The sequence below is a fragment of the Flagellimonas olearia genome, assembly GCF_004150225.1.
GTDB lineage: Bacteria > Bacteroidota > Bacteroidia > Flavobacteriales > Flavobacteriaceae > Flagellimonas > Flagellimonas olearia.
In genome coordinates this window covers 1-57,671 of the sequence record NZ_ML142915.1, presented here as the reverse complement: position 1 = coordinate 57,671, position 57,671 = coordinate 1, and the positions used below count along the sequence as shown (strand labels likewise).

Annotated in this window: 59 protein-coding genes and 1 pseudogene (1 of these 60 running past the window's edge); 34 read left to right on the top strand and 26 right to left on the bottom strand. The window is 43.5% G+C overall.

What is annotated here, in order from left to right; genetic code table 11:
- The 5 genes from trpC to DN53_RS16875 all read left to right on the top strand — a co-directional run.
- On the top strand, window positions 1–104 hold the 3' portion of the coding sequence (gene trpC / locus DN53_RS16895; RefSeq protein ID WP_129656134.1) for an indole-3-glycerol phosphate synthase TrpC. Its footprint begins 682 nt before the window's first position; only the last 104 of its 786 coding nucleotides appear in the window; its start codon lies beyond the left edge, outside the window; its stop codon occupies window positions 102–104.
- 108 nt (window positions 105–212) lie between these two features.
- Window positions 213–908 (top strand): phosphoribosylanthranilate isomerase, encoded by a 696-nt coding sequence (locus DN53_RS16890; RefSeq protein WP_129656107.1) that lies wholly within the window; start codon window positions 213–215, stop codon window positions 906–908.
- Complete coding sequence (gene trpB / locus DN53_RS16885; protein ID WP_129656106.1) at window positions 905–2,086, top strand: tryptophan synthase subunit beta; 1,182 nt, start codon at window positions 905–907, stop codon at window positions 2,084–2,086. Before DN53_RS16890 ends, trpB begins: the two co-directional genes overlap by 4 nt.
- 92 nt (window positions 2,087–2,178) lie before the next feature.
- A complete protein-coding gene (gene trpA, locus DN53_RS16880) occupies window positions 2,179–2,940 on the top strand; it encodes a tryptophan synthase subunit alpha (protein WP_129656105.1) in 762 nt (253 codons plus the stop codon).
- A 33-nt stretch (window positions 2,941–2,973) separates the two neighbouring features.
- Window positions 2,974–4,470 carry a M20/M25/M40 family metallo-hydrolase gene (locus DN53_RS16875; RefSeq protein WP_129656104.1) on the top strand — a complete coding sequence of 499 codons (1,497 nt, stop codon included), beginning with the start codon at window positions 2,974–2,976 and terminating at the stop codon, window positions 4,468–4,470.
- Between the two features lie 77 nt (window positions 4,471–4,547).
- Here the strand turns inward: DN53_RS16875 and DN53_RS16870 are convergent, their stop codons facing one another.
- From DN53_RS16870 to DN53_RS16845, 6 genes are all read right to left on the bottom strand, one after another.
- Complete coding sequence (locus DN53_RS16870) at window positions 4,548–4,736, bottom strand: hypothetical protein (RefSeq protein ID WP_129656103.1); 189 nt, start codon at window positions 4,734–4,736, stop codon at window positions 4,548–4,550.
- 139 nt (window positions 4,737–4,875) lie between these two features.
- Window positions 4,876–5,580 carry a uracil-DNA glycosylase family protein gene (locus DN53_RS16865; RefSeq protein WP_129656102.1) on the bottom strand — a complete coding sequence of 235 codons (705 nt, stop codon included), beginning with the start codon at window positions 5,578–5,580 and terminating at the stop codon, window positions 4,876–4,878.
- A 35-nt stretch (window positions 5,581–5,615) separates the two neighbouring features.
- Complete coding sequence (locus DN53_RS16860) at window positions 5,616–8,162, bottom strand: phosphoenolpyruvate carboxylase (protein WP_129656101.1); 2,547 nt, start codon at window positions 8,160–8,162, stop codon at window positions 5,616–5,618.
- Between the two features lie 173 nt (window positions 8,163–8,335).
- A complete protein-coding gene (gene yaaA / locus DN53_RS16855) occupies window positions 8,336–9,097 on the bottom strand; it encodes a peroxide stress protein YaaA (protein ID WP_129656100.1) in 762 nt (253 codons plus the stop codon).
- Between the two features lie 88 nt (window positions 9,098–9,185).
- The gene (locus tag DN53_RS16850) at window positions 9,186–10,214 is read right to left on the bottom strand and encodes an RluA family pseudouridine synthase (protein ID WP_129656099.1); all 1,029 of its coding nucleotides are present in this window, start codon (window positions 10,212–10,214) and stop codon (window positions 9,186–9,188) included.
- A 2-nt stretch (window positions 10,215–10,216) separates the two neighbouring features.
- On the bottom strand, window positions 10,217–10,804 hold the full coding sequence (locus DN53_RS16845) for a PASTA domain-containing protein (protein ID WP_129656098.1): 588 nt from the start codon (window positions 10,802–10,804) through the stop codon (window positions 10,217–10,219).
- 78 nt (window positions 10,805–10,882) lie between these two features.
- Between DN53_RS16845 and DN53_RS16840 the strand changes: the two genes are divergently transcribed.
- The 5 genes from DN53_RS16840 to DN53_RS16820 all read left to right on the top strand — a co-directional run bounded on the left by DN53_RS16840 (window position 10,883) and on the right by DN53_RS16820 (window position 16,634).
- On the top strand, window positions 10,883–11,857 hold the full coding sequence (locus tag DN53_RS16840) for a D-alanine--D-alanine ligase (RefSeq protein ID WP_129656097.1): 975 nt from the start codon (window positions 10,883–10,885) through the stop codon (window positions 11,855–11,857).
- 32 nt (window positions 11,858–11,889) lie between these two features.
- Window positions 11,890–12,345, top strand: a complete 456-nt coding sequence (coaD, locus tag DN53_RS16835; protein ID WP_129656096.1) for a pantetheine-phosphate adenylyltransferase — start codon at window positions 11,890–11,892, stop codon at window positions 12,343–12,345.
- 202 nt (window positions 12,346–12,547) lie between these two features.
- Complete coding sequence (locus DN53_RS16830; protein WP_242502218.1) at window positions 12,548–14,383, top strand: PAS domain-containing sensor histidine kinase; 1,836 nt, start codon at window positions 12,548–12,550, stop codon at window positions 14,381–14,383.
- Complete coding sequence (locus tag DN53_RS16825; RefSeq protein WP_242502217.1) at window positions 14,370–14,783, top strand: response regulator; 414 nt, start codon at window positions 14,370–14,372, stop codon at window positions 14,781–14,783. The genes DN53_RS16830 and DN53_RS16825 overlap by 14 nt, the downstream gene beginning before the upstream one ends.
- 42 nt (window positions 14,784–14,825) lie before the next feature.
- Window positions 14,826–16,634, top strand: a complete 1,809-nt coding sequence (locus tag DN53_RS16820; protein WP_242502214.1) for a M14 family metallopeptidase — start codon at window positions 14,826–14,828, stop codon at window positions 16,632–16,634.
- Here DN53_RS16820 and DN53_RS16815 read toward each other — a convergent pair.
- On the bottom strand, window positions 16,631–17,230 hold the full coding sequence (locus tag DN53_RS16815) for an NUDIX hydrolase (protein WP_129656094.1): 600 nt from the start codon (window positions 17,228–17,230) through the stop codon (window positions 16,631–16,633). The two genes, DN53_RS16820 and DN53_RS16815, sit on opposite strands and share 4 nt — an antisense overlap.
- A gap of 7 nt (window positions 17,231–17,237) precedes the next feature.
- Between DN53_RS16815 and pyrE the strand changes: the two genes are divergently transcribed.
- The gene (gene pyrE, locus DN53_RS16810; RefSeq protein ID WP_129656093.1) at window positions 17,238–17,876 is read left to right on the top strand and encodes an orotate phosphoribosyltransferase; all 639 of its coding nucleotides are present in this window, start codon (window positions 17,238–17,240) and stop codon (window positions 17,874–17,876) included.
- 8 nt (window positions 17,877–17,884) lie between these two features.
- Window positions 17,885–18,283: an SRPBCC family protein gene (locus tag DN53_RS16805; protein WP_129656131.1), complete on the top strand. Its 399-nt coding sequence runs from the start codon at window positions 17,885–17,887 to the stop codon at window positions 18,281–18,283.
- Here DN53_RS16805 and DN53_RS16800 read toward each other — a convergent pair.
- The gene (locus tag DN53_RS16800) at window positions 18,277–19,020 is read right to left on the bottom strand and encodes a biotin--[acetyl-CoA-carboxylase] ligase (RefSeq protein ID WP_129656092.1); all 744 of its coding nucleotides are present in this window, start codon (window positions 19,018–19,020) and stop codon (window positions 18,277–18,279) included. The two genes, DN53_RS16805 and DN53_RS16800, sit on opposite strands and share 7 nt — an antisense overlap.
- Window positions 19,021–19,102: 82 nt before the next feature.
- Between DN53_RS16800 and rsfS the strand changes: the two genes are divergently transcribed.
- Genes rsfS through DN53_RS16770 form a run of 6 tightly spaced genes read left to right on the top strand, consistent with a single transcriptional unit; the run spans window position 19,103 to window position 23,812 of the window.
- The gene (gene rsfS / locus DN53_RS16795) at window positions 19,103–19,480 is read left to right on the top strand and encodes a ribosome silencing factor (RefSeq protein ID WP_116217494.1); all 378 of its coding nucleotides are present in this window, start codon (window positions 19,103–19,105) and stop codon (window positions 19,478–19,480) included.
- A 6-nt stretch (window positions 19,481–19,486) separates the two neighbouring features.
- Window positions 19,487–21,439, top strand: coding sequence for an ATP-dependent zinc metalloprotease FtsH (ftsH, locus tag DN53_RS16790; RefSeq protein ID WP_129656091.1), 1,953 nt, complete (start codon window positions 19,487–19,489; stop codon window positions 21,437–21,439).
- Between the two features lie 45 nt (window positions 21,440–21,484).
- Window positions 21,485–22,093 (top strand): LUD domain-containing protein, encoded by a 609-nt coding sequence (locus tag DN53_RS16785; protein WP_129656090.1) that lies wholly within the window; start codon window positions 21,485–21,487, stop codon window positions 22,091–22,093.
- Window positions 22,094–22,097: 4 nt separating this feature from the next.
- Window positions 22,098–22,901 carry a phosphatidate cytidylyltransferase gene (locus tag DN53_RS16780; protein ID WP_129656089.1) on the top strand — a complete coding sequence of 268 codons (804 nt, stop codon included), beginning with the start codon at window positions 22,098–22,100 and terminating at the stop codon, window positions 22,899–22,901.
- Window positions 22,891–23,556, top strand: a complete 666-nt coding sequence (locus DN53_RS16775) for a phosphatidylserine decarboxylase family protein (protein ID WP_129656088.1) — start codon at window positions 22,891–22,893, stop codon at window positions 23,554–23,556. The genes DN53_RS16780 and DN53_RS16775 overlap by 11 nt, the downstream gene beginning before the upstream one ends.
- Window positions 23,549–23,812 (top strand): acyl-CoA-binding protein, encoded by a 264-nt coding sequence (locus DN53_RS16770; RefSeq protein WP_129656087.1) that lies wholly within the window; start codon window positions 23,549–23,551, stop codon window positions 23,810–23,812. Before DN53_RS16775 ends, DN53_RS16770 begins: the two co-directional genes overlap by 8 nt.
- On the opposite strand, the gene DN53_RS16765 is transcribed toward DN53_RS16770, so the two are convergent.
- Window positions 23,809–25,074: a sterol desaturase family protein gene (locus DN53_RS16765; protein WP_129656086.1), complete on the bottom strand. Its 1,266-nt coding sequence runs from the start codon at window positions 25,072–25,074 to the stop codon at window positions 23,809–23,811. The two genes, DN53_RS16770 and DN53_RS16765, sit on opposite strands and share 4 nt — an antisense overlap.
- An 85-nt stretch (window positions 25,075–25,159) precedes the next feature.
- Window positions 25,160–27,790, bottom strand: coding sequence for a valine--tRNA ligase (locus DN53_RS16760; protein ID WP_129656085.1), 2,631 nt, complete (start codon window positions 27,788–27,790; stop codon window positions 25,160–25,162).
- Between the two features lie 200 nt (window positions 27,791–27,990).
- Between DN53_RS16760 and DN53_RS16755 the strand changes: the two genes are divergently transcribed.
- Window positions 27,991–28,377, top strand: a complete 387-nt coding sequence (locus DN53_RS16755; RefSeq protein WP_129656084.1) for a DUF1573 domain-containing protein — start codon at window positions 27,991–27,993, stop codon at window positions 28,375–28,377.
- Window positions 28,378–28,438: 61 nt separating this feature from the next.
- Here the strand turns inward: DN53_RS16755 and DN53_RS16750 are convergent, their stop codons facing one another.
- Window positions 28,439–29,704: a PDZ domain-containing protein gene (locus tag DN53_RS16750; RefSeq protein WP_129656083.1), complete on the bottom strand. Its 1,266-nt coding sequence runs from the start codon at window positions 29,702–29,704 to the stop codon at window positions 28,439–28,441.
- A 226-nt stretch (window positions 29,705–29,930) separates the two neighbouring features.
- On the opposite strand from DN53_RS16750, the gene DN53_RS16745 reads away from it, so the two are divergent.
- The 9 genes from DN53_RS16745 to DN53_RS16705 all read left to right on the top strand — a co-directional run bounded on the left by DN53_RS16745 (window position 29,931) and on the right by DN53_RS16705 (window position 38,733).
- The gene (locus DN53_RS16745; protein ID WP_129656082.1) at window positions 29,931–31,121 is read left to right on the top strand and encodes a pyridoxal phosphate-dependent aminotransferase; all 1,191 of its coding nucleotides are present in this window, start codon (window positions 29,931–29,933) and stop codon (window positions 31,119–31,121) included.
- Window positions 31,122–32,138 (top strand): UDP-N-acetylmuramate dehydrogenase, encoded by a 1,017-nt coding sequence (gene murB, locus DN53_RS16740; RefSeq protein WP_129656081.1) that lies wholly within the window; start codon window positions 31,122–31,124, stop codon window positions 32,136–32,138.
- A gap of 202 nt (window positions 32,139–32,340) precedes the next feature.
- Window positions 32,341–32,907, top strand: a complete 567-nt coding sequence (locus DN53_RS16735) for an RNA polymerase sigma factor (protein ID WP_129656080.1) — start codon at window positions 32,341–32,343, stop codon at window positions 32,905–32,907.
- Window positions 32,904–33,662 carry an anti-sigma factor gene (locus DN53_RS16730; protein WP_129656079.1) on the top strand — a complete coding sequence of 253 codons (759 nt, stop codon included), beginning with the start codon at window positions 32,904–32,906 and terminating at the stop codon, window positions 33,660–33,662. Before DN53_RS16735 ends, DN53_RS16730 begins: the two co-directional genes overlap by 4 nt.
- 74 nt (window positions 33,663–33,736) lie before the next feature.
- Window positions 33,737–33,943, top strand: coding sequence for a membrane or secreted protein (locus tag DN53_RS16725; protein ID WP_116217481.1), 207 nt, complete (start codon window positions 33,737–33,739; stop codon window positions 33,941–33,943).
- Window positions 33,944–33,978: 35 nt separating this feature from the next.
- A complete protein-coding gene (locus DN53_RS16720; protein ID WP_129656078.1) occupies window positions 33,979–34,539 on the top strand; it encodes an RNA polymerase sigma factor in 561 nt (186 codons plus the stop codon).
- 61 nt (window positions 34,540–34,600) lie between these two features.
- Window positions 34,601–35,476: a lipoyl synthase gene (gene lipA / locus DN53_RS16715; RefSeq protein WP_129656077.1), complete on the top strand. Its 876-nt coding sequence runs from the start codon at window positions 34,601–34,603 to the stop codon at window positions 35,474–35,476.
- A gap of 27 nt (window positions 35,477–35,503) precedes the next feature.
- A complete protein-coding gene (gap, locus tag DN53_RS16710) occupies window positions 35,504–36,514 on the top strand; it encodes a type I glyceraldehyde-3-phosphate dehydrogenase (RefSeq protein ID WP_129656076.1) in 1,011 nt (336 codons plus the stop codon).
- A gap of 56 nt (window positions 36,515–36,570) precedes the next feature.
- The gene (locus DN53_RS16705) at window positions 36,571–38,733 is read left to right on the top strand and encodes a hybrid sensor histidine kinase/response regulator (protein WP_242502212.1); all 2,163 of its coding nucleotides are present in this window, start codon (window positions 36,571–36,573) and stop codon (window positions 38,731–38,733) included.
- Here DN53_RS16705 and lpxK read toward each other — a convergent pair.
- Window positions 38,730–39,728 (bottom strand): tetraacyldisaccharide 4'-kinase, encoded by a 999-nt coding sequence (gene lpxK / locus DN53_RS16700; protein ID WP_129656074.1) that lies wholly within the window; start codon window positions 39,726–39,728, stop codon window positions 38,730–38,732. The two genes, DN53_RS16705 and lpxK, sit on opposite strands and share 4 nt — an antisense overlap.
- Before the next feature lie 48 nt (window positions 39,729–39,776).
- On the opposite strand from lpxK, the gene DN53_RS16695 reads away from it, so the two are divergent.
- Window positions 39,777–40,871: a Nif3-like dinuclear metal center hexameric protein gene (locus tag DN53_RS16695; RefSeq protein WP_129656073.1), complete on the top strand. Its 1,095-nt coding sequence runs from the start codon at window positions 39,777–39,779 to the stop codon at window positions 40,869–40,871.
- Window positions 40,872–40,874: 3 nt separating this feature from the next.
- Window positions 40,875–41,654, top strand: coding sequence for a zinc ribbon domain-containing protein (locus tag DN53_RS16690; RefSeq protein WP_129656072.1), 780 nt, complete (start codon window positions 40,875–40,877; stop codon window positions 41,652–41,654).
- Between the two features lie 124 nt (window positions 41,655–41,778).
- Here DN53_RS16690 and DN53_RS16685 read toward each other — a convergent pair whose 3' ends face one another.
- The 5 genes from DN53_RS16685 to DN53_RS16665 all read right to left on the bottom strand — a co-directional run bounded on the left by DN53_RS16685 (window position 41,779) and on the right by DN53_RS16665 (window position 45,704).
- The gene (locus tag DN53_RS16685) at window positions 41,779–43,131 is read right to left on the bottom strand and encodes an FAD-dependent oxidoreductase (RefSeq protein ID WP_129656071.1); all 1,353 of its coding nucleotides are present in this window, start codon (window positions 43,129–43,131) and stop codon (window positions 41,779–41,781) included.
- Between the two features lie 258 nt (window positions 43,132–43,389).
- On the bottom strand, window positions 43,390–43,938 hold the full coding sequence (locus DN53_RS16680; protein WP_129656070.1) for a ClpP family protease: 549 nt from the start codon (window positions 43,936–43,938) through the stop codon (window positions 43,390–43,392).
- A gap of 83 nt (window positions 43,939–44,021) precedes the next feature.
- Entirely contained in the window at window positions 44,022–44,849 is an 828-nt protein-coding gene (locus DN53_RS16675) for a mechanosensitive ion channel family protein (protein WP_129656069.1), read from the bottom strand.
- 36 nt (window positions 44,850–44,885) lie between these two features.
- Complete coding sequence (locus DN53_RS16670) at window positions 44,886–45,074, bottom strand: hypothetical protein (protein ID WP_129656068.1); 189 nt, start codon at window positions 45,072–45,074, stop codon at window positions 44,886–44,888.
- Window positions 45,075–45,704 (bottom strand): RNA polymerase sigma factor, encoded by a 630-nt coding sequence (locus DN53_RS16665; RefSeq protein WP_129656067.1) that lies wholly within the window; start codon window positions 45,702–45,704, stop codon window positions 45,075–45,077.
- Between the two features lie 103 nt (window positions 45,705–45,807).
- Here DN53_RS16665 and DN53_RS16660 point away from each other — a divergent pair, with 103 nt between their 5' ends.
- A complete protein-coding gene (locus DN53_RS16660) occupies window positions 45,808–46,485 on the top strand; it encodes a hypothetical protein (RefSeq protein ID WP_129656066.1) in 678 nt (225 codons plus the stop codon).
- Between the two features lie 9 nt (window positions 46,486–46,494).
- On the opposite strand, the gene DN53_RS16655 is transcribed toward DN53_RS16660, so the two are convergent.
- Window positions 46,495–47,643 carry an MFS transporter gene (locus DN53_RS16655; RefSeq protein ID WP_129656065.1) on the bottom strand — a complete coding sequence of 383 codons (1,149 nt, stop codon included), beginning with the start codon at window positions 47,641–47,643 and terminating at the stop codon, window positions 46,495–46,497.
- A 122-nt stretch (window positions 47,644–47,765) separates the two neighbouring features.
- On the opposite strand from DN53_RS16655, the gene DN53_RS16650 reads away from it, so the two are divergent.
- Window positions 47,766–48,647 (top strand): AraC family transcriptional regulator, encoded by an 882-nt coding sequence (locus DN53_RS16650; protein WP_129656064.1) that lies wholly within the window; start codon window positions 47,766–47,768, stop codon window positions 48,645–48,647.
- On the opposite strand, the gene kynU is transcribed toward DN53_RS16650, so the two are convergent.
- Window positions 48,621–49,889, bottom strand: a complete 1,269-nt coding sequence (gene kynU, locus DN53_RS16645) for a kynureninase (protein ID WP_129656063.1) — start codon at window positions 49,887–49,889, stop codon at window positions 48,621–48,623. The genes DN53_RS16650 and kynU overlap by 27 nt on opposite strands.
- 57 nt (window positions 49,890–49,946) lie before the next feature.
- Window positions 49,947–50,405: a GNAT family N-acetyltransferase gene (locus DN53_RS16640; RefSeq protein ID WP_129656062.1), complete on the bottom strand. Its 459-nt coding sequence runs from the start codon at window positions 50,403–50,405 to the stop codon at window positions 49,947–49,949.
- A 70-nt stretch (window positions 50,406–50,475) separates the two neighbouring features.
- Here DN53_RS16640 and DN53_RS16635 point away from each other — a divergent pair, with 70 nt between their 5' ends.
- Window positions 50,476–51,117 (top strand): O-methyltransferase, encoded by a 642-nt coding sequence (locus DN53_RS16635; protein WP_129656061.1) that lies wholly within the window; start codon window positions 50,476–50,478, stop codon window positions 51,115–51,117.
- Here DN53_RS16635 and DN53_RS16630 read toward each other — a convergent pair.
- From DN53_RS16630 to DN53_RS16605, 6 genes are all read right to left on the bottom strand, one after another.
- The gene (locus tag DN53_RS16630) at window positions 51,095–51,655 is read right to left on the bottom strand and encodes a phosphatase PAP2 family protein (protein WP_129656060.1); all 561 of its coding nucleotides are present in this window, start codon (window positions 51,653–51,655) and stop codon (window positions 51,095–51,097) included. The two genes, DN53_RS16635 and DN53_RS16630, sit on opposite strands and share 23 nt — an antisense overlap.
- A 3-nt stretch (window positions 51,656–51,658) precedes the next feature.
- Window positions 51,659–51,937, bottom strand: coding sequence for a Sec-independent protein translocase subunit TatA/TatB (locus DN53_RS16625; RefSeq protein WP_116217461.1), 279 nt, complete (start codon window positions 51,935–51,937; stop codon window positions 51,659–51,661).
- A gap of 78 nt (window positions 51,938–52,015) precedes the next feature.
- Complete coding sequence (locus DN53_RS16620; RefSeq protein ID WP_129656059.1) at window positions 52,016–54,334, bottom strand: M1 family metallopeptidase; 2,319 nt, start codon at window positions 54,332–54,334, stop codon at window positions 52,016–52,018.
- 60 nt (window positions 54,335–54,394) lie between these two features.
- Window positions 54,395–54,904: a DUF6702 family protein gene (locus DN53_RS16615; protein WP_242502210.1), complete on the bottom strand. Its 510-nt coding sequence runs from the start codon at window positions 54,902–54,904 to the stop codon at window positions 54,395–54,397.
- Between the two features lie 85 nt (window positions 54,905–54,989).
- A complete protein-coding gene (locus tag DN53_RS16610; RefSeq protein WP_129656057.1) occupies window positions 54,990–55,784 on the bottom strand; it encodes a carboxypeptidase-like regulatory domain-containing protein in 795 nt (264 codons plus the stop codon).
- Window positions 55,781–56,521, bottom strand: coding sequence for a carboxypeptidase-like regulatory domain-containing protein (locus tag DN53_RS16605; RefSeq protein ID WP_129656056.1), 741 nt, complete (start codon window positions 56,519–56,521; stop codon window positions 55,781–55,783). The genes DN53_RS16610 and DN53_RS16605 overlap by 4 nt, the downstream gene beginning before the upstream one ends.
- A gap of 211 nt (window positions 56,522–56,732) precedes the next feature.
- Between DN53_RS16605 and DN53_RS16600 the strand changes: the two are divergent.
- A pseudogene (locus DN53_RS16600) lies at window positions 56,733–57,671 on the top strand (hypothetical protein); the annotation flags it as partial.

Sequence of the window (57,671 nt, the reverse complement as noted above, 5' to 3'; positions counted from 1 at the left end):
TTCAAACCTATGGTTACCAAGGTTTTTTGATCGGGGAGAATTTCATGAAAACGGATGATCCTGGGGAGAGTGCAAAGGAATTTATAAATGAATTAAATAGATAAGGTTATTTCGAACTGTCAGATTGAGCGCAGTCGCAATCAAAGTGAGAAATCTGAGTTGAGATTCCTCAATCACTTTGCTCATATCGGAATGACAAAAAAAAACGAACTATGAAACTAAAGGTCTGCGGCATGAACCAAAACCCCCTGGAGGTGGCCCAATTGCAACCCGACTATCTGGGTTTTATTTTTTGGGAACCTTCCTCGCGCGCCTTTGAAGGTGAAATGCCAAACCTGTCTAAGTCCATCAAAAAAGTAGGTGTTTTTGTGGATGCCCCTTTGGAGGAAGTTTTGGAAAAAGTTGCACTATACTCATTAGATGCCGTACAACTTCATGGCAAGGAGGGTGTTGCTTATTGTGATGCTTTACGTCATGCTGAACTGGTTTCAGCATCACATAAGGATGAGACCCCGAAACAAGTTCGGGGTGACGGGATAGAAATCATCAAGGTTTTTTCCATCAAGGACAATTTTGATTTCTCCATTTTGAAAGATTACGAAGGGGTATGCGATTATTTCCTGTTCGACACCAAGGGCAAACTGCCCGGTGGGAACGGTTACACCTTTGACTGGTCCATCTTGGAAAACTATCCATCTACCCAACCCTTCTTTTTAAGTGGGGGCATTGGTTTGGAATCCGTTGAAAAATTGAAAGAATTCATGAACAGTCCGGCCTCAACATACTGTTACGCCATAGATGTCAACAGTAGATTTGAGACACAACCTGGACTAAAAAACATAGCGTCATTGAAAGCGTTCCAAGAAGCGCTCAACGACCATTTACAACTTAAAACCAATAACGAATGACGTATCACGCTGATGAAAGGGGTTATTACGGTGAGTTTGGGGGTGCCTACATCCCGGAAATGCTCTACCCCAATTGCGAGGAACTCCGGCAAAACTATCTCCGAATCATGGCGGAGCCTTCCTTTCAGGAAGAATTCCATCAATTGTTGAAGGATTATGTGGGCCGGCCCACCCCACTCTATTTTGCCAAACGCCTTTCCGAAAAATACAACACCAAGATCTACCTGAAACGGGAAGACCTTTGCCATACAGGGGCGCACAAGGTAAACAATACCATTGGTCAGATTTTGATGGCCAAAAAATTGGGCAAAAACCGAATCATTGCCGAGACCGGTGCAGGTCAGCATGGAGTGGCAACGGCCACCGTTTGTGCCCTTATGGGCATCAAGTGTGTGGTGTATATGGGTGAAATCGATATTGCCAGACAAGCACCCAATGTGGCCCGTATGAAAATGTTGGGGGCCGAGGTACGTCCAGCGCTATCGGGCAGTAGGACCCTTAAGGATGCTACCAACGAGGCCATCCGGGATTGGATCAACAATCCGGTTGACACCCATTACATCATCGGTTCGGTGGTGGGACCCCACCCCTACCCAGACATGGTGGCCCGGTTTCAATCGGTAATTTCCGAAGAGATCAAATCCCAGCTTTTGGAAAAGGAAGGCCGTAAAAATCCCGATTATGTAGTGGCCTGTGTGGGCGGTGGAAGCAATGCCGCGGGAGCCTTCTATCATTACTTGGATGAACCCGAGGTAGGCATCATTGCGGTTGAGGCCGCCGGTAAAGGCATACATTCCGGGGAAAGTGCCGCTACCTCAGCACTTGGAAAAGTGGGCATCATCCATGGCAGTAAGACCTTGCTGATGCAAACACCGGATGGACAGATCACGGAACCGTATTCCATTTCCGCTGGACTGGACTATCCGGGTGTTGGACCTCTTCATGCCCATTTATATGTTTCGGGAAGGGGTGAGTTTATTTCCATTACCGATGATGAGGCCATGAAGGCAGGATTGGGACTTTGTGAATTGGAAGGCATCATTCCCGCAATTGAATCGTCCCACGCACTCGCCATTTTTGAGGATAGGAAGTTCAAAGCGGATGACGTTGTGGTGGTAAACCTATCTGGACGAGGCGATAAGGACCTCCAGAATTACATTGATTATTTCAACCTATAAGGATAGATATCATTCCTGCGAAAGCAGGAATCCAAAGCTAGATTGAAAATGGATTCCGCATCAAGTGCGGAATGACAAAAACAAAGTTTAACATGAACAGAATCAAACAAAAACTGCAAGAGGACAAAAAAATCCTTTCCATCTATTTTACTTCGGGATATCCCCAGTTGAACGATACCATAAAAATCATCCAAGATCTGGAAAAAAACGGGGTGGACCTTATTGAAATTGGATTGCCCTTTAGCGATCCCTTGGCGGATGGACCTACCATTCAGGAAAGTTCCACCATTGCCCTTAAAAATGGCATGCATACCGAATTGCTCTTTGAGCAACTCAAGGATATCAGGGAAACCGTTTCCATCCCCTTGATCATCATGGGCTATTTCAATCCAGTTTTTCAATACGGCGTGGAGGCCTTTTGCCAAAAATGTCACGAAATAGGCATTGATGGGCTTATTTTACCCGACCTACCGTTGGATGTGTACCAAGAGGAATACGAACCTATCTTTAAAGAATATGGACTGATCAATGTGTTTTTGATCACCCCACAGACCAGTGAAAAAAGGATCAGGGCCATTGACAAGGCTTCGGACGGATTTATTTATATGGTCAGTTCTGCCAGTACCACTGGGGCCAAATCGGGTTTTGGAACCGAACAGACCCAATATTTTGACCGTATTGCCGCCATGGAACTGAGCAATCCCCAAATTGTGGGCTTTGGCATCAGCAATGCGGAAACCTTTGATCAAGCCACCAAAAACACCAAAGGAGCGATCATTGGTTCGGCCTTCATCAAACATTTGACCCAAAATGGAGTGGATCATATAAGTGATTTTGTGAATCAAATTCGTTAATTTTCGAGTTCAAAAAACAACCCGAGAATTCCTATGAAAAAAGCTGTTTTTTTCCTTTTCACCATATGTACCCTTTCTGCCTTTGGTCAAGATGAAGTGGCCATAAAGAGTCAAGTGGCCCAAGCCATTACGGAACTAAGGGACTTTATTTCCATTCCCAATGATGCCCTCAATGCCGATGATATTGAGGATAATGTCCTTTGGCTCAAACGAAAATTCAGTGAGCGTGGCTTCAACACCGCCGTACTGGAAACGGAAAATATGCCCTTGTTCTTTGCGGCTTTGCCTGTTGAGGACAACAAACCCACCATGCTCATCTATATGCATTTTGATGGGCAGTCCGTGGACCCTTCCAAATGGAACCAACCCAATCCGTACGAAGTCGTGCTGAAGGCACCCGACGGGGATGGGTTCAAAACGGTTTCTTTTGATGAATTGGATGATGACATCAACTATGATTGGCGACTTTTTGGGCGTTCCACATCGGATGACAAATCGCCGATTGTGATGTTGTTGAACACTATCGACCTGATTAAAAAACAAGGAGCTGAAATTCCTTTTAACGTTAAGGTCATTTTGGACGGTGAGGAAGAAAAAAGCAGTCAACCCCTACCCAAGGCGGTAAAGCAATACCGTGAACTGTTGCAGGCCGATTTTTTGGTCATTGCCGATGGTCCTGTACACCCATCGGGAGACCCTACGGTGGTCTACGGGTGTCGTGGCATAACCACCCTAACCGTAACTACCTATGGTCCAATAAAACCACAACATAGTGGTCATTATGGAAATTATGCACCAAATCCCGGGTTTCAATTGGCCCAGTTGTTAGCCAGCATGAAAGATGCCCATGGCAAAGTGACCATTCCCGGATATTATGATGGTATCTCCATAGATGAGCCCACCATGGCCATATTAAAGAGTGTACCGGATAGCGATGCGGAGATTTCGGATAAGCTACAGTTTAAATCTGCCGAACAAGTAGGCAACTTTTACCAAGAAGCCCTACAATATCCTTCTTTGAACATCCGCGGGATGGGGTCGGGTTGGATCGGGGAAAAGGCCCGTACCATTGTACCGGAAAGTGCCACAGCGGAGCTTGACCTTCGATTGGTGGTGGAAAGTGACGGCAACCGTCTTAAAAAATTGGTGAAGGACCATATTGCCCAACAAGGTTATCAGGTTTTGGACCATGTACCGACCAAGGCAGAGCGAATGGCCCATGAAAAAGTGGTCACGGTAACCGAAGAAAGTGTCACAGACGCCTTCCGAACGGATTTGGACAACGCCTATGGCCAGTTTTTAGTAAATACATTGAAGGACACTTTTGGAAAGGATGTCATTCAAATCCGTACCACGGGAGGAACCGTACCCATTGCCCCGTTCATCAACGAATTGAAGATTCCTGCATTCATTGTTCCCATGGTAAACCCGGACAACAACCAGCATAGTCCCAATGAAAACTTAAAAATTGGGCAACTAGCCTACGGCATTAAGACATTTTATGGGATACTTACCACTACAATGCACTAAGGTAAGCTCCAATAAAAAAGCCCCGAATTCCTGAAAAATAGGTTTTCGGGGTTTTTATTTTAATGACTACACGTTCTCTAAAAATGGTCCTTCTTGTTCTTTTTCTTTTGTTGACCCGGGGCGTATGCCTTGGCACTTTTGGCACCTGTATATTTTTTAACTTGACCCGGTGCGGTACTGCTCTTGGTATACGATTTATGGGTAGAACAAGACATGAATAAGGCCATCAGAAAAACAAGTCCGAAAATCTTTGTAGGTAATTTCATGGTTTTATATATTTTGATTCATATCAAATTAGGCAAACACACTCATTAAATGCTTCCCAAATTGACCAATGGCCCTTTTCAATTGACCTGTAAGGAATAACCGATATTTTTCCTCTTTATTTTAAGCTCAAAAGAGAATTTACCGCTCAAAAAAACTTCTGTACTGTATTACCCTGAAATCAACGGTATTGAATTCAGGGTTTTTGCTTTTGAGTTGTTTGTACAGAGATAAGCTACCCACAGCTCGGTTAGCCGCCCCGGAAGGTGCGGTGAGGGAAACCGTCTTAATAGTTCTCGACGGCGCTCGAACTGACAATGAACTTGGAGTGAGAGGCAATTCCAATTCATGGATTCTTGGCACCTCATTGGATATTACTTTCAATTTCAAATTGTGTTCTTTCAATAGCCTCCTGAAAAAGTATTCGGGGCCATTTTTGCTATTTCCTCCTGTAAACAAAAGGGTTTCAATATTAGGATATTCCTTCAAGTACCCTAATAAATCGCGAAGTACCACATTCTGCATCCCCAAATCCGAGGCATCTATTTTTTCCCGTTCCGCACTATGGACAATATCACAGACCCCTATTCTCTGTTCCAACAAAAAGGTTTTACGCTGTTCAACAGCCTCTGCGGTGGTTTCATACTTGAGTCCCAAATTGAAAATACGGTCCAAAATGGGCCATAACATTCCATTGCAGCTACCGTAGCAGAAATCCACATCCTCTGGTTTGAACTCACCCGTGGTGAACCGAGGCGGTGGTAAGGTACCCACAATCAATTTGGTGGCCTCCGGAAATAGGAAAGGCTCATATGGGTGTGTATGCAGAAATGGCTTTGAACTCAATATTCCATATTTTGAACTCAAAAAAGGGCTAACCCTTAGGCCGAGTTCCTACTGGCATTAATGTTACCGTATAGTGATCGCGTCACTATTTTTTCATACAACTCCTTGAATTCCGAGTTTTGGGTGATATGGTACAAGGCATTTTGTTGGATGACCAATAATGGCAACACAATCTTTTCCCTGATCTTTACGGATTCCCTCGAAACTTCCTCGTCCTCCATCAAAATCTTTTGTCCTGAAATCTGAAGCAGCATTTTTTGCGACAACTGGAACTCGCTGTGCAGAATGTCCCAAAATGTACCAAACTCAGGATCTTCTTTCATGTAGCTGGTCAAATCAAAATTGGTTTTGGCCAAGGACATCATACTGTTGTGCATCAACGCCCTAAAAAATGGCACTTCCTTGTACAATTTCTTGATTTCGTTAAGTTTTCCCTCCTGTTTTAATTGTTGGATTGCTGTTCCCAATCCAAAATACCCGGGGACATTTTGTTTCAACTGGCTCCATGACCCCACAAAAGAGATGGCACGCAAATCGGATAAAGTGAGCTGTTTCTTATTGCCCCGCTTACCCGGTCTACTACCGATATTGGCCTTGGTATAATATTTTAAAGTACTACGATGCTCCAAATACGGAATGAACTTTTCATGCTGCTTCAATGCATCGTATTTGCTGAAACTCAATTCTGAAAGTTCCTCTATCAATTTACGCTGCGCCGCCGTAATGGTATGTTCTTTTCCAAAAAGGTTGTTACGGAGACCGGCCGTGAGCAACTGTTCTGAATTGTGCTTGAACTGCTCTTTGGTACCATAGGTACTGGTTATGGTCTGCCCTTGAATGGTAAGTTGAATCTCATGGTTGGCCACATCCTTGGTCTGGGCAGCATAGAACCTATGGGTCTTTCCTCCTCCACGCGCTGGTGGTCCTCCCCTACCATCAAAGAAAATGGCTTTAATCCCATTCTTCTTACAAACCTTGCTCAAGGTTTCCTTGGTCTTGAGTATGGACCAGTTGGCCTTAAGGTAACCTCCATCCTTGGTACCGTCCGAAAAGCCCAACATAATGGTATGGGTCTCATTTCTTCGCTCCAAATGCTCCCTATATTTTGGGATATGGAACAAGGTCTGCATTACCTCTTCTGAAGCTTCCATCCCTTTCATGGTCTCGAATAGGGGGATGATATCAAAAGTGATGTCCTTTTCATCCCAACCGCTCCATCGGAACAGGCCAAACACGAACAAGACGGCAAAAATATCCTCCGAGTTACTGATGATATAACGATTGCAACCTTCTTCACCATTTTTCTTCTGAATATCCTTTAACTGTTGGATATTTAGAATGGTATCTTTTACAATCTCCTCGTCGTAGTCGTTGGGGTTAAGCTGCAAGTCTTTGTGAAGCAACCACTGTACCAATTCCTCTTCCCTGAGCTCTTCAAGATTATCCTTGATAGCGCCCTGCTGTTTCAAGATCGTTTCTATGACCAATTTGTGTTTGCTGTGATCCTGACGGATGTCCAAAGTGGCAAAATGCGTCTTGAAGATGTGTACCTTATCTATCAAATGGTCCAAACGATCTAAATACAGTTCGTGGTAGTCTGCCACCAACTTTTCCCTGATATTGTAAAGACTTTGGATGATCTCTTCATAGCCAATGTGTACATCGGCATTGAACATGGCATTGTACAGCTTTTCACTAAGCTGGTTGATGTCCTCTTGAAGTCCTTTGAATGTCAGCTTTTTTCTTAGATCCTTTAGTTCATTGTAATAACACTTCATTAGGGTGAGCCTTAACTCATCAGCAACCTTGCGGGTAATGTCCGCGGTCACGTAAGGGTTTCCATCACGGTCACCACCGGGCCAAAAGCCCAGTTTAATAATATTGTAATTCTCAAATTCGGCGTCCCTAATATTACGCTTCACATATTGGTATAGCTCTCCAACCGCATCGTAATAGGTATTTCGTAAAATGTATATGATGTTTTTGGCCTCATCCAAAGGAGTGGGTTTCTTGGCATTCACCAAAGAGGTAAGACCCAATTGCTGCAAGGTCACATCAATATCGTAAATCCGGTCATTGTCTATGAGCGACCGCAATTCCGCAATGATATCCAAAACGGCTGGGGTATAAAACTGCGTTGGGTGGGCCGTAAGTACGATCCTTGCACTGAAGGTGGATAGTTTTTTGGAAGCCTTGTCCCAATTCTTTGTCCGATTGACCAACTCAAAATAATCCTTAATGGTCAACGAATTGCTGTATTTCTGAAGCTCAGGAAAAGCAGAATCCTCAACACTATCGTACAACACCACCTGACGTTCCACGTATTGGATGATACGGAACATCAAATCCAATCGCTCCTGCTCATCCTTGATTCCAGCGAAATTGGTAAAAAAGACCTCCAAGATTTCTTGGGGATCTTTTCCAGCCTTCAATCCTTTTTCGCATTGATCCAACAGGAGCGGAATAAGCATCCCCACATTTTCCACATCCTTGTAGGGTAGGCTCAGAAAGAGGCTGTTGTAGATGTTGAACTTATTGGTAACCGATTTTTTAAATTCTTCTAACCGTTTGGACTGCTGCATGTAGTTTCGGTGTTTTTCTATTTAATTTGATTGAATTCCCAAAGGTCGTGATAAATGCCAAACCTTGGGATTAAATTTAGGTGTATCACAATTTAGGAGATGTGCTCCATAAACTTAACACATGGAGATTGACCATCCAAAAAAAAAAGGAATTTTTCAAGGCCTCACAAACCTTATCTCACAAATACGGGCTCGTTTTCCTTTAGGGTGTGCTCCGCACTGAACGTATAGCCATCATAATCAAAACCTTTGAGGTCTTCCAAGGTTTTGGCATCGCTGTCGATAATATACCACACCATGGAGCCCCGAGCTCTTTTTGCGAAAAAGCTAATGACTTTTAGCTTATCGTTTTTCCAATCTTTAAAGATTGGGGTAATGACCGGTACTTTGAGTTTCTTTTCATCCACCGCGCCAAAATACTCGTTACTGGCCAGGTTGATGAACAGCTCATTATCTTCCAATTCACCGTTCAGATGATCGGTAAGTTCCTTTTTCCAGAACTCATAAAGGTTCTTTTTACGAGCTACTTTCAATTGGGTACCCATCTCCAACCGGTAGGGTTGGATCAAATCCAATGGCCTTAAAACCCCATAGAGTCCCGATAGTATCCGCAAGGTATCCTGTAGTGTATCCAGCTTGTCCTCAGAAAGGGTATAAACATCCAGTCCTTGGTAAACATCGCCATTGAAGGCATATACGGCAGGTCTGGCATTCTCCGGGGTGAACGGAGGAGAAAATTGCTGATTGCGTTCCCAGTTCAACTCGGCCAGCTTATCTGAAATGGACATTAATTGGGATAACGCCTTGGGTTTTTTCTTTTTCAAAATAGCGTTCAGCTTTTCGGATTGTTCCAAAAACTGGGGCTGGGTATATTCTGAAGTAGGCAAAGTGGTTTCAAAATCAAGCGACTTGGCCGGTGAAATAACAATTTTCATGGAAATTAATTTTCCGTAAAAATAACGAGGATTTTCCTTTTTTTCGCCTTGCGGCCATGGGGTTTATCAATCTTAAGATTGATGCAACCTATGATTCATGGTGCTTGGCATATCCGCGCCATTTCTCTATACAATTGACCATGTCTTGGGGCAATTCGGATTCAAAACGCATAAACTCCCCGGTCTTTGGATGCTCAAAACCCAAGGTCTTGGCATGAAGGGCCTGCCTGGGAAGGGTCTTGAAGGCGTTTTCCACAAACTGTTTGTACTTGGTAAAAGTGGTTCCTTTCAAAATCTTATCGCCCCCATACCGCTCATCATTGAAAAGTGTATGGCCAATGTATTTCATATGGACCCGTATCTGGTGGGTACGACCTGTTTCCAATTTACAGGAAATCAAGGTAACATAGCCCAAACGTTCCAGTACCTTGTAATGGGTCACGGCCTCCTTACCTTCATCCCCTTCCGGAAAAACAACCATCTGTAATCGGTTTTTGGGGTTGCGGCCAATGTGCCCCTCCACAGTGCCTTCATCCTCTTCCACATTGCCCCATACCAAAGCCACATACTCCCGTTCACTGGACTTTTCAAAAAACTGTTGGGCCAAATGGGTCATAGCCGATTCCGTCTTGGCAATGACCAATAAACCAGAAGTGTCCTTGTCAATACGATGCACCAGTCCGGGACGTTCCGAACTATTATTGGGCAAATTATCAAAGTGATGGACCAAGGCATTGATCAAGGTACCGGAATAGTTGCCATGCCCGGGATGTACCACCATGCCGGCCGGTTTGTTCACCACCAACAGAGAGTCGTCTTCATAGACAATATCCAAGGGAATATCTTCTGGGGTCAATAGGAATTCATACGGGGGGTGCTCAAACATCACCTTGACCTCATCCCCTGCCTTCACCTTATAATTTTGCTTTACAATGGTGCCATTTACCCAAATATGGCCTTGTTTGGCGGCTTGTTGGATTTTGTTTCGGGTGGCATTTTCAATGAAATTCATTAAAAATTTGTCCACACGAAGAGGTTCCTGCCCCTTCGATGCCACAAACCTGTGATGCTCAAAAAGATCTTCCTGTGAAAGTTCTTGGTTGTCCAAATCGTCCATGACTACTGCGAATCTGCTTGTACACGCGCACTACCGGGAATGGTTCCATTGCCACAGATGAGCTCAACCTTGGAAGTCTTGGGCAACTTGTCCCCGGGTTTCACGTATTTCCCCTTGAACTTCATATTGTAGACCATGTCCTTGCCCAATTCGTCAATATAGGTAACACGTTCCACATCCAATCCCACAGCCCTCAACATGGACGCGGCGTTACGTTGGGTGACTTGGATGATATCCGGCACACTCACCTTTTTGTATCCTGATGGATTCACGGTGAAGTATATTTTCCGGTTGGATTTGACCTTGTTTCCCGCGGGAGGGTCTTGATCCAGAATGGAAAACCTTGGGTAATCCGGATTGTAGTTGGAGGAGTCCAACACTTGATATCGCAATCCGGCCTCTTCCACCGTTTTTCGCATATCCATGACCGACATTTTGGAAAAATCGGGTACCTCCACAAACTCGCCATGGTTGGTAGTACTTTTAAGCCATTGCAACGCCAAAAAAACCAAAAGCACTGTGGCCACGACCGCTAGGCCCAATTGTATGAGAAAGGTCTTGCTTTTTAAAAATCCAAAAAAATGTTTCATGCGATATGCTTATGTGGACAAATATAGGAAAGCCAGTGCTTTTTTCTTTACTTTGGCATCGCGATATTCGACAAGCTGATGAAAAAAAACATTGCCATTATCATGGGCGGTTACTCCAGTGAACACGCCATTTCCATTAAGAGCGGTAACGTGGTCCACAAGTATTTGGATACAGAGCGATATAATTCCTATCGGATTGTGATTACCAAGGAAAAGTGGGTATATCTGGATGATTCCAACAAGGAATTTGCTGTAGACAAAGCTGATTTCAGCATTCAACCTGAAGGGAAGAAAATCGTATTCGACTGTGTTTTCAACGCGATTCATGGCACCCCTGGTGAGGATGGACTGCTCCAAGCCTATTTTGAGCTGCTAGGAATTCCACAGACTTCGTGCAACCACTATCAGTCTGCTTTGACCTTTAACAAACGGGACCTATTGAGTACCTTAAAACCCTATGGCGTGCATTGCGCTACTTCTTATTATGTAAACCACGGACAGGAAATCGATGAAGATGCCATAGTGGAAAAAGTAGGACTTCCCTGTTTTGTAAAGGCCAATAGGGCCGGAAGCAGTTATGGAGTCTCCAAAGTGTACCAAAAGGAAGAGCTTACCAAAGCTTTATCCGCAGCTTTTAAGGAAGATGATGAGGTGATCATTGAATCCTTTTTGGACGGCACCGAAGTTTCCGTGGGAGTGATCACCTATAACAATACGGTTACCGTGCTCCCCATTACGGAAATCATTTCAGAAAATGATTTTTTTGATTATGAGGCCAAATACCAAGGAAAATCACAAGAGATCACCCCGGCCCGAATATCCGAAACCCAGGAAGCCAATGTCAGGGCCTTGGCCGAATTCATCTATAAAACTTTGGGAATGAAGGGCTATACCCGGAGCGAGTTTATCTTTATCGGGGATGTGCCCCACCTTTTGGAGGTAAACACCACTCCCGGACTCACGGAAGAAAGTCTCTTGCCCCAACAGGCCAAGACGGCCGGTATTTCATTGGATCAATTATTTGACAGTGCCATTGTAGAGGCATTGCGATAGAAAATCTGTATTTTTAAGCAAACTTTCCCATCATGAGGCGCGCTATTTTTCCAGGATCTTTTGACCCACTTACCCTTGGACATTACGATATCATCAAGCGGGGTATCACTCTATTCGATGAGTTGATCATTGCCATAGGGATCAATGCGGAAAAAAAGTACATGTTCTCATTGGAGGAACGCACCCAATTCATCAAAGAGGCCTTTAAGGACGAGCCCAAGATCAAGGTACTCACATACGAGGGCCTTACTGTGGACTTCTGCAAAAAAATTGGAGCGGACTTTATATTGAGGGGACTCCGCAATCCTGCAGATTTTGAATTTGAAAAGGCCATTGCCCATACCAATAGAAAGCTTTCTGAGATAGAAACGGTCTTTTTATTGACTTCTTCAGGAAAATCCTACATAAGCTCATCCATTGTGCGGGATGTTATTAGAAACGGTGGTGACTACACCGGATTGGTTCCCGAAACCGTGGTGGTAAAATAGCAATACTTTATTACTAAATCTTACAGTTTTAGGAGGATTTTCCTAATCTAACTCCCACAAAAAAACTTTCAAACCCTATTTTTTTTCCCGAAAACAACAGTTTCGGAAGTTTTCACAACAAATAATTATTGATAAATGTCAATACTTTTAAATTGGTCAGAAATTTCTTAATTACGAGAAGTTCCCCTAACGACCCCGTACTTTGAAAGCAGTTGAACGAATTGCCCAACATTATTTGCTAAAGCAGTTGCCCAAGGCAACCGCCTTTGCGGACACCAAAGGTATTTTGATGGATGCCTCGGATTCATGGCTCGATATTTTTGATATCCAAGCCAAGGCCAGCATGGACATCAACATCTTTGAATTGTTTTCGGGCATGGTCGAAAACATGGACCTACAAGCATCTTTAAAGGACAGTACATCACATACCATAAGACACCACAAAACCACAGATCAATCCGAGCAATGGTTCGAGAGCACCTTTTGCACATGGTTTGATGAAACGGAAAACTTAATGGGCACCATAGTCCAGACCGATGACATCACACGATTGGTGGAAAAGGAACTGGAACTGGAACGGGTGAATTACCTGTTACAGGCTCAATCAGAGGTCTTAAATGTGGGGAATTGGGAATACAATGTGGAAACCGAACAGTTGTACTGGAGTGAAGAAACCAAAAGAATACATCAAGTACCTTCAACCTACCAACCCGATGTAAGTGAAGCCATAGCCTTTTACAAGCAGGGTTACTCCCGAAATAAAATTTCGATGTTGTTCCATCAGATAATGACCCAAGGAACCCCTTTTAACCAAAAATTGGCCATTATCACAGCCAAAGGAGAAGAACGATGGGTCAAGGCTGCTGGTAAACCCATTAAAAAGGATGGCGAGATCATTAAGGTGTTTGGAACCTTCCAAGACATCCACGATAAGGTAATGGCCGAAACAAAGACCAGGGAAAATGAGCAATTGCTCCACACCTTGATCGACAATATTCCTTTGAACATTTTTGTAAAGGACTTGGATTCCAAGAAAATTTTGGTCAACAAGGCAGAATGCGAATATTTGGGCAAAAAGCCCGAAGAAATGATCGGTAAGTCGGATTTTGACCTCTATGACCCTGAAGTCGCAAAGACATCACGGGATGAAGACCTTCAGGTTATACGCACCCTAAAACCTATTTTGGGAAAAGAAACCATCAGTATTAAAAAAGATGGGGAGTACACCAACTTCTTAACTTCCAAAATCCCACTTTTTGATGGTGAAGGCAAAATCAACGGGCTTATTGGCATCAGTATGGACATTACGGCCCTCAAGAAAAAAGAGGACCAACTGAGGAACCTTATCAACATTACCTCGGTACAGAACAAAAAACTGATCAATTTTGCGCACATCGTCTCTCATAATCTAAGGTCCCATTCCGCCAACTTCTCCATGTTGTTGGAGTTCCTCATCAATGAGGATGATGAAAGGGAAAAGGAGCATATCCTGAAAATGCTTTCGCAAGCTTCGAATCGCCTTTTGGAAACCTTGGACAACCTGAACGAGGTCATCGACATCAATACCAATGTAAATCTTGAAAAGAGTCCGCTTAACCTACATGACAACGTTGTTAAGGTACAGCAGAGTTTGTCGGCCCTTTTGGAAAAAAATCAGGTAGAAATCATCAACAAAGTTGACAAAGACCTTTGTGTTTCTGCTTGTTGCTCCTATTTAGACAGTATTATCATCAACTTACTGACCAACGCAGTCAAGTACAGGAGCCCTGAAAGAAATCCAGTGATCACCATCAACGCCAAGAAGCACGACAAGCATGTGGTGTTCAGCGTTTCAGACAATGGTCTTGGAATTGATCTGGAACGGTACGGTGGCAAAATATTTGGACTATATAAAACGTTTCATAATAACAAGGATGCCCGTGGGCTTGGATTATACATCATCAAAAACCAAATTGAGGCCATGGGTGGTAGCATTACCGCAAAAAGTGAAGTAGATAAGGGTACAACATTCAATGTGTATTTTAATGAAGAAAGTTAACAGTATGTTTATTGTGGACGATGATCCCATAACTGTTTTTGGCATCAAAAAGATGCTAAAACCCGTCTGTATCTGTGACGATATCCAAATATTTGAAAATGGAAAGGAAGCGGTGGATGCCCTTAAAAACCGGCTGGAAAACGGAGAGGATATTCCAGAAGTGATTTTTTTGGACATCAACATGCCCATAATGGATGGATGGGATTTTTTGGAAGAGCTCATTTCAATGGATATCAAGGAGCACATTACCATTAACATGATCACCTCATCCATAGACCCCTTGGATTACCAAAAGTGGAGCGAATTCAAAAATAGATGCCCACATGGCCTCAACTACAAGAACAAGCCTATTTTTAAAATAGAGATTTCGGACCTGGAAAGTATAGATTTGGCTTCGTGACCATAATATTCTGTATTTTTAGGTTTACTAACAGTGTTTTTAGTGGTGTTGATCAATAAGGAATTTAGCATAGCACAAAAGTATATTGTCTTTTTTGCCCTACTTGTCACCTGTCTGTCCTGTGAAAACCAAAAACAGGATGAGGCCACTTCATACCAAACCTTTTTTGAAGCTTCAAAAGGCAAGGAAACTGCCACCTACGAAGAAACCATTGCGTTTTATATGCGATTGGCCCGGGATTTTCCCCAAATCAACATACACACCATAGGCAGTACCGATAGTGGTTATCCGCTGCACATGGTCACCTTTAACCCCGATGGGGATTTTAACTTGGAGAATGTTCGGAAGGAAAAAGCCATTATCCTCATCAATAATGGTATTCATCCCGGAGAAAGCGATGGAATTGACGCCACCATGTTACTGTACAGGGACTTGGCCACCAAAGTATTGCCCAGTCCAAAGAACACCGTGTTGGTCACCATACCTGTTTACAATATTGGGGGTGCCCTCAACCGAAATTCAACCTCAAGGGCCAACCAAAACGGCCCCAAGGAATACGGGTTTCGGGGGAATGCCCGCAACTACGACCTGAACCGGGACTTCATTAAAATGGACACCAAAAATGCACAAAGTTTTGCCAGTATCTTTCATAGGGTAAAACCTGATGTCTTTGTGGACAATCACGTAAGCAATGGGGCCGATTATCAATACACCTTGACCCATTTGTTCACACAGCATAATAAATTGGGTGGTCATTTAGGGCAGTACCTCCATAAAGAATTTATGCCTGGACTTGAAAAATCCTTGGCGGACAAGGAATGGGAAATTACCCCTTATGTAAACGTTTTCAACGTACCGCCGGAAATGGGTTTTAGTCAGTTTATGGACCACCCCAGATACTCCACAGGCTACACCACCCTTTGGAACACCCTTGGGCTTATGGTAGAGACCCATATGCTAAAACCCTACGACCAACGTGTGGAAGGCACCTATCAACTTATGGAAAGTCTGGTACAGCTGGTGGAAAAACAATACGACACCATCAAGGAACTGCGAAAACAGACCCAAGAGGAAAACCTTGGACTTTCCCAATATCATTTCTCTTGGCAGGTAGATACCACGCAAACCTCAACACTGCAATTCAAAGGGTATGAAGCAGAGCGTCTCTTGAGCGAGGTAACCGGACTTCCCCGTTTAAAATACGATCGGACCAAACCCTTTACCAAAGAAACCGTATATCAGAATTACTACTACCCAAAAGATACCATTGCCGTACCGGATGCCTACGTAGTCAAAAAAAGCTGGCAAAAGGTCATGGACCGATTGCAAGCCAATAACATCCGTTATTTTAGACTGGACAAAGATACCTCCCTTACCGTAAACGGGTATAAAATCCTGGAGTATGAAACTCGCAAAAATCCTTACGAAGGACATTACCCGCATTTTAATACCCAAGTGGCCAGTTGTGCCAAAATAGTCCATTTTAATGCGGGTGACGTGGTCATTCCCACCCATCAACCAGGAATCAGGTACATTTTGGAAACCCTGGAACCCCAAGGCGTGGATTCTTTTTTCAATTGGAACTTTTTTGATACGGTTCTCCAGCAAAAAGAGGGTTTTTCCCCTTATGTCTTTGAAGATGTTGCCAAGGATATGTTGGAGAGGGACTCCGTATTGCGACAGAATTTTATGGCCAAAAAGGCTTTGGATGCGGAATTTTCAGAAAATTGGTATGCACAATTGGATTGGTTGTTCCAACAGTCCAAATATTTGGAAGATGCCTATCTGAACTACCCGGTATATCGTATTGAGAAAAACAGCGAAGCCTCAAAAATATTGGACCGGGACTAATCCCATTCCCAATCCTCAAACAAGATTTCAATGTTGGCGTAGGAGTTTTTCAAGGCCTTTTTGGTCTTTCTTCGGCCTTTCCATTTTACTTTGGATATTCCCTCCGATTTTTCAGCGACCAACTTGCCCGTAAATGAAGTGGACATTACAAACCAATGGGTTTCCTTCAAGCGATATTCCCCATTTCTCTTAAAAATATGGTAGGTGGTTCGCAAAAACCGCTCAATGGCCAATCCCGAAACACCTGTTTCCTCCTCAACCTCCCTAATGGCGGCATTTTCAATAGATTCTCCTTTATCCACTTTGCCTTTGGGCAAATCCCATTTTCCATTTCTGTAGATAAAGAGCACCTTGCCTTTTGGGTTAACTACAAATCCCCCACCAGCCACCACCACAGGGATTTTATGGCGAAACATTTTTAAGATCTTGTCCCCATCAGGATGATAGAGATACGCTTTGTCCAGCTTCCCTTTGGCCAGTTTCTCTATAGCCTTTAAAATAGAATCGCCATCCATGGAAAAAAGGCTTCCATTGGATTTATCCGGACGCTTGTTTGTTAAAATCAGTGGAGATTCATTTACAAAAACTTCATACATTTGCGCAATGGTTTTAGATAAGGGAATCGCAAAAAAAACAGCTGAGCTGCTGTTACAAATTAATGCAATTAAGTTGGAACCCGAAAATCCGTTCACATGGGCTTCTGGGTGGAAATCCCCAATTTATTGCGACAATAGGGTCATGCTCTCCTACCCTGAAATACGGAATTTTGTACGGGAAGAGATGGCCAAACAAGTTGAAAACCTCTATGGCAAGCCCGATGTGATTGCCGGTGTGGCCACAGGTGCCATTGGAATTGGCATTTTGGTGGCCGAAGCCTTGGGCCTTCCTTTCATCTATGTAAGACCAGAACCCAAATCCCACGGAAGGCAAAACCAAATCGAGGGATATCTGGAACACGGTCAGAATGTAGTGGTCATTGAAGACTTGATCAGTACAGGTAAGAGTAGCCTCAATGCAGTAAAGGCCCTCAAGGAGCAAGGTGCCCATGTAAAAGGCATGGTAGCCATTTTCACCTATGGTTTTCCCGTGGCCACGGACAACTTTGAAAAGGAAAATGTGGAACTGCACACCCTGTCCGACTATGATCACCTCATAGAACAAGCCTCCGAAACACACTACATCAAAGAATCACAATTAAAAACCTTATTGCAGTGGAGGATAGATCCACAGCAATGGAAATAAGCCAGAAAATGCACATTGAAGTCCCTAAAAAGAAAGTGGCCAAAAGCGGCAAGGAAGTTTTTGATTTTCTTTCCGACATCAAAAATTTTGAGACCTTGATGCCCAGTAATATTGACAAATTTGAGGTATTGGATGAGAAAACCTTCAAGTTTGCCCTTAAGGGCATGCCTGAAATCACACTAAGGTTGAAGGAGCAAATCCCTCATGAAAAAGTGGTTTTGGGAGCTGCCAGCGACAAATTACCGTTCACCTTGACTGGTGATATTACCGCATTGGGTGACCAAGAAAGTGAAGTAGCCCTCAATTTTGAAGGCGAGTTCAATGCCATGATGGCCATGATGATCAAATCACCCATCACCAACTTCATGCAGACCCTATCTTCCAACTTGGACAAAATAGGTCAATAAAGCAGGGTTACTTCTTTTAGATCGTACTCTTTAAAAATATGATCCTCCAACTCTAGGACAAGTTTTCCTGTTTCCGAAACACCCCGGATAAAGCCCATAAACCTCTCCCCTTGGCCATTGCTAAACGTGGAGGGTTTGTCTTTTCGGAATAAATGCTGTTCGTACTCAGGAAGGAGTTCGGCAATGGTTTTGTTTTCAATATCTGATAAACGACCTTGCATGCTTTCCAAAATCAGATGCAACAGCTCATCCAAGTCAAAAAAACGTCCACTAATGGTATGCATGGATGCCACTTTCCCCAAATTATCAAAAGAAGTTTGATTTACATTGAGACCAATCCCGATAATGGATTGTTGGATACCTTGCCCTTTAAGAATATTTTCAATTAAAATGCCACATATTTTTGATGAACCTGACAGAATGTCGTTGGGCCATTTCACCCTGACATTGGGAAGATCCATGACGTTCAGAACATCACAAACGGCCAAGGACACTGCTATGTTCAAATTAAACTGGCGTTCTGATGAAAAAGAATCAAAACCCTTCAAAACGCTGAATGTTAGGTTTTTACCTCCTTCAGATTGCCAAGTTGCTCCCATTTGCCCTCTCCCTTTGAGCTGTTTTTTGGCAACGACCACGGTAAAATCCGTAGCATTTTTGGTCTGCAACAAATCCTTTAAATACTGATTTGTGGAGTCCGTGGCATCAAGTTTGATTATCCGTGATTGTTCTCCCAATGTGGTACGCCTTTATGATATGTTAAAATCTAAGGCTAAGAAAACAAAAAAAATATAACTTTGTAAAAACTAAAATTTTTGAATGCAGAAAACGAAAACCAGCGCAGATGAACTGATTGCCTTGATTTTACATGGGATTGAAGAAGTTAAAGGTGTTGACATAAATCTACTTGATCTTAGGGAAATCGAAAATACGGTCTGCGACTACTTCATCATCTGCAATGGTACTTCCAACACGCATGTAAACGCAATTGTTTCCTCTATCCAAAAAACCGTTAGCAAAGCCATCCATGACAAACCATGGCATGTTGAAGGTTCTGAAAACGCAGAATGGGTACTGATGGACTATGTGAATGTTGTGGTGCATGTATTTCAAAAACACATCAGGGAATTCTATGACATTGAAGGACTTTGGGGAGATGCCAAAGTCACCATGGTGGAGAGCAGCTACAATTCTTAAAAAAAAATGGCAAACGAAAACAATTCAAATACCCCTAAAAAACCTCGTTTTAGTTCGTGGTGGATCTATGGTGTGGTCATTGCACTGATCATAGGCTTTCAATTTTTTGGCGGAAGCAGTTTCTCCAATACCGAAAAAACCACTACGTCCGAATTACAGGAATATTTGCGAAACGGTGATATCTCCAAGATCATCATCATTACCAATACACGTCAGGCAAAAGTTTTCCTCACGGAGGAAGCCCTTAAAAAAGACGTCCATAAAGGAGTAGCGGAAAAACCGTTGTTCCCATCGGCCGGCTTGGTGCCCCAATATGTATTGGACTATGGTGACCTGCAAATTTTCCAGAACGAGATTACCGAAATCAAGAAAGAAAACAATCTCGATACCATTGTTGAGTTCGACACGGAATCCAACGTATTGGGCGAGCTATTGCTATCCCTACTCCCCTTTGCATTGATCATAGGAATATGGATTTACCTGATGCGTAGGATGTCAGGTGGTGCAAGCGGCGGTGCTGGCGGACAGATTTTCAACATTGGGAAATCCAAAGCAAAGCTTTTCGACGAAAAAACAGATACCCGAACTTCCTTTAAGGATGTGGCCGGACTGGAAGGTGCCAAGGAAGAAGTACAGGAAATTGTGGAATTCCTCAAGAACCCTGACAAGTACACCTCATTGGGGGGTAAAATTCCTAAAGGTGCCCTTTTGGTAGGACCTCCGGGGACTGGTAAGACCCTATTGGCCAAGGCGGTTGCAGGAGAGGCCAAAGTGCCCTTCTTCTCCCTATCTGGTTCCGACTTTGTGGAAATGTTCGTGGGTGTTGGGGCGTCGCGTGTCCGTGACCTCTTTAAACAGGCCAAAGACAAATCCCCAGCCATCATTTTTATTGATGAAATCGATGCCATTGGTAGAGCGCGTGGAAAGAACAATTTCACCGGCTCCAATGACGAACGTGAAAATACACTGAACCAGCTGTTGACCGAAATGGATGGTTTTGGCACCAATACCAACGTGATTGTACTGGCTGCCACCAACCGTGCCGATGTACTGGACAAAGCTTTGATGCGTGCCGGACGTTTTGACCGTCAGATCTATGTTGACCTGCCGGACCTTAATGAGCGTAAAGAAATCTTCGAGGTACACCTTAGACCCATTAAAACGGCAGAGACCTTGGACTTGGACTTCTTGGCAAAACAAACCCCTGGTTTCTCAGGGGCCGATATTGCCAACGTCTGCAACGAAGCTGCCCTAATCGCTGCCCGAAAAGAGAAAAAAGCGGTTACCAAACAAGATTTCTTGGATGCCGTAGACCGAATTGTGGGTGGATTGGAAAAGAAAAACAAGATCATTACCCCAGAGGAGAAAAAGACCATTGCCTTCCACGAAGCTGGCCACGCAACGGTAAGCTGGATGTTGGAACACGCAGCGCCTTTGGTGAAAGTAACCATTGTTCCAAGGGGACAATCCTTGGGGGCCGCATGGTATTTGCCAGAAGAGCGACTTATTGTACGTCCCGAGCAGATGTTGGATGAAATGTGCGCCACCATGGGTGGTAGGGCCGCTGAAAAGGTTATCTTCAACAAAATATCCACTGGAGCTTTGAGCGATTTGGAAAAAGTGACCAAACAAGCTAGGGCCATGGTTACTATTTACGGTCTTAATGATGAGTTGGGAAATATCACCTATTACGACTCCTCTGGCCAGAATGAATATGGGTTCACCAAGCCGTACAGTGAGGAAACTGCCCAAAAAATTGACTTGGAAATATCCAAAATGATTGAAGAGCAGTACCAAAGAGCCATCAAATTGTTGCAAGACAATAAGGACAAGCTTACCGAACTGGCAGAAAGACTTTTGGATAAAGAGGTTATCTTTAAGGACGATTTGGAAAAGATTTTTGGAAGACGCCCTTTTGAAAAAGAAGAAGAGGAGTTGGAACCAGAACCCGTTAAGTAACACCAATTGACAACTATTGAAGTAGAATATATTCGAACTAAATAAATGGGAGTTTTTAGCAAACTTTTTGGAGGAGGCAAAAAGGTTTCAAAGGAAACTGTGGAAACCCGTGGGGACCATATGCCCGATCTAAAAATTCCCGTGGATGAAAAGTTCACCATCTACTTCAAGAAAAATGGGGGCAAGTTTATTTACTGTGAAGATTTTTCAGAAATATCCGAAGCCCTGAAGAGCATCATCTCCGAAAACGATTGGCAAAACCATCTTTTTTACAGCCTTGACCCTCGTCTGGAAACCCGCTTTTCTTCGGAAAAGATAGCCTTTACCGAAAACAGACAGGAAAGTGATATTTTCTTCACTACCTGCGAACATTTGGTGGCCCACAACGGATCTATCTTGGTATGTTCCAACCAAATCAAGGAAAAGAAGTTGGACGAACTCCCTTCCAATCTAATCGTCTTCGGCACTACGAGTCAATTGGTGGATTCCATTAGCGAGGCACTGAAGATTATTAAGGAAAAATACGGCAAAAATATCCCGAACAATATTACCACACTCAAGCACTTCCAACCCACCCCGGAAAACAAAGATGATTTTCTTTCCTATGGAAGTGCCTCAAAAAATGTCTATCTTTTGCTTTTAGAAGACTACTGATTACATGAAAGAAATCCTCAAGCGTTCCATAACGGGAATCATCTACGTGGTGTTTCTATTGGGGGCGGTTTTTTTAAGTTCTGATGCTTTTGATTTTCTCTTTATGGCTTTTGGTCTGGCCTGCTTGGCCGAGTTCAAGAGAATTGTCCGCTTAAAGGGATATTACATTTTCGTGGCCTATTTGGCATTATGGTGGGCATTTATCTATTTGGTCCAGGACAGTACCTTGATCACTATTTTAATGCTACTGACGATCACGGTGGACATGGCCCTGCTCATGTTCCTCTTTTCCAAAAAAGACAGGAGATTCACAGAACTACAAAAGTTTATCATTGCGGTGTTCTACATTGGTGGAGGGTGCATTTTTCTCACCATGATACCCTACAAGGAAGATGATTTTGCCCAATTTCTCATTACCGGGATCTTTATTTTGATTTGGGTCAATGACACATTTGCCTATTTAACAGGGCGCACTTTGGGCCGTACCAAACTATTTCCTTCAGTTTCTCCAAAAAAAACCATTGAAGGTTCTATTGGAGGTCTTATTTTTGCACTGGCGGCAGCTTACATTTTGTCGTTCTACGAAACTAAACTAACTGTTGTGCAGTGGATGGTCCTGGCCACGGTAATTGTGGTCGCAGGAAGTCTGGGAGACCTTTTGGAGTCCAAGTTCAAGCGTGTGGCAGGCGTAAAGGACAGCGGGGCCATTCTACCGGGCCACGGAGGTATTTGGGATCGTTTGGACAGTCTTGTATTTGCAGCCCCTTTTGCATATTTGGTACTTAATATCTTTTCCTATGTTTCATAAAGAGGGACAAAAAATTATCATCATCACTTTTTTTATCGTGGTCGCTGCAATTCTTGCCGCCCAGTTTTATATTGAAGTGGAATGGCTTCGGTTAACCATACAGATAATAGCACTTGTCTTACTCATTGCCATATTACAGTTTTTTAGAAACCCTAAACGTTTGGTCACCCCAAATTTTGATGACATTTTAGCCCCAGTGGATGGCAAAGTGGTAGTTATTGAGGAAGTGGATGAACCCGAATATTTTAAGGAAAAACGGAGGCAGGTCTCTATCTTCATGTCACCAGTAAATGTGCATGTGACCCGTTACCCTGCCAGTGGTACCATCACCTACTCCAAGTATCACCCAGGCAAGTATTTGGTAGCTTGGCACCCAAAATCCAGCACCGAGAATGAACGCACCACTGTGGTGCTCCATACCCCAAAATTCGGGGAAATAGGGTACCGACAGATTGCAGGGGCCATGGCCAGACGTATCGTAAACTATGCTGAGGAAGGTGAACAGGTAACCCAAGGACAGGATGCCGGGTTCATTAAGTTTGGCTCCCGCGTAGACTTGCTACTACCTTTGGACTGCAACATTACAGTTAAACTAGGACAGAAAGTGGTCGGGGCCAAAACGTGTATCGCCTCAATACGCAAGCAAGATGATTGATGAGGAACTACATACCCGTTTTGATGAGGCAGTGGCCTATGTAAATGGGTACACAGAACCTATACCTGCCGACTTATTATTGAAATTGTACGCTTACTTTAAGGTAGCCAACAAAAATTTTGACAACCCTGGGAGTAGAACCCCTTTGATCAATGCCTTTAAGGCCAATGCCCTTTTTCAGGCACAAAACATTACTGTAAAAGAGGCTATGGAAAAATATATCGCCCTAGTGGAATCTGAAGTAAAAAAGCTTTAGGACACCAAAGGAGTAGAGTAGCTTTTTTCAAAATAGGTGAAGTATACCGCCCCACAAACGGTAACGATAAAGTACAGCGCTACCGTAAGACTCCCTAAGGACGCGTAGGCATTTATTCCAAACCAATCCTGCGTACCATAAATAAGAGCCAACCCCAGTACGCTTCGAATCACCTCAATCCAAATGGCGTAGTGTTTACGATCCATCAATGTCGTGTAGCCATAGACCCCCACAAAGACAAAAGCTCCGAATAGCAATAGTCCGTCAAAGCCTATTGCGGAATAGTTGTAGAACATAAAAAGCATCAAGGCAGTGGTTGCCACCATTTGGAAAATGGCATACCCCTTTAAGGCCTTGGAAGCTTCTGGTCTGTATTTTTCAAAATTATACACATCCTCAATAATCTCCACAGGATACCTTTCCTTAACATCTGAAGGACGCCACCCCGTGGGCATAAACCAAATCCTAAGCTTGTCCCAATAGCTCTTGGTCCGCCATGCATCCTTTATCAATCGCCATAAATGCTGAAAATTGATGATGACCGGATTCCAGGTATGGGCAGGTTTCAATACCCCGTATTGTGGCGGCACATCATCCATTTCTTCCTGAAAAGTCCCGAACATCCGATCCCAGACACAAAAAATCTGACCAAGGTTTTTGTCTATATATTCCTTATTGATCGCATGGTGTACCCTATGCTGCGATGGGGTCACAATAATATACTCCAACCAACCCATCTTACCCACATGCTGGGTGTGGTACCAAAATTGGGCAAACAGATGAATAGGGGCCAAGATGGCGATAACCTCGTTGGGAACACCCAAAAGGGCTGCAGGAATCAATAAAAGGGCGTAATACCCCAATAGATTGGAAATGGGTTGCCGCAAGGCGCAAGCGAGATTGAACTCCTCACTGCTATGATGGATGACATGCTGATTCCAAAAAAAGTTGATATGATGGCTCAGCCTATGGTTCCAATACCCTGCAAAATCCAGTACAACAAAAGCCACTACCCAAACCAGCCAAGTAGTCTTGATCTCGGTAAGGGCCAAATGTTCCAATAAAAACGGGTAACTGATGATAATGACTCCCAACCCCAGGGAATCTTTTACCACATTGGTAAGTCCGGAGCTAAGACTGCTCACAGTATCCATGACATTGTGCATCTGCTTTTTGGCGAAATATCCATAAAGGACCTCAAAAAGTACCAACCCCACAAAAAAAGGTATGGCATACAACAAGGCAGTGGCATACGATTCCATAGTACTAAATATATGAAAAAGTAAAACACTCATCCCCAACCGATTGACAAATTGGGGATGGAAACCGTAAAAGTCCCTACTAAACCTAGGAATTTCCTAAACTCGCCAAGCTTTTCTCCAAAGTCTCGATCTTGGCCTCGGCATCGGCGGCTTTTTTACGTTCAATGGCCACCACCTGTTCAGGGGCATTGTTCACAAAACGTTCGTTCCCCAATTTCTTTTGTACCGATTGTAGAAATCCTCGGGTATATTTCAACTCCTCATTGATCTTCTCAATTTCGGCCTCTACGTCAATTGCACCACTCATAGGGATAAAGTATTCGTTACTTTTCACCCTAAAGGTCAAGGCACCTTCCAAGCTGGAGTCCACAGTTTCCAATCTTGAAAGATTCGCTAATTTCATGATGATGGCATCCATCTGATCACTTATTTTTTCAGCATTGAGCATAAACAACTCCAAGGCATCTTTCTGGGGGATGTTCTTTTCCTTTCGGATGGTTCGCACCCCTGAAATCACTTCCGTGGCAAGCTCAAAATCCGCAATCAATTCCGTATCGGTACTACCCACCTCAGGCCAATTGGACACCATCAATGCATTCTCTGGGGTTCGCTCTGCAATGTGCTGCCATACCTCCTCGGTCAAGAACGGCATAAAAGGGTGCAGTAGTTTCAGGTTCTCCTCAAACAGATGGATAACCGCATCAAACGTGGTTTGATCAATGGGTTGTTGGTAGGCCGGCTTAACGATTTCGAGCAACCAAGAACAGAAATCGTCCCAAACCAATTTGTAAATGGCCATCAAGGCATCTGAAATTCGATATTTGGAAAAATGATCCTCAATTTCCGCTAACGTCTGGTTCAATTTGGACGTATACCATGCTATTCCAATTTTTGAAGCTTCGGGTTGTTCTATATCGGCAACCTCCCACCCTTTTATCAAACGAAATGCATTCCAGATTTTATTGGCAAAGTTGGCACCCTGTTGGCAAAGGGCTTCATCAAACATAATATCGTTCCCGGCAGATGAGCTCAACAACAGTCCCACACGGACACCATCGGCCCCAAAATCCTCAATAAGCTTCAAGGCATCTGGAGAATTCCCCAATTGCTTGGACATTTTTCTTCGTTGCTTGTCCCGGACAAGTCCGGTGAAATAAACATTCTCAAAAGGTCTTTTGCCCTTGTAATGGTATCCGGACATGATCATCCTGGCCACCCAAAAGAATATAATATCAGGTGCGGTCACCAAATCATTGGTGGGGTAATAGTAGTTGATCTCCTCATTGTCAGGTTCCAAAATACCCCCAAAAACACTCATGGGCCATAACCACGAAGAAAACCAAGTATCCAGAACATCTGGGTCTTGGCGTAAATCGGATTCCTGGATTTTTGGATTTTTTGATTTGGCCATTTTCAAGGCTTCTTCCCTGCTTTCAGCCACTACAAAATCATCCTGACCATCCCCATAATAATAGGCTGGTATCTGTTGGCCCCACCACAATTGACGGGAAATGTTCCAATCGCGGATACCTTCCATCCAATGGCGATAGGTATTTTCAAATTTTTTGGGATAAAACTTGATATCATTGGTTTTCAAAACGCCATCTAGGGCTGGTTTTGCCAATTCCTCCATTTTCAGGAACCACTGATCGGACAATCTGGGCTCAATTATCGCTTTGGTACGTTCCGAAGTCCCTACTTTGTTCAAGTGCTGTTCGGTCTTGACCAAAAAGCCCTTTTCTTCCAGTTCTTTGGAAATTTCTTTCCGCACCACAAAACGGTCTTTCCCCTCGTAATGCATTCCAAAGGAATTCAAGGTAGCGTCTTCGTTGAAGATGTCAACAACATCCAAGTTATGTTTATCTCCCAGGTTTTTATCGTTCTCATCGTGGGCCGGGGTCACTTTTAAGCACCCGGTACCGAACTCAATATCTACATATTCATCCTCAATAATGGGAATGACCCTGTTACAGATGGGCACAATGGCCTTTTTACCTTTCAAATGGCGGTATCTTTCATCATTGGGGTTGATACAGATAGCGGTATCCCCTAAAATGGTCTCCGGCCGGGTAGTTGCAATGGTCACTTTTTCATCGGAACCTTCAATGGCATAAGCCAAATAGTATAGATTTCCCTGTCGCTCTTCATAAATCACCTCTTCATCGGATAAAGTGGTCTTGGCTTCCGGGTCCCAATTCACCATACGATACCCTCTGTAAATGAGACCTTTATTGTACAGGTCCACAAAAACTTTGATCACGGAGGCTGACATATCGTCATCCATGGTGAACTTGGTGCGGTCCCAATCACAGGAACAGCCCAATTTCTTCAATTGTTGAAGAATGACCCCTCCATACTCATTGGTCCAATCCCAGGCGTGCTTCAGGAATTCCTCCCTGGAAAGGTTGGCCTTGTTGATTCCTTCTTCTTTCAATTTTGCCACAACTTTAGCTTCCGTGGCAATGGAAGCATGGTCCATACCGGGCACCCAGCAGGCATTTTTCCCCAAAAGCCTTGCCCTTCGTATAAGAACATCCTGAAGGGTATTGTTCAGCATATGCCCCATATGCAACACCCCGGTTACATTGGGTGGGGGAATAACTATGGTGTAGGGCTCTCTTTCATCTGGTTTTGAACTGAAGAAATCGTGTTTCATCCAGTAGTCATACCAGTTCGCTTCAACCCTATTGGGCTCATATTTTGATGGAATCTCCATTTTTCGGTACAGTTTTTGTAATTAAGGCTAAGGATTGGTTCAAATATACGGTAAGCACCATGTTAATTTTATGCTATTCCTTGAATGATGACCAATCTTGAAATACGAAACAAAAATAAGTAACGTTATTACATAACAAAAGAATTTTGGATGCAGCTGACGAATCAGTTACATTTGAAATCCACCCAAAACCAAAAAAAATGAAAAAAACTGTACTTCTGTTGTTTGTTGGTCTTCTTTCACTAGGAATTTATGCCCAAGAAGGAACAGCAAAAATCGAGTTTAAGAGCGAGACCATTGATTATGGTGAAATTGCCAAAGGAAGTGATGGGGTTCGTGTGTTTGAGTTTACCAACACTGGTTCTGTTCCATTGGTAATCAGCAATGTACGATCTAGCTGTGGATGTACCATCCCCAAAAAACCTGAAGATCCCATTTTGCCCGGTAAAACCGGTCAAATCCAAGTAAAATATGATACTAATAGGGTTGGCCCCATTAGAAAAGCAATTACGGTAACCTCCAATGCGGACACACCTACCAAAATCCTTAAGATAAAAGGTACGGTAAAGGCTGAGGGAGCCAAATAGAAAAAAGAAAATTAAAGTACTACAAACCTCGAAGAAGTTATTTTTTCGAGGTTTTTTGTTTTTAATCGTCAAAGACTTTTTTGAGGACAAAAGAAAATAGGAGGTCCTTATTGTATCGTTCAATCAGCACACGAACACGCTTTCCCTCCTTTTCATTGAGCATTTTCAACACTTCTTGGAGTTTATATTGATAAACCTGTCTGCCGTTTACCGCCAATATCACATCACCTTCACGCAGTCCAGCCTCTGCGGCAGGGCTTCCCGCCCGTATCCCGGAAACCACAATTTCGGGCACTAAACTCAATTTGGTTTTGTTTTCCAATAGGATTTGTACGTTTCCAAAGGAAGCATTCTTCTCTGAGCTTACCACGCCGCCAATACCCGCGATACTCTCCGCAATATACCGCAATCCATTGTGCTGAAGTTCAATTCCGGCTAGATTGTATTGGAAAGGTACACGGAAGTTTCCGTTCTTCTTAATAGTCACTTCCCCATTGGCATAATCAAAAACAAAATTGAAGCGTTTTAATATTTCACCACCCACCGAGCCGTTTCGATCCCCCAAATTCTCGATAAGTCCAAAAAACTCGCGATAGGGAAAAGCTGCCTTGGCCTCCTTAAGTTCAAAATCTCCTATTTTGATTCCATTTACCATGGTTCGCCTTCCAAAAATATCGCCACTTAACCCTCTTCCCAGATAATCCTCGTAATTTTTCTCAGGGATTTCCAGGCCTTTTTCGGGCTGATGGAACAACCAAAGTGCATCGCTACTTCCCGTATCCACAAGCAGTTTTACTGGAATGTTCTCGGAATCCTTAATCAGAACAGTCCCTTCCACGTAGGCCTTTCTATTGATGATTGACAATGGAAGGGTTTGTGCATTTTTGCCCTGCCTATGCACATAATGCTCAGGATTATGGAGCTTGATATACTTTGCCCCATAATTGATTTCCACAATAAAGTCCCGGAACAGTTCAAACCCCAAAATACCATGCACAGGAATACCCAATGAAGGTGAGAAATTGATTCCCTTATCCAAAACCACATATAGGTCCTGTGAATAATTCTCCGCATCCCCCAAACTAAACACGTTCCCCATGGAACTCAGTGCTTTCATAGGTTCACCGTCTCCCAACCCCCTTATGGTGACTTCGGAAACATTATTGATGGAAATGGAATCTTGACCGGAAAGATTGAAAAGAATGGGTTTGCTCACCCCAGAATCCAAAACAAAGGTAAGATCGGATCCATTGATCTGCACGGGGATGATGATAAGGTTATTGATCAATTCGAATTTTACTTTTTGAAACTTCTTGTGTCTGGGCATTTTAAACTTTTGGGCTGAAACCAAAAGGGGCGCCACAACAAAAAGAAGCACAAAAAAGTATAGTCTTTTTTTCAATTTCCTTACTTCTAAAGGGTTATGCTTATGGAATATACAAAATTATACAAGACAACCGGTCGTATTTAACATTCCAATAACCGCATAAATAATGGTCCAATCTGTTGTTTACGAGTGTGGGTTTTAGCATTTTTGCCTAAAATATCAGTACATGCCAAGTATCTCTGAAAAAGGGAGGCATATGCCCGCCTCCCCAATCCGTAAATTGGTCCCGTATGCAGAGGCCGCCAAGAAAAGAGGAACCCATGTGATTCACCTCAACATTGGGCAACCGGACATCAAGACCCCAAAAGTGGCCCTGGATGCCGTGCGCAACCATACCGTGGAGGTATTGGCCTATAGCATGACGGAGGGTTCCGAAGTCTATCGGGAAAAAATTGCCGCTTACTATGCTAAGAAAGACATTCATGTCACCGCCAAGGACATTATTGTGACCACTGGAGGTTCCGAAGCACTTTCCTTTGCCATGGGAAGTATCATGGACACCAATGATGAAATCATCATCCCAGAACCGTTTTATGCCAATTACAACGGATTTGCAACGGCCATGGGCGTCAAGGTAGTACCGATCGTTTCTACCTTGGAAAATAACTTTGCCCTCCCCCCTATTGCCGATTTTGAAAAACTGATCTCGGAAAAAACCAAGGCCATTCTCATCTGTAACCCTGGCAACCCAACGGGATATCTGTACAGCAAGGAAGAAATACAGCAACTGGCGGCATTGGTAAAAAAACACAACCTGTTCCTCATAGCGGATGAGGTGTATCGCGAATTTGCCTATGAAGGCAGACAGCACCATTCCATTTTACAGGAAGAAGGTCTAGAGGACCATGCCATTGTGGTCGATTCAGTCTCCAAGCGCTACAGCATGTGTGGAGCCCGGATAGGTTGTTTGGTGTCCAAAAACAAGGAGGTGATCCAAACCGCCCTTAAATTTGCCCAAGCCCGTCTTTCCCCCCCAACATTTGCGCAAATAGCCAGTGAAGCTGCCTTGGAGACACCGCAATCCTATTTTGATGAGGTTATTGTTGAATACGCGTCGCGACGTGATATCTTGATCTCAGAGCTTCGAAAACTGGAAGGGGTAAAAGTGGCCGTCCCACAAGGTGCCTTTTATTGTGTGGTGGAACTCCCTATTGCCGATGCCGATGATTTTGCACAGTGGTTGCTCGAAAAATTTGAAATGGATGGCAATACGGTCATGGTGGCCCCAGCGGCAGGATTCTATGCCACCCCGGGACTGGGAAAAAACCAAATAAGGATTGCCTATGTGCTGGAAAAAGACCAACTTGTAAAGGCGGTCCAGATATTGGGCAAAGCCCTTAAAGTGTACAACAATTAGGTGAACATTCAGGAAAACATATCCCTTAAGGCCTACAATACCTTTGGTATTGATGTGAAGGCCCGCTATTTTGTTGAAATTACCGGCTTGGTGCAGCTCCAAAAAGTATTGGAGTTAAAATCCTATCCCAAAAAGTTCATCATAAGCGGGGGAAGCAATATGTTGCTTACCAAGGATATCGATGCGCTTGTGATACACATCAACCTAAAGGGCATCACCCTTGTTGAAGAAAACGAAAATGAGGTTGAAATAAAGGTCATGGCTGGTGAAAACTGGCATGGATTGGTGCAATGGACCTTGGAAAAAGGCTATGGTGGACTGGAAAACCTATCCCTGATTCCAGGCAACACAGGTACCGCTCCCATACAGAACATTGGTGCATATGGTGTAGAACTCAAGGATGTCTTTGTGAGTTGTACCGCCATGGAGATAAAAACCGGGGAACTGATTAGTTTCGATAATGAAGCCTGCAAATTTGGGTATCGGGATTCCATTTTCAAGAATGAGGCCAAGGACCAACACATTATTACCTCGGTACATTTAAAACTGACCAAAAAAGACCATGTCCTGCACACGGGGTATGGGGCCATTGAGGCTGAATTGAAAACAAATGGCATTGTTTATCCTACCATCCGGGACGTATCCGATGCGGTCATCGCCATTAGGCAAAGTAAACTGCCAGACCCCGCAGTATTGGGAAACAGTGGGAGTTTCTTTAAAAATCCGGTCATATCAAAAAAGGCTTTTGAAAAGTTCATCAAGAAACATCCTGACGCTCCGCATTACGAAGTGGGTGAAGAAGAATTTAAGATTCCAGCAGGTTGGCTTATCGAGCAAGCAGGCTTTAAAGGAAAACGATTCGATGATGCCGGGGTCCATGAAAAGCAAGCCCTTGTTTTGGTAAACTACGGAAATGCCACTGGCACCGATATTTTGAATTTGTCCCAACGGATCCAAAAAGAAGTGGCCCAAAAATTCAACATCAAGATTCAGCCAGAGGTCAATATCATCAAATAACCCCTGCATTGATAAATCAAAAACAGGGGTTATACCAAACCAAACTAACCAAATTTATGTATATCGTAAAGGCCGAAACCTTTTTGATTTTCTTTTCAACGCCAACCAAAAAAGCTTTTTCTAACTTAGCGCTGTAGTATATACGACGAAAAACTTATTTTAGATTTTTGCCCCTTAAAAATTTTACCATAAACCATCGTTGATGAGCACACTGATTGAAAGACATATTGTTTCACTCTTGGCCGAAAGGGACGATAAGGCCATATCCCTGTTGTACGAAAATTACGGGGAAACCCTTTATGGTGTAGCCTACAAGGTGGTAAGGGATGAGGAATTGGCACAGGATGTTCTTCAGGAAAGTTTTATTAAAATCTGGAAAAAAGCGGATTCCTACGATGCCTCAAAAGCAAAACTTTTCACTTGGTTGTTCCGAATAACCCGAAACACCGCCATTGATAAATTAAGAAGTGTAAACAATAAAGCGGACAAGGAAGTCCAAATAGACGTTTCGGACGTATATAACTTAGGAGTGAGTGGCATAAGCCCCGAACATCTGGATATCCAAGATAACCTTAAAAAGCTAGAGCCCAAATACCGAATTGTTTTAGAGGCCTTGTTTTTTGAGGGAATGACGCAACAGGAGGCAAGTGAAGAATTGGATATTCCCTTGGGAACCATTAAGTCTAGACTAAAAATTGGTCTTAGGGAACTCGGAAAGATTTACGGTACGGCATTGGCCCTGCTCCCCCTACTAAATTTTACGCCATGAAAGAAAAAGTAAAAATATTTCTGGATTCCGACACACTGGAAAAGTATCTTTTGGGAGATACCACAAAAGAAGAGACTTTAAAGGCTGAAAGGTACATTACCATGTATCCTGAAGTAAGGGAAACCTATAACGAACTTCAGGACAATTTGGAGACTTTCGCCAAAATGTATGCCCGAAAAACACCTGAAGGGCTTAAAGAAATTATTGTTACCAGTGCCAGGAAGGAAAAAATGGTACGCAGAAGATTCTACAGGTATGCTGTTGCGGCCAGTGTTGCCATTATGCTTTTTGCGGGCTCTTCCGTATTCTTTTGGAACCAAAACAAGAGCCTTCAGCAAGAAAATACCTTGGTCACCAACAAAATCAAGTATCTGGAGGATAATATGAAGAACCAACTGGAAGACATGCGAAACCAGTTCATCGTTCTTAACAACCCTGATACTAAAAAATATGCCGTTAACGGAAAAAGGGAAGGCAAGGAACTTAAGGCCATTGCCTATATCAACCCCGTTAAAAAACTTTCCTATATCAATGTGAGCAATGTGCCCAACCTACCGGAGAACAAATGCTTCCAAATGTGGGCCGAAGTCAATGGGGAACTGGTAAACTTGGGAGTAATCAAACAGTTTGATGAGAAGGATAAGCTATTGGCACTTCCCTACGCAGACAAGGCCGTAAGCTACATTACCGTGGAGCCCAAAGGAGGCAATACCTCCCCATCGGTGGAAAACATCGTGGCCAATATCAACTATTAGGCGGTTTTCTTAAAGTATTCCCCAATTTCAGCTTTGTATATACGTATTTTGTACCTTTGTAAAAAAGTTGGAACATGAAGTTAGCATTATTGACCATTGGTCTTTTGGCACTGGCATTTGCTGGAATCGCAATAAAAATATGGGGCAAAAAAGACGGTAAGTTCGCAGGTACCTGCGCCAGTCAAAACCCATTTTTGAACAAAGAAGGTGAAGCCTGTGGTTTTTGTGGAAAAATGCCCGATGAACAAGAATGCAAAAAAGACTCCGTTCCAGCGCAATGATCATCTATTGATCCTGCCAACACAAAGTCACATTTTTGGAGAAGACCGAAAAGTCCATTAAAGAAAACATCCTAAAAGCAAAGGAAGGCAACCAAATTGCTTTCAGTGCACTTTTGGACACCTTTTGGAACGATGTCTACGGTTTTCAATTACTGCGCACCAAAAATGAAAATGACGCCGAAGACATTACCATTCGTACGTTTTCCAGAGCTTTTGACAAGATAAACACCTATGATGAGACCTATGAGTTCAAAACATGGCTCATCACCATTTCCAAAAACCTGCATGTAGACCTTATCCGAAAGAGAAAACGCAGCCTTTTGGATGAAATGGAATCCCAAGGCGATGAGGTAAAAAAGGTTTTGGACGACTCCCCAACCGTGGAAGACCAACTGATCACAGAACAAAATTTGGCGAACTTGTTACAGGACATCAAAAAACTGAAGCCCCATTATCAAAAAGTAATCAATCTTAGATACTTTAATGAGTTGAGTTACGCTGCCATAGCCAAGGAACTCAACGAACCGGTGAACAACATCAAGGTAAAGCTCCTGCGGGCCAAAAAACTTTTGGCCGAAATCATCAAAAAAAAGTGAGCGTTTCCAACGGTCAAAGTTTCCTTTCCAGTTTCGTATCTTTGTAGTTCAAATTTTAGGTATGAGCACAAGTGTAGCAGAAAGCGTTTTACCTCCCAAAGGAAAACCCAAATGGCTTAGGGTAAAACTCCCTACGGGCAAAAAATATACCCAGCTACGGGGTTTGGTGGACAAATATGACCTCCATACCATCTGTACCTCGGGAAGTTGCCCCAATATGGGTGAGTGCTGGGGAGAGGGCACCGCTACTTTTATGATTTTGGGGAATATTTGCACCCGTTCCTGCGGATTTTGTGGCGTAAAGACCGGAAGACCCGAAACCGTGGATTGGGCAGAACCGGAAAAAGTGGCCCGTTCCATTAAGATCATGAACATCAAACATGCCGTGCTCACCTCTGTGGACCGGGACGACCTCAAGGATATGGGTTCCATTATCTGGGCCGAAACTGTCAAGGCGGTACGGCGCATGAACCCTGAGACCACACTTGAAACCCTTATCCCTGATTTTCAAGGAATTGAAACCCATCTGGACAGGATTTTGGAGGTAGCCCCCGAAGTTATCTCCCACAACATGGAAACCGTTAAAAGACTCACCCGTGAGGTCAGGATACAGGCCAAATACGAACGAAGTCTTGGCGTATTGGAGTATTTGAAAAAGAATGGGGCCAACCGAACCAAATCCGGCATCATGCTGGGATTGGGAGAAGAAGAACATGAAGTCATTGCCACCATGGAAGACCTTAGAAAGGCGGATGTGGACGTGGTTACCATAGGGCAATACCTGCAGCCTTCTAAAAAACACTTGCCCGTAAAACAGTTCATTTTGCCGGAGCAATTCAAAAAATATGAGGAAATAGGCTTGGAAATGGGCTTTAGACATGTGGAAAGTGGCGCTCTTGTGCGGTCTTCCTACAAGGCCCATAAGCACATTCACTAACCATAACCTATTACTACATCGCCCTTCATGAAACAGATTTCCCTCGGCATCAACGGCTTCGGACGTATTGGTAGAACTTTATTTAGATTACTACAGGACCATCCGCATATTTCAGTGGTGGCCATCAATGATCTGGCCAGTGCCCCTACCCTGGCCCATCTTTTAAAATATGATAGCATCCATGGGAGACTCCATGCTGATGTCACTCCAGAAAAAGATGGTTTTATGGTCAATGGCAAAAAAGTGGCTGTATTGAACCACAACCATCCCCAAGATATTGATTGGTCAGTCCACAATGTCGACATTGTGGTAGAAGCGACCGGAAAGTTCAAAAAAGAGGAGCAATTGGCATTCCACTTGAAAAACGGGGCCAAAAAGGTGATCCTTTCCGTTCCCCCAGAAGATGATGCCATAAAAATGGTGGTCCTTGGGGTGAATGAAGGCGATATTGAAGCCCAAGACCATATTATTTCCAATGCATCCTGTACCACCAACAATGCCGCGCCCATGATCAAGGTGGTGAACGAGCTTTGTGGTATAGAACAAGCATATATTACCACCATACATTCCTACACTTCGGACCAAAGCCTGCATGATGCCCCGCATCGTGATTTGAGACGTGCCAGAGCGGCCGCACAATCCATTATTCCCACTACCACCGGAGCAGCCAAGGCATTGACCAAAATATTCCCGGAATTGTCCGATGTGATCGGGGGATGTGGCATACGGGTACCCGTTCCAAACGGTTCATTGACCGACATCACCTTTAATGTTAAAAAGGAAACTTCCATTGAAGAAATTAATGCTACCTTTAAGAGTTATGCCGAAAATGAACTCAAAAACATCCTTTTTTACACCGAAGACCCCATTGTTTCCATTGATATAAACAATAGTTATCATTCTTGTACGTTTGATTCTTTGATGACTTCCGTTATTGGTAAAATGGTGAAAATCATCGGATGGTATGACAATGAGACTGGATATTGTTCCAGAATTGTTGATTTAATAGCTTTGCTTATAAAGAAAGATTACGTTTGATCAGGAGCTTACTACACAAATGGATAGGCCGTAAATTGCCATTTCTACTGTGCATTTTGGCATGCACCCAACTATCTTTTGGTCAAAATGATGCCAATTCCACTGCTACCATACAGACTATTTTTGATGAATTCATGACCTACAGGCATGAAAACAAAATAGATAAGGCACTCGAAACCCTAGATCAAGCCGCCAAAATTGCCGAAGAAAATGAAGATGCTAAATTATTGTTGGATACTTACCATCAATATTCCCGATTGTTCTTGGAAGAAGGGGACAGGGAAACGGCCATTTTCTATTGGGACAGAGCCAGTATCCTTTTAAAAGACATTTCCTATTCCTATGGACAGGCTTTTCATCTTTATGTGGATGCAGCCCTCCTATTTGATGAAGGCAATAACTTCCAATCCTTAAAGTCATTGGAAGAATCACGGATGCTGAGCAACAACAGGAACCTAAGCAACAATATTCTGCTTCTGGAGGCCAGTATCTTCACCAATATTGAAAAGTATGACAACGCCATAAAGAACCTTCATGCCCTTATTGTAAATTCCGATGATAAGGAAAGGGCCTTTTTGGCAACCAGGGCCAATCTCCAATTGGCCAAGATCAGCGTTAAATTGAACGATATGGATGAAGGCATTGTCCATTCCAAAGCTGCACTGGAACTTGCCAAAAAACATGGCTTCGCCAAAGAAATACGGACCGCCAATGAAGAACTGTCCAGTATCTATGAAGTCACAGGGCAATTCAATGAAGCCTTAAAGTACAACAAGGCCTTGGAACAAATCAAAGATTCCGTTTTTACCATTGAAAAGGTCAAATTGGATGCAAAAACCGCTGATAAGATTCGGTTTGAACACCAAATGAACGAGATCAACAAGCTTACCGCAAAGAATGAGGAACTCAGCGAATCCAAAAACCGTTCGGAGATAACCGCCATACTTACCTCGGCCTTTTTGACCATCATCTCATTGCTTGCCGTATCCCTTTTTAGGAACAACCAAATCAAGCTTAAGACCAATGACCTTCTCTACACCAAGAACAAGGAACTGGAGTTGGCCAGGGATGCAGCGGTATCTGCCATGGAAGCCAAAACCAACTTTCTTTCAACCGTTACCCATGAACTGCGGACACCTTTATACGCGGTCACAGGGCTAACCCACCTATTGTTGGAGGAAAACCCTGCCGACCATCAGAAAGAACATTTAAAATCATTGAAGTTCTCCGGTGAGTATCTACTGAACTTCATCAATGACATTCTTCAGATCAACAAAATAGATGCGGACAAACTAGAGCCGTTGAGCATTGAGTTTAAACTGCAAAAGGTACTTACCGATGTGGTGGAGTCCCTTCAACAGAATGCCCATGAGAACAAGACCAAACTTGTCCTTGATTATGACTCTGCCATTCCGCAACAACTGCTGGGAGACCCCATAAAACTGTCCCAAGTCTTTATGAACTTGGTGGGCAATGCGCTTAAGTTCACCAAAAATGGAAAGGTAGAGGTCATCGCCAAGCTATTGCAAAAAGAAGACGATCAAGTACGACTCTATTTTGAAGTAAGGGATAATGGTATTGGAATCTCCGAGGAGCAACAGAAAAACATTTTTGAAAGTTTTGAACAAGGTTCCATCCAAATCAATAGGGAATATGGAGGTACGGGTCTTGGCCTCACCATTGTAAAAAGTCTGCTTGGACTATTTGGAAGTACCATCCATTTAGAGAGTGAGATCGATCATGGAAGCTCCTTCTTCTTTGAAATGGAACTGAAGTGCGATTCGAAAGCCTTGGAGAGTGTTGCCTTTGAACTTGACCCAGAGGAATTTGATTTTAAAGGTTTGCATATCCTGATCGTTGAGGACAACAAAATCAATCAGGTCATCACCAAAAAAATGCTGACCAAGAAAGAAATTACCTGCGATATTGCCAACAATGGTAACGAAGCCATTGACCTGGCCAAGGCCAATGACTATGATGCCATCTTAATGGATATCCATATGCCCGGAATCAGCGGGGAGGAAGCTACCCGTCAAATCCGTAAGTTCGACCAAGGGACACCCATCATTGCCTTGACGGCCATTTCACTGGACGATAGCTTGGACAGTTTCTATCAGGCCGGCTGCAACGATGTGGTCACCAAACCTTTTAAACCAGAGGTCTTCTATCAAAAAATTGGGGAGAATATCTTCAAAAACAAAATGGAAGGCTTGGTCTAGAGCAACCCTTTGACCGCTTTTTCCAACAAAGCCCTGTCTTCGGAATCAAAACTATGGGCCACTTCCAAATAATATAAATTTTCCACACGCCCTTCCAGTCGTACATAATCCTTTTCAGTGGTCAGGATCAGTTCAAAATCCTTGAACGTGTTAATTTCATCATTCGTAAAATGATGGTGATCTCCAAACTCAAAATGTTCAAAAAATAGTCCTTTAGTCGTGAGGTACTTCACCAGCGGTCCGGGAGACGCTATCCCTGTGACCAATGCCAATCGCTTTCCCTTTAAAGCATCAAGGGCCAAGCCATCCCCACTTTTTTGTTTGACTTGATCATCATACGTCAAGGATGAAAACAACACATTTTGATGGGGCAGCGGCCTTAATTTCCTTGAAATGGCACGTCGTTCGTCCTTGGACAACACCTCTGGACATTTGGTGACAATGATCATGTCAGCTCGCTTGTATTCCCGTTTACCATCCCTAAGATTGCCGGTAGGCAAATACCAATCATCCACGAACAAATTGTCATGGGCCGAAAGCAAAATGGAATACTTGGGTTTTACACGTCTGTGCTGAAAGGCATCATCCAACAAAACCACTTGGGGCTCTACTCGGGATTCCAGCTGAGCCATCCCATTTCTTCTGTCCGCATCAACCGCAACGGATACCTTTGGAAATTTTTGATGTATCTGGAAAGGCTCATCTCCTAAATCTAATACCGAACTATTGGAATCTGCCAACAAAAACCCTTTGGAAGTTCGTTTGTACCCCCTACTCAACACCGCCACCTTATGCCCTTCCAATACTCGGATAAGATATTCAATCATAGGGGTTTTTCCGGTGCCACCCACACTCAAGTTACCCACACAAATGGTCGGGGTGCGATACGATTTGGAAGCAAACACCCCAATGTTGTACAGAAAATTGCGAACATGCACCACCAAGGCATAGACCAAAGAAAAAGGAAACGCTATTTTGCGCAGCAATTGCACCATGGGACGAAAATATAATATTTTATCTTTAGCCTACTTAACAAATGTGAAATGACCGTACAGGATATAACAAAAATATTGGAGGAACTGGCCCCTTTGCCCCATGCAGAGGGTTTTGACAATGTAGGATTGTTGGTGGGAGACCCCAACATGCCCGTGAAGGGGGTCTTGGTAACCTTGGACACCTTGGAAAATGTGGTGGACGAGGCCATTGAAAAAAAGCACAACCTCATCGTTAGTTTCCACCCCATAATTTTTAGTGGATTAAAGAAGCTCACAGGTCGCACCTATGTGGAACGGGTGGTGATAAAGGCCATAGCCAACAACATTGCCATATACAGTATGCATACAGCCTTGGACAATAGTCCTATGGGGGTAAATGCCAAGATTTGTGAGGTTTTGGGCATTCAAAATCCTAAAATCCTTATCCCCAAAACCGGTTCCATCCGAAAATTGACCACCTACGCCCCATTGGAAGATGCCGAAAAGGTAAAATCAGCCCTTTTTAAAGCCGGTGCGGGAGAAATCGGCAAATACAGCAATTGCAGTTTCAGTACAGAAGGGGTGGGCAGTTTTAAAGCCGGAACAAGTGCCAGTCCCAGTGTTGGCGAGGTTGGGGAACTACATTTGGAAAAAGAAGTACAGATCAACGTCATTTATTCCTTTGAAAAGGAAAGCCACCTTCTAAAGGCTCTTTTCGCGGCACATCCCTATGAAGAAGTGGCCTATGAAATTGTGGCCTTGGAGAACACCAACCAAGATTTGGGCATGGGCATGGTGGGCGAGCTCCAAACCGAAATGGAAGAGCAAGCCTTTTTAAAACAGTTGAAAAAGACCATGAATGCCTCTGTTGTGCGGCATTCGCAACTCTTGGGAAAAAAGGTGAAAAAAGTGGCTGTTTTGGGCGGAAGTGGTGCTTTTGCCATAAGTGCGGCCAAAAAGGCCAAGGCCGATGTTTTCATTACTTCGGACCTAAAATACCATCAATTTTATGAAGCTGAAGGGCAACTTGTCATCGCAGATATTGGGCACTTTGAAACTGAGCAGTTTACAAAAGATTTATTGGTTGATTATCTTACGAAAAAAATTCCTAATTTTGCAGTCTCTTTATCGGAGAGTATAACGAATCCCATCAAGTATTTATAATTTATGGCGAACAAAAAAGAAAGCACCGTGGAAGAAAAGTTGAGAGCACTGTATGATTTACAGCTCATCGATTCCAGGGTTGACGAGATACGCAATGTAAGGGGCGAGTTGCCTTTGGAAGTACAGGACTTGGAAGACGAGGTCCTTGGCCTTAAAACCCGTATGGACAAGCTCAAGACCGATGTGGAAACCATCAACTTTGAGATCACTGCCAAGAAAAACCTTATCGAGGAAGCCAAAACCTTGATCAAAAAATACGCCGAACAACAGAAGAATGTTCGCAACAGCCGTGAATTCAACTCGTTGAGCAAGGAAGTGGAGTTCCAGGAATTGGAAATTCAATTGGCCGAAAAGAACATCAAGGAGTTCAAGGCGCAAATTGAACAGAAGAAGGAAGTTGTTGCCGACACCAAGGAAAAATTAAGCGAGCGTGAAGGTCACCTAAAACACAAAAAAGGTGAGTTGGACGCCATTTTGGCCGAAACGGAAAAAGAGGAAAAAGCCCTATTGAAGAAATCCGAGGAATACGAGGATAAAATCGAGGACCGCTTGATCCAAGCCTACAAAAGAATTCGACACAACGTTAAGAACGGTCTTGCCGTGGTTCCCGTGGAGCGTGGTGCTTCCGGAGGGTCTTTCTTTACCATTCCACCGCAGGTGCAGGTAGAGATTGCTTCCCGAAAGAAAATCATCACCGATGAGCACAGTGGACGAATCTTGGTAGACCCCTTGTTGGCCGAAGAAGAGCAGGATAGAATGCAAGCGCTTTTTGCCAAACTATAGCAACTGCACTGCATAAAAACATAAGCCACCTTTTAGGTGGCTTTTTTTTTGTGTTATTCGGAATGAGCAAAGTGATTGGAAAATCTCTTAAAAATAGATTTCTCCCATTCGGTCTAAATGATAACTAAATCTGATTATCCAATAATCCAATAATCATTTCCTCCACTCCTGTGGAATCCCATTTCTCCTCGATATTGGGCATCTGCATTACCTCTTTCATGATAGCTTCTTGCCTATCCCCAATGGCCAAGGCCTCCGCATAAGGCCGGTCCGAGAAGGTCACCCGGCTATAGACCGGGACCCATTTATCAGGATGTTTTGAGGCAAACCACTTTTCAATCTTTTTCTGCAACAAAAATTTGGGATTGGCCGTCTTACTACTCATTTCCACAAAATTTCGGTAACTGAGTTCCGCGATGGCATCCGCATTAGGCTTTCGGGTCTTTTGGTATTCAGAGAAAATCACGTCCCAATCATCTCCATGGGTTTCCATAAGCTCGTTGAGTTCATAAATATCCTCGAAACCAGCGTTCATGCCCTGTCCGTAAAAAGGCACAATAGCATGGGCAGAATCCCCCACCAAGGCCACTTTGTTCCAATAGGTCCACGGATAGCACTTCATCGTAACCATGGCACTGGTAGGATTTTTGAAAAAGTCCTGGGACAGGTTTTCAATCTCATTTTTTACATTGGGAAAATATTCCTTGAAAAATGCCTTGGCTTCTTCCGGTGTCGTAATCTTCTCAAAAGACACCTCTCCCTCGAAAGGTAAAAAGAGGGTACAGGTAAAACTACCATCAATATTGGGCATGGCTATAAGCATAAACTTGCCCCTAGGCCAAATGTGAAAGGAGTTTTTATCCAGTTTATGGGTCCCATCCGCATTGGCCGGGATGGTCAGTTCCTTATAGCCCACATCCAAAAAATCCTGGGAGTAATCAAATCTACTGCGGCGTTGCATTTTATGGCGTACCCGTGAAAAGGCCCCATCACAACCAAAAATAAGGTCGTACTGGTATTCCTTCCATTCACTCTTCTCCGATTCCCCAGTATAGATCTTGGCTTCTGGGAGGTTTACATCCCATACTTTCTCATTGAACCGAAACTCTGCACCGGCCTCTTCGGCCAGATCAATCATACGTTTATTAAGGATACCTCTGGAAATGGACCAAATGGCCTCCCCATCTTTCCCATACTTTTGGAAATAGACCGGCTTATCATTCACATGCATGGCCCGCTTGTCCAACGGAATGGCTATTTCCTTGATGGAATCTTCCAATCCCACTTTCTGCAAGGATCGCCACCCCCTATTGCTCATGGCCAGATTAATGGACCTTCCTGAGAACTCAATGGTCCTAATATCCGGTCTTCTATCAAAAACTGTTATGGAATGGCCTTTTTTTCGAAGGTAAATAGCCAAAAGCGAACCCACCAATCCAGAACCGATGATGGCTATATTTTTTGAAGTCTGTGTCATAAATGCCCGCTGGGCCCATTGTAGTTAGACTTCAAAAATACGGAATTTAACACGTTTTCCTTTAAAAGGGAGGTACCTTATAATCCCATACAGTGGACAACCTTAAAACAACAAAACCAATTTTTAACACTTCCTTAAAAACTTTTGGTACCACTCTTGCCGTATATATATTGAATATTCCGCTTAGGCGTCCATATATATGCAAAAAGTCCTTCACAAAAAGTTGCGAAGGACTTTTTTCCTTTTGATATGTTTGTCCTACTCTAGGATTCCATCCACAATGCCGTATTCCACGGACTCTTCGGCGCCCATCCAATAATCGCGATCAAAATCTTTCATCACTTTTTCGAATGACTGGCCACAGTTGTCTGCCAAAATTTGGGCACCCAACTCCTTGGTCTTTATAATTTCCTTGGCCTGGATCTCTATATTGGAAGCTTGTCCCCTGGCACCTCCACTGGGTTGGTGGATCATTACCCGCGCATGAGGCTGAATGAACCTTCTTCCCTTCTCCCCTACTGAAAGTAGAATGGAGCCCATGGACGCCGCCAAACCGGAACATACCGTAGATACCGGACTTTTTATCTGTTTGATGGTATCATAGATTGCAAAACCCGAGGTCACGTAGCCTCCAGGGCTATTGATGATCAATTGGATTTCCTTATTGTTCTGCAAATCCAGATAGAGCAAGCGGTCTATGACATGTTTCGCCGAATCATCATCCACCATGCCCCATAAAAACACTTTACGCTCTTCCAGTAATTTTTCTTGGATCAATTCTTGAACCTTTCCTTTTTTTGAACTCATTTTTTATGTCTTGAAAGTTTCAAAAATAATCAAATTCCAAGGAAGTTGAGGTCAAATGACTTTACATTCTCCCAATTGCTGTTTTAGGACTTTATTTCAACCTTTTGCGACACCACATCTTTGATTGGAATCACAAATTTTCCATTCTTGGTCACCAAGGTCAAACTGTTGTTCTCTATGGCCTCAATAACACCACTGTCCTCCCCAATAACGACCTTATCCCCAACAGCATAGTTTTTACGGGTATAGAAAGACCGTAAAAGATCAGCCACAATTTCCCGAGACCCAAGACCAAGCCCTAGCGCAAAGGCCAATAGAAAAGACCCCATGATCAAGGTAATATTATTGGTAATGATGGTAGTATCCACCCCAGCTTGGTTCAAAGCAGTAATCGACATGAAAATGACAATTACATAGAACATAAGCCCACTTATGATTTTACCTCCCCCAAACTCGAATGATTCGAACAGATTTTTAATGGCATTTTTCACTATGCTGCCCAAATACAGTCCAATGGTAAACAATACCAAAGCCGTGAACAATCTGGGCAAATAACGCAACAGGTTGCCAATTTCGGTAGAGATGATCCCCCAATCCAGGATATCGGCGGCCACAATAAAAAAGACCAACAGCAACAACCATTTTACAAACCCAAGGGTAATCTTGACGATATCGATTTTAAACTTACCATTACCCAAAAGGTCCATTTCATTGATACGCTCACTTAAGGCATCCATTTTGGCCAATTTCAAAATCTTGCCCAAAATAAAAAGTACGATCTTAATGATCAACCATCCCAAAATAAGAATGGCAATGGCCCCCACAATCTTGGGAAGGGCAGCACCGATATTCTTCCCCATTGAAGAAAGTGAGTCCAAAGTAACATTCTTCCAATTACTTAGTGTTTCCATACATATAGCTTTATAGTGTTCTTCTTAGTATTCTTCTTAGTGTTCTCCCAGTGTCCTGAACAATTTTCGCAAAGCACTTCCAATATTAATGGAAAACAGGGATGCCATGTCCATGATCAACTTTGCCGCAGCAATGTCGTTCATCACCTTCTTCTTCATTCCTGGCGGTGCCTCCTTAAGGGAGGCCTCCAGTTGCTTAAACGGATTCCTTTCTTTCTTTGCCATCTATTGCAGGGTATTGTAGATTTCCAATAGTTTTTCCTTTGCTCGCTTCAACCGCATCTTTACCGCACTTTCCCCGATCTCCATAATACCCACAAGGTCCTTGATAGATGCTCCGTCCTGATATTTCAACAGCATAATTGATTTATCCTCTGGCGCAATAAGCTCCAAGGCTTTCTTGAGCTTGTCGGCCTTCATTTCATAGAGACTTTCATCCGGGACCTCTTCGGAAAGTTTATACTCTGTATCTTCCACGGGAATGGATTGATCTCTTATCTTCCGTTGTTTGTTCCGGTTGACGTAATTGACACAAAAGTTGTAGGTGAAGGAATATAACCATGTTGAAAATTTAGATTTTCCCTTAAACATCTTCAATTTAATGAAGAGCTGTAAAAAAACATCCTGGGTCAAGTCTTCTGCCTCATCATCCGAGTTGGCAAATCCATAGCATTTGTTGTATACCATTTTTGCATAGCGATCGTACAACCTCTCAAATAACAAAGGGTCGTTGCTCGCCACAATACGCTTCACTAATTCCTCATCAGATAGATGGGCATAATGGTCTTCCGTTTCCAAATATTCCTTGTCGGGGTTACTTATAAGTATTAGAAACAGCTTTTTGAAAAAAGTCACACCCAGGTTATTTAGTTTTACGTCGACCTATCCAATCGATCCTTATCAAAAAATGGGGCGCAAGATAAGTTAAAAACATGGTATATTTGATTAAAAACCAGACATGAAGACTCTATCCCTACTCAGCATTTTTGTTTTGGCCATTTTCATAGGCTGCAAGACCGAACCCAAAACGCCAAGCACTGTTGAAGCCACCCCAGAAAAAAGCATTCCCGAGTTGATTGCCGATGCGCATGGGTTGGCCAACTGGAAATCGGTTAACCAAATTGATTTCACCTTCAATGTGGATAGGGACAGTACTCATTTTGAACGCAGTTGGGTCTGGAAAACCAAGGAGAATGAGGTCACCGCTATATCTGGGACCGACACCTTGACCTATAATCGAAAATCCATGGACAGTATTGCCCAAAAGACCAATGGGGGTTTTATCAATGATAAATACTGGCTACTGGCTCCGTTTAATCTTGTATGGGATGCCGGCAACTATTCTTTTGGACATTCCATGAGTGAAAAAGCCCCCATAAGTGGGGAAAACATGCAAAAATTGACCATTGTGTATGGCAATGATGGCGGATACACTCCTGGAGATGCCTATGATTTTTATTTCAAGGACGATTATATCGTCCGCGAGTGGACCTATCGAAAAGCCAATCAAGAAGAACCTTCACTTACTACTACTTGGGAAGATTATACCGAAATCAATGGTATTCAAATATCAAGAAGCCACAAAAAGGCCGATGGTAGTTTCCATCTCTATTTCTCGCAATTGAAAGTGCAGTAATTGAACTCCCTATTTCCGGGTTTTATGGAGGAAAAATGTAATTCCCAATACGAGTAGTACGCAGGCCAATAACACATAAAAGCTATGCACCAAAGAGGCCTGCTCTGCCAAAAAACCTAAAATCACAGGCCCGACCAAGAAACCCGAATACCCTGTCCCTGCAATAAAGGAAACGCCTTGTGCGGAATCTACCCCTTTTACATTGCCCCCAATCCTGAACAGTTCGGGAACCATTACCGAAAACCCAAGACCATTGAAAGCAAAACCAACAATGGCAGGTATCGTTTGTCCTGAAAGTACCAGCGCATATCCACCAATGGCCACCAAGGCTCCCAAACCAAGAATCTTAACCGACCCTATCCGGGCACTGATACCATCCCCCAAAAAGCGTCCGAGGGTCATTGCCGTGGAAAACGCCAAAAAACCTGAACCGATTAGCATCTCCGGGGCCAAAGTGACCTCTTTCAGGTAAAGGCCACTCCAATCTATGATGGCGCCTTCGCTTCCCATGGAAACAAAGCCTATGATGCCCAACAACAATAGAGGCTTGAACAATTTTAGACTGAAAGGCTCCTTTTCCACTGGGGCAGCTACAATGTGGATGTAGTTTTTATAGAAAATCAAATTCACTATCAAGACCACTGTCACCGTAAGACCCATGTGAAGGACAGGGTTTCCAATAATTGGGATGAGAAAACTCCCCAAGCCCACCAATATTCCGCCCAAGCTGAAGAACCCATGGGCTGCAGACATGAAATTTTTCTTATCCTCTTTCTCAATTTCGGTCACCAAGGTGTTCATGGAGATATCTGTAAATCCAGTGCAGGACCCAAAAACAAAAAGACTTCCCATTAAAATCGGATAGCTGGGAGCCATCAAGGGCAACATGGCCGCAAAGCTTGTACAGAGTACCCCTACCCAAGTGGCTTTTCCAACACCCAATCGGTTAATGATCTTGGATGCCATGGGAAAAATGGTGAAAACCCCAAGGGACAAGCAAAATAAGGCAATGCCCAAATCAGCTTTATCTATACCCAGTTTTTCCTTTACGGTAGGTATATAAATGGCCCACGTACCAAACCAAATATTAAGACTGGTAAAAACCCAGGCTGGGGCAAAATACCTAGGGTTAGAAAAAATAAGTGCGAGTGATTTCATAGAATATAGTCCCTACAAATTAAACAATCCTAATCCTAATTGACTTGCCTATATTATTCCAATACTAAAATGATTTATTCCCAAATGAATATTATGTTTCTAGTTTTTGGTAATTTTACTTTATGAAGCCCATATTGGAATCCATCAATGTTGCCGTAGACACCTCCTTAAAAATTGAATCCTATGCCAATGAAAACCATTGTGCATCTGCAGGTTGGCATGTCCACCCTGAATATGAAATGGTTTATGTAAAGAATGGTTCAGGAATATTACGCATTGGTTCACAAAAGAAAGCCTATTCCAACGGTGTTTTGGTTTTTTTGGGAGGAAACATTCCCCATGCCGATTTTGGCAATAGAGATCATGTGGACAACCTAGAGATCGTAATCCAATTCAAAAAAGAGTTTCTGGAGGAGAAACTCAAGATTTTTCCCGAGTTGGGCAAAATCAATGCCCTAATTCGAAAATCGAAACAGGGCTTGGTCTTTGGTCCAGAGGTCCACAATAGGCTTGGGCCCGATTTTGAACGGTTCGGGGATTTGGACCATCAAGGCAAATTGATCAACCTACTCTCTATATTGAACCACTTGTCCCGGGAGACTTCTTATGAACCTTTATTTGATAATTTTGCCTTGGACAACTTCAAAAAAGATGACATCAAAAGATTGGAGGAAATCTTTGAATATGTGAACGAGCACTATTCAGGCACCATTTCCGTAGTTGAAATTTCGACCCAGTTGGGCCTTACCTCAAATTCGTTCTGCAGATTCTTTAAAAAAATGACCCAACGTACCTTTATCGACTTTGTGAATGAGTTCCGAATCAATAAAGCCTTGGAATTTTTCAATACCAACAACACTTTGATCACCGAGGTCATGTACCAATCCGGGTTCAATGATCCTTCCTATTTTTCCCGACAGTTTAAAAAATATCAGGGTACTACGCCTTCCACCTATTTAAAAAGGAAATATGGCAACCTACTTTTGCAGGATACCCTGCTTTAAAATCTGGCCAAAATTGTACATGTCCACAAAGGAGCAATAAAAAGGAGCAGGTGCCAATCTGATCACATTGGGTTCCCGCCAATCCGTGATCACTCCATTTTTCATTAAATAATCAAACAGGGATCTACCTTCCCCATGCAGAAAAACGGAAAGCTGACAGCCTCGATCCTTAGGGGTAATGATTTCAAAAGAGCTTTCTACCTGCTTATCAATCTCATGAAGGACAAACTCCAAATAAGCCACTATTTTCCGTTGCTTTTCAATCAGGGCGTCCATACCCACCTCATCAAAAAGTTCCAAAGAAGCCAAATAAGGGGCCAATGACAATATGGGCGGGTTGCTCAACTGCCATGCATCCGCAGAGGCCATCGGGTCGAACTCAGGTTCCATTAAAAAACGGGTCTCTTTTTTGTTGCCCCACCAACCCTCAAAACGCGGAATATCTTTTTGACCCAGATACTGTTCGTTAACAAAAATACCGGAAGCATTCCCCGGACCACTGTTCATGTATTTATAACTGCACCAAGCCGCGAAGTCGGCGCCCCAATCGTGCAATTGGAGTTTCACATTGCCCACACCATGTGCCAAGTCCCATCCCACAAAGGCACCAGCGGACTTTCCGGCCTGTGTTATGGCCTTCATGTCCAATACCTGCCCGTTGTAGTAGTTGACTCCACCCATCAGGACCAGTGCAAGTTCATCTCCTACTTCTTCAATGGTCTGCAGAATATCCTCGGTTCTCCAAGAATGTTCCCCCTCCCTTTTTTTTACCTCGACAATGGCATCTTTGGGATCCAGACCGTGAAACCTCACTTGACTTTGCAGCATGTACTGGTCGGAGGGAAAGGCTTTTTCCTCACAAATAATCTTGAATCGTTTTGCCGTGGGTCGGTAAAAGGAAACCATCAACAAATGTAGGTTCACGGTAAGGGTATTCATGACCGAAACTTCTGCCGGTTTTGCCCCCACTACTTTGGAAAGGCCTTCGGTCAATCGCTCATGATAGTCCCACCAGGGTTTATCGGCATAAAAATGCCCTTCCACGGCGAGCTCTCGCCAATCCTTCATTACCTCATCCACGTACTTCTGCGAACGTTTGGGCTGCAATCCCAAAGAATTACCCGTAAAGTAAATGACATCCTTCCCATTTACCTGCGGATAATGAAATTCTTCCCTGTAGCTGGAAAGTGTATCCTCCGCATCCAATTGTTGGGCAAATTCCAAGGTGTTCTTAAAGGTCATACTATGCTTTTAATTGGTTTCAAAAATACAACTTGTCATACGATTTACTTTTATTGATTATTCCAAACGCATTTCTATGATGTGCTTTTTAAAACCCACTTTTTCATAAGCCTTAATGGCCGGAAAGTTATCATTGTAGACCGTAAGCCTAATTTCCTTGAATCCTTTCTCCAAGGACCAAGACTTTAAGGCCTCCACAATCTTGGCGTTGATACCCATACCACGGTACTCATCATCAGTATACATAAAACCCAAATAGGCATAGTATTCATGATCCAAATAATGTCTTGCCCTTTTGGGAATGGCATAGCCCGAAGCCACCACCTTTTCATCCACTTCGGCTACCACTACGGAGGCTTCTTGGTCCAAAATCATGGCCTTGAGGTCATAATAACTGATAGGGTCTTCCTTGAGGGTAACATCAAAAGGGCGTTCCGCTTTTATGATTTCCTGTTCAAACTCCAAGAGCACAGGTAAATCCTCCAAATGGGCATTCCTGATCTGTATATTTTTCATTGACATGGTTTCCTTTTGCTAAACTGGTATTTCAATGTAGTTCTTTCTCTATTTTTGCAAAAATAAAAACATGCATTTTCTTTCTTCCACACTTGAAAATTATCTGATCAACAGTTCCGAGGACGAACCGGCCCTTTTGGCGGAACTCTCCCGGGAAACCCACTTGAAGGTGGTCCGCCCCCGCATGATCACCGGACATTTTCAAGGACGGGTGTTAAGTTTACTGTCCAAAATCATTGCGCCAAAAAATGTTTTGGAGATTGGAACCTATACGGGGTATTCAGCGCTATGCTTGGCCGAGGGCCTTCAAAAAGATGGTCAATTGCATACCATTGAAGTCAATGAGGAACTGCACGATATGCAACGCAGGTATTTTGATAGGAGTGATTACGCTTCCCAAATCATACAACATACGGGTGATGCACTCGATATCATCCCTAAACTCGACCTTACTTTTGACCTCATCTTCATAGATGCCTTTAAGGTGGAGTATGATGCTTACTTTGAAGCCGTTATACAAAAAACCAAACCGGGTAGTGTCATTCTTTCGGACAATGTACTTTGGTCTGGAAAAGTAGTGGAACCTCTTGAGCCGTCCGACAAGGCCACGGCATCACTTCTTGCCTATAACGAAAAACTGAAGAACGACCCCAGAGTGGAAACGGTATTGTTGCCCATCAGGGATGGACTTACCCTGTGTAGGGTGAAATAAATCTTTGGTACAGTCTATAAAAAAGCACTCCTGACAACAATCCTACCAACATCCCTACAATAATATCGATGGGATAATGCACACCCACATAAATACGGCTCATGGTAAAAAGAATCGGCCAAACAAAAAACAAATAGGCCCATTTCACTTTTTTCCTCAAAAAAAGAAATACCAATAGGGTCAGGGAAAATGAGCTTGAGGCATGCCCAGAGAAAAAACTATAATCGGTTGGGCTTTTTAGAATCCGTATAAGTAAATTGATTTCCTCAGTGTTGTTCGGCCTCAAACGGGCGACGGAAATCTTGGTCCAATGGGTAATGGCCGTGATAAAAAGCGCCAACCCCAAAACGGTCAATAATTTATAAAAGGCTTCGCGCTTCGAAAATTTGCGGAACAACAGAAAGATAAAGAGAATAAAGAGTGGCGTCCAAGTCCAGAAATTGGTGACAACGGTCCAAAAACCGTCATATTTTTCAATACCCAGCCCATTGAGATAGATAAAGGTGTCCCGATCCCACTCCAGAAGCCGCTCCAACATGGATTACTTGGTTCCCCTTTTGATGGAGCCCGTTACTTCATCCACATTTTTCTTGACCTCGTTGAGTTCATTCCTAATATCCTTGGTAAAATCGGTATCTATGCCTTGGCTTTCGGCACTTTTCTGGATTTCACGCTTAATGTCGTCCGTAGCATCCCGCAGCTGACGCATTCCCTTACCAAGCCCCTTGGCTATTCCAGGGATTTTATCGGCACCAAAGACCATCACCACTATAAATAGGATGAAAAAAATCTCTCCTCCGCTAATGAATAGAAAATACATGCAACAAATATAATCAGAAGTTGTTGGGAAAATAAAAAAAGCCCCGTGAAATCACGAGGCTCTTTCAAGAGTTTTGTATTATTTTCCTTTGATGTTCTCCTTGAACTTGTCAAAATCGGATTTTTCGTCCTTCATGGGCCATGCATTATTGGTGGTATCAATGTCCGCGGTTTCCAATTTAGGATCTACCACGATCCCCACCAATTCTTTTTGTGAGGAAATGACCCTTTTTACTTCGGTATCATTCTTTCTCCATATTTCTGGGGGATAGGTCACATTTTCCTTGGTACCATCGGCATAGGTATACTCCACGATCAAAGGCATGGGTATGCCTCCCGGCTTATCAAAAGTGATTTCGTAGAAATATTTGGGCTCCTCGACCTTCGCCCTATCGGCTTCGGTCATGTTGTCCATCATAAACTCTTTTAGGTTCTGCGAAGTTTCTGAGGGAGCCTTACCTTTCAATTCGGGCATAAAGTCCTCGCTATCTTCTTCGGCCAAATATACCAAGGGCGGCAAATCGGCTTCGGTAATATTCCTATCCGCCATGTACTTTTTCATTTCCGCTGTTGGTTCGCTGCTCACATAGTACTTCTTGACGCCTTTTACACCTATATCAACATAATCGGTGGTATAGAACCAGCTTCTCCAGAACCAATCCAAATCCACTGCGGAAGCGTCTTCCATGGTACGGAAGAAATCCTCTGGGGTAGGATGTTTGAACATCCAACGCTGTGCATAGGTCTTGAACGCATGATCGAACAACTCCCTGCCCATTACGGTCTCCCTTAAAATATTCAATGCCGTGGCCGGTTTGCCATAAGCATTGGGACCCAATTGGTATACGTTCTCCGGATTGGACATGATGGGGGAAATAGTGCTCTGATCTCCGCTCATGTAGGGTACAATATCGGCAGGATTTCCTCTTCGTGATGGGTAATTTTCGTTGGGGGAAATGACACTTGGATTGTTTCTTCCAAATTCCTGCTCGGCCAAATACTGCATAAAGGTATCCAGACCTTCATCCATCCATCCCCACTGACGCTCATCGGAATTTACAATCATTGGGAAAAAGTTATGGCCCACTTCGTGAATGATCACACTGATCATCCCAAACTTGGTCCTATCGGAATACGTACCGTCCTCGTTGGGGCGACCATAATTCCAACAGATCATGGGATACTCCATCCCTTGGTTCTTGGCATGCACCGAAATGGCCTTATGATAGGGATAATCAAACGTATGTTGTGAATAGGTCTTTAGGGTCTGCACCACAGCTTTGGTGGACATATCTTCCCAAAGCGGGTTTCCTTCCTTGGGATATAGGGAAACGGCCATTACGTCCTTTCCGCCAATATTTACGGCCTGCATATCCCAAATGAATTTACGGGATGTGGCAAACGCATAATCCCTGACATTGGTGGCCTTGAACTTCCAGGTCTTGGTATCAGTGGCAAAACCTTTCTCAGCAGCTTCCGCCTCGGCCTGGTTCACAATGATCACAGGTTTATCGTATGATTTTTTGGCTTCTTTATAGCGCTTCATCATTTCTTTGGAGAACACCTCATCGCGATTCTGCAATTCACCAGTGGCATCCAAAACGTGATCGGAGGGTACGGTAATGTTCACCTCATAATTTCCAAAGGGTAGTGCAAACTCTCCACTTCCCCAGAACTGATGGTTCTGCCAGCCTTCCACATCGCTGTAGACTGCCATTCTTGGAAAAAACTGTGCTATGACATAGGCACGGTTACCGTCTTTCTCAAAATACTCAAATCCGGAACGTGCCCTGCTTATGGTATGATCGGGTACATTGTACCACCATTTTATGGAGAAGGAAATTTTTTCCCCACTTTTCAAGGGTTGTGGAATGTTCAACCGCATCATGGTCTGATTGATGGTATAGGACAACGGTTTTCCACTGGCGTCCTTTACATACTCAATGTTGAAACCTCCATCAAACGGTTCATTGATATAGGTTTCGGCAAAATTTCCGGCCGTATAGGCGATGTTTACCCCATTACCGTTGCGTAGTGGAGACTTTGAGTCCTTGGCCCGTACGTTTTGATCTAACTGCACCCATAGAAATTCCAAATCTTCGGGAGCATTGTTGTGATAGGTAATGGTCTCCTCGCCATGGATACGTGCATTTTTGTCATCCAATTTCACATCAATGACATAGTCGGCTTGCTGCTGGTAATAATCTGGGCCCGGTGCCCCAGATGCAGCCCTATAGCTATTTGGAGTGGAAAACTCCTCGTACAACTGTTTAAATTTACTTTGGTTATAATGACCGGGTTGTCGCTCTTGCTTCACCTCTCCTTCTTCCTGTGCCGATAGGGTCACGGCACCAAAAAGAAACAAGAAAGAAGCAACACAATACTTGACTTTGTTCATTTTTAATTTGATTTTAAAACGGTGAAAAATAGCGTATTTTAACCAATTCTTAACAATACGTTATAAGTTTAACATTCCTTTATTATTTTCCTTGATGAGCACAAAACTCTTTTTGTGTCCCTTCCATTTGATATGGACCACATTTTGTTGTTCATCGAAAAGATCGGTAAGGATTTCATTTTGTACGGAAAGTGTTTTTAGCTCGTCAAAATTGGCTTGGGCCACCTCTAAATAGCAGATGACCACATCATTGTCGTAACGTTTGCCCAAAAAGGTATAGGGAGTTGGCTTTCCATCGAGTTCGAGGACAAACTTGGCCCTGAAATATTTTTCAATGTATTCATCCGAAACCTTGGCTTCGTTGGGAGTGGACAATTTGGCCTTGATGCCGTAGCGTTCCTCCAACAATTTCTCCATATCATCAATAAAAATGCGACTGGTGATCTGTAGGGCATCCTCTGTTTCGGAATACACCACATTGGTAACGCTAACGTAGAATTTATGTGCGGATGCGAAGGACAAAAGAAGTACGGCAGTAAAAAGCAGTACCGCTCTTTTTGTAATTCTCATTTTCATCATATGTAATATTTGACTCAAAACTTTGGGGTGTGTTACAGTATTAGGTCAATTTCTATGCCAAAGGATGCGAAAAAACCTAGTCCAAATTGTTGTTTTTCCTATACATCCTACTCTTTTGGACCATAAAATCCCAGATTTTGAGTTTATCGTGCGAATCTACGGTTTTTTGGAAAGCTTCATCTACTTCACAGAAATACATAAAGTCGTCAATCTTTTCCATGGGAATCTTTAACGTGACCACAAAAAGCGAGTCCACATAAAAATCCTGGACCCTTTGGGTCCTCGCATAGGCTCCATCCAACTTTACCCTTTCCTTCAACATCTTGGTGCGACCGGTTATGGCATTAATTATCGGGTTTATTCCTACTTTTAAAGGTTGACTAAGTGAATACATCCCTGCTGATGCCTCCTGTAATTTCCGTTCGCTTTGGGTGGGTATTTTTTGGTGTGCATTGGGCAGTCCCAAGGCTTCGGCGCTTACGTCTTTCTCCAAGGTGAGTTTATCCAAATCCTGATTTAGATCACCGGAAAGGTCATACGGTCTTACTACTACTTCCTTCAGTTCATTCACAAACTCATCCAAGGGAACCATGACAAAACTGGTTTGGTAGAGCACTTCAGTTATGGGGAGTACCTTTCTTTGGTACTGAACCGCGGAAAACACCAAGGTATCGTTCCGCTGCACCGTAATGGAAAAGTTCCCATCCATATCGGTGATCACGGCCTGTTCCGAGTTGATGTTCTGGACCACTACCCCGGCCACATCACCCCCTTGGCTGGTTACCCTACCCAAAAGGGATTTAGAAGGCCCGTCTTGCGCTTGGACCGAAATTGCCATAAGGCATCCGAGTGCCAGAAGGAATCTTTTCATTCGTCATCCATGGTGGCCAAATAGGCCTTGCTCTGGGTTACCAAAAAATCGATAAGTTGAAATTCATTTTCCTTGCGCAACAGGGTCTGTGATGGGATTTTATCATCACAATACAATAAAAAGTCATCTATCTTATCCTGGGGCAATCGTAGGTCGGCCACAAAAAACTCATCGTCATAGACATGCCTAAGCACCTCACTGACCTTGAGCGGTGCTCTTTGCTGCCCTTCGGCCTGTTGGGCCTTGAACAGGGCCTTGAAGATGTTCACAAAGTTCAATCCGTCCCGCATACCGCGAACGCTTCGGGATTCCGCAACGTTCTCTACTTCGGTACTACGGTCTATCTCGTAATTATACTCCTTAAAGTCATCATTTTTCACTTCCAGGAAACGTTCTTGGTCCTCAGGGGTCACGACCACCTCATCCAACTCCCGTACTTTTTCGTTCACCTCCACCACCAAGCGATTGTTCTGTAGAATTTCAGCTGTAATGGTAATGACTTCCAACTGGTAATTGATTGCCGTGAAAACCAACTGGTCCCCAGCCTGCACCGAAATGGCAAACTCACCATCCTCATTGGTGATGGTGGCCATTCCCGTGGTGGAATTGATGACATTCTCATTGGGCACATTGGTATTCCTGTAAAGTACTTTTCCCCTCAAAATCTGGCGGTTATCCTGTGCCATGGACAGCCCGGAAAGGAGCATTGAGAACAGGATGACAATTGCATTTTTCATAAAACATATTTAACCCAAGTTAAAGAAAACCCTTGAAGACGATATAAAAAAATAAAGCCGTTCTAAACTTTTGTTAATTCTATCACAGGTTTTTCGGGAAAAAGCATGCCCGTTCACCCTTGAACTTCGTATTTTGACGGGAAATGTTCCCATAATCCGATCATAGGTTTAGTTTTGTAGTTTCCGTTTGGAAACCTCAAATACGAATACTGTGAAAACGCATATCCTCTACTTGGTCATTGGCCTACTCATGATCAACACCCTTAGTGGTCAGGTAAAAATTGGTAACAATCCGCAGACCTTGCACCCAGCCTCCGTACTGGAATTGGAAAGCAGCACCCGTGCCTTGGTCATCACCAGGGTCACCACTGGCGAGATGAACAACATCAACCCTTTAGCTGGTGCCTTGGTGTACAATACCGACGAAGATTGCCTTCACTATTATAATGGAACGGAATGGATCAATATCTGCGAAGCCTTGGACAATTCCTTCACCGTAAGCACCTTGGCCCTGTACAATGTTACGTCACGGGACAGCACAGTGGTCATTACCCAAGAGGATACGCCCGATGGCATCAATTACAATTATGAGGTCAACAAGATTGGAAGTGACAACATCACCAATTTCTCCGTTCTCAATTCCCATATTGCCGTAGAGACCATTACCAACGATAAAATACAAAACGGCACCATAACCAATGCCAAATTGGACAAATTGTCCATTCCCCTTAGTGGGTTTGGCACGCCCTTGACCGACGTGAGCATGGGGAATGCCGCCAAGCTTACCAATTTACAAAACCCAACAGCCCCACAGGATGCTGCTACAAAAAGTTATGTGGACAATCTAGCGGATGACGATATTACGGGTGTGACCTTTAACACCACCACCAACCAGATAACGGTTACCGAAGGCGCCACCAGTTTTTCTGCCAATCTTTCATCGCTGGAAGAGAGTGCGGATATTACTGCCAATACCGCCAATATAACCGCCAACACCACCGCGATCAATAATCATATTGCTGCGGATGGGGATTTGAGTGATACTAACGAAATACAGAACATAGAGGAAGTGCTCGCCGATGGAAACGATGCCAACGGGGCCGTTATCACAGGACTTGGAACACCGACCGCGGCCACCGATGCCGCGACC

What these genes read in the sequence shown, in the direction of transcription:
- DN53_RS16765 (WP_129656086.1), bottom strand. Translation starts at nt 25,074, where the DNA reads ATGGAATCGTATGCCACTGCCTTGTTGTATGCCATACCTTTTTTTGTG.
- DN53_RS16615 (WP_242502210.1), bottom strand. Translation starts at nt 54,904, where the DNA reads ATGAGAATTACAAAAAGAGCGGTACTGCTTTTTACTGCCGTACTTCTT.
- DN53_RS16745 (WP_129656082.1), top strand. Translation starts at nt 29,931, where the DNA reads ATGCCAAGTATCTCTGAAAAAGGGAGGCATATGCCCGCCTCCCCAATC.
- DN53_RS16685 (WP_129656071.1), bottom strand. Translation starts at nt 43,131, where the DNA reads ATGACACAGACTTCAAAAAATATAGCCATCATCGGTTCTGGATTGGTG.
- DN53_RS16870 (WP_129656103.1), bottom strand. Translation starts at nt 4,736, where the DNA reads ATGAAATTACCTACAAAGATTTTCGGACTTGTTTTTCTGATGGCCTTA.
- kynU (WP_129656063.1), bottom strand. Translation starts at nt 49,889, where the DNA reads ATGACCTTTAAGAACACCTTGGAATTTGCCCAACAATTGGATGCGGAG.
- lipA (WP_129656077.1), top strand. Translation starts at nt 34,601, where the DNA reads ATGAGCACAAGTGTAGCAGAAAGCGTTTTACCTCCCAAAGGAAAACCC.
- DN53_RS16640 (WP_129656062.1), bottom strand. Translation starts at nt 50,405, where the DNA reads ATGAAAAATATACAGATCAGGAATGCCCATTTGGAGGATTTACCTGTG.
- DN53_RS16690 (WP_129656072.1), top strand. Translation starts at nt 40,875, where the DNA reads ATGGCGAACAAAAAAGAAAGCACCGTGGAAGAAAAGTTGAGAGCACTG.
- DN53_RS16815 (WP_129656094.1), bottom strand. Translation starts at nt 17,230, where the DNA reads ATGTATGAAGTTTTTGTAAATGAATCTCCACTGATTTTAACAAACAAG.
- DN53_RS16675 (WP_129656069.1), bottom strand. Translation starts at nt 44,849, where the DNA reads ATGGAAACACTAAGTAATTGGAAGAATGTTACTTTGGACTCACTTTCT.
- DN53_RS16840 (WP_129656097.1), top strand. Translation starts at nt 10,883, where the DNA reads ATGAAAAAAAACATTGCCATTATCATGGGCGGTTACTCCAGTGAACAC.
- DN53_RS16660 (WP_129656066.1), top strand. Translation starts at nt 45,808, where the DNA reads ATGAAGACTCTATCCCTACTCAGCATTTTTGTTTTGGCCATTTTCATA.
- DN53_RS16650 (WP_129656064.1), top strand. Translation starts at nt 47,766, where the DNA reads ATGAAGCCCATATTGGAATCCATCAATGTTGCCGTAGACACCTCCTTA.
- DN53_RS16805 (WP_129656131.1), top strand. Translation starts at nt 17,885, where the DNA reads ATGCACATTGAAGTCCCTAAAAAGAAAGTGGCCAAAAGCGGCAAGGAA.
- DN53_RS16760 (WP_129656085.1), bottom strand. Translation starts at nt 27,790, where the DNA reads ATGGAGATTCCATCAAAATATGAGCCCAATAGGGTTGAAGCGAACTGG.
- DN53_RS16725 (WP_116217481.1), top strand. Translation starts at nt 33,737, where the DNA reads ATGAAGTTAGCATTATTGACCATTGGTCTTTTGGCACTGGCATTTGCT.
- DN53_RS16860 (WP_129656101.1), bottom strand. Translation starts at nt 8,162, where the DNA reads ATGCAGCAGTCCAAACGGTTAGAAGAATTTAAAAAATCGGTTACCAAT.
- DN53_RS16785 (WP_129656090.1), top strand. Translation starts at nt 21,485, where the DNA reads ATGGGAGTTTTTAGCAAACTTTTTGGAGGAGGCAAAAAGGTTTCAAAG.
- DN53_RS16890 (WP_129656107.1), top strand. Translation starts at nt 213, where the DNA reads ATGAAACTAAAGGTCTGCGGCATGAACCAAAACCCCCTGGAGGTGGCC.
- DN53_RS16670 (WP_129656068.1), bottom strand. Translation starts at nt 45,074, where the DNA reads ATGGCAAAGAAAGAAAGGAATCCGTTTAAGCAACTGGAGGCCTCCCTT.
- DN53_RS16735 (WP_129656080.1), top strand. Translation starts at nt 32,341, where the DNA reads ATGAGCACACTGATTGAAAGACATATTGTTTCACTCTTGGCCGAAAGG.
- DN53_RS16630 (WP_129656060.1), bottom strand. Translation starts at nt 51,655, where the DNA reads ATGTTGGAGCGGCTTCTGGAGTGGGATCGGGACACCTTTATCTATCTC.
- DN53_RS16625 (WP_116217461.1), bottom strand. Translation starts at nt 51,937, where the DNA reads ATGTATTTTCTATTCATTAGCGGAGGAGAGATTTTTTTCATCCTATTT.
- pyrE (WP_129656093.1), top strand. Translation starts at nt 17,238, where the DNA reads ATGGTTTTAGATAAGGGAATCGCAAAAAAAACAGCTGAGCTGCTGTTA.
- ftsH (WP_129656091.1), top strand. Translation starts at nt 19,487, where the DNA reads ATGGCAAACGAAAACAATTCAAATACCCCTAAAAAACCTCGTTTTAGT.
- DN53_RS16655 (WP_129656065.1), bottom strand. Translation starts at nt 47,643, where the DNA reads ATGAAATCACTCGCACTTATTTTTTCTAACCCTAGGTATTTTGCCCCA.
- yaaA (WP_129656100.1), bottom strand. Translation starts at nt 9,097, where the DNA reads ATGAAAATTGTTATTTCACCGGCCAAGTCGCTTGATTTTGAAACCACT.
- coaD (WP_129656096.1), top strand. Translation starts at nt 11,890, where the DNA reads ATGAGGCGCGCTATTTTTCCAGGATCTTTTGACCCACTTACCCTTGGA.
- DN53_RS16825 (WP_242502217.1), top strand. Translation starts at nt 14,370, where the DNA reads ATGAAGAAAGTTAACAGTATGTTTATTGTGGACGATGATCCCATAACT.
- trpB (WP_129656106.1), top strand. Translation starts at nt 905, where the DNA reads ATGACGTATCACGCTGATGAAAGGGGTTATTACGGTGAGTTTGGGGGT.
- DN53_RS16620 (WP_129656059.1), bottom strand. Translation starts at nt 54,334, where the DNA reads ATGAACAAAGTCAAGTATTGTGTTGCTTCTTTCTTGTTTCTTTTTGGT.
- DN53_RS16875 (WP_129656104.1), top strand. Translation starts at nt 2,974, where the DNA reads ATGAAAAAAGCTGTTTTTTTCCTTTTCACCATATGTACCCTTTCTGCC.
- DN53_RS16730 (WP_129656079.1), top strand. Translation starts at nt 32,904, where the DNA reads ATGAAAGAAAAAGTAAAAATATTTCTGGATTCCGACACACTGGAAAAG.
- DN53_RS16845 (WP_129656098.1), bottom strand. Translation starts at nt 10,804, where the DNA reads ATGAAACATTTTTTTGGATTTTTAAAAAGCAAGACCTTTCTCATACAA.
- trpA (WP_129656105.1), top strand. Translation starts at nt 2,179, where the DNA reads ATGAACAGAATCAAACAAAAACTGCAAGAGGACAAAAAAATCCTTTCC.
- DN53_RS16610 (WP_129656057.1), bottom strand. Translation starts at nt 55,784, where the DNA reads ATGAAAAGATTCCTTCTGGCACTCGGATGCCTTATGGCAATTTCGGTC.
- DN53_RS16750 (WP_129656083.1), bottom strand. Translation starts at nt 29,704, where the DNA reads ATGCCCAGACACAAGAAGTTTCAAAAAGTAAAATTCGAATTGATCAAT.
- rsfS (WP_116217494.1), top strand. Translation starts at nt 19,103, where the DNA reads ATGCAGAAAACGAAAACCAGCGCAGATGAACTGATTGCCTTGATTTTA.
- DN53_RS16605 (WP_129656056.1), bottom strand. Translation starts at nt 56,521, where the DNA reads ATGAAAAATGCAATTGTCATCCTGTTCTCAATGCTCCTTTCCGGGCTG.
- DN53_RS16755 (WP_129656084.1), top strand. Translation starts at nt 27,991, where the DNA reads ATGAAAAAAACTGTACTTCTGTTGTTTGTTGGTCTTCTTTCACTAGGA.
- DN53_RS16770 (WP_129656087.1), top strand. Translation starts at nt 23,549, where the DNA reads ATGATTGATGAGGAACTACATACCCGTTTTGATGAGGCAGTGGCCTAT.
- DN53_RS16780 (WP_129656089.1), top strand. Translation starts at nt 22,098, where the DNA reads ATGAAAGAAATCCTCAAGCGTTCCATAACGGGAATCATCTACGTGGTG.
- gap (WP_129656076.1), top strand. Translation starts at nt 35,504, where the DNA reads ATGAAACAGATTTCCCTCGGCATCAACGGCTTCGGACGTATTGGTAGA.
- DN53_RS16695 (WP_129656073.1), top strand. Translation starts at nt 39,777, where the DNA reads ATGACCGTACAGGATATAACAAAAATATTGGAGGAACTGGCCCCTTTG.
- DN53_RS16635 (WP_129656061.1), top strand. Translation starts at nt 50,476, where the DNA reads ATGCATTTTCTTTCTTCCACACTTGAAAATTATCTGATCAACAGTTCC.
- DN53_RS16680 (WP_129656070.1), bottom strand. Translation starts at nt 43,938, where the DNA reads ATGAGTTCAAAAAAAGGAAAGGTTCAAGAATTGATCCAAGAAAAATTA.
- DN53_RS16775 (WP_129656088.1), top strand. Translation starts at nt 22,891, where the DNA reads ATGTTTCATAAAGAGGGACAAAAAATTATCATCATCACTTTTTTTATC.
- lpxK (WP_129656074.1), bottom strand. Translation starts at nt 39,728, where the DNA reads ATGGTGCAATTGCTGCGCAAAATAGCGTTTCCTTTTTCTTTGGTCTAT.
- DN53_RS16850 (WP_129656099.1), bottom strand. Translation starts at nt 10,214, where the DNA reads ATGGACGATTTGGACAACCAAGAACTTTCACAGGAAGATCTTTTTGAG.